The following is a 57,671-nucleotide window of genomic DNA, read 5'->3' as shown; positions in this document are numbered from 1 at the left end:
CACTCCGGCTCAATTCAGTAAAGCGGGCGAATAAGCGCCCGAGCTGGTCTTTCATCACCGCATCGTCACACAGAACGAGCGGACTACACACATATTTGCGCCTCCCAATAGGCGGAACGGCATCAGGCAAAGTCCTGAAATCCGGGCCGCCCGGTCGCGCATGGAGAAAATTCAATGGCAACGCGCATGCTAATCGATGCGCGCCACTCGGAAGAGACCCGGGTGGCGGTACTAAAAGGCAACCGGATTGAGGAATTCGACTTTGAATCTGCTGAACACAAGCAGATCAAAGGCAACATCTATCTTGCAAAGGTAACGAGGGTTGAACCTTCGCTGCAGGCGGCATTTGTCGACTTCGGCGGCAACCGTCACGGCTTCCTCGCCTTCAACGAAATCCATCCTGACTATTATCAGATTCCGAAGGAAGATCGCGAGCAGCTGCTCGCCGAAGAGGCCGAAGCAGCGGAAGAAGAAGCACGACTTCGCGCTGAGGAAGAAGATGAAGGCAACGTCCCCGGCGATGAATACGACGCTGACGACGAATCTGCTGGATCCTTGGCTGAAGACCTTGCCGAAGACGGCATGGAAGAAATCGACACTTCGGAAAAAGACAGGGTCGCCACCATCGAAGAAGGCCATGTAGATGGCGACGACGATAACGATGACGACGAAGATGATGATGGATCATCTGACGGCGATGACGACAGCAAATCCAAGGGTGGCCGTGGACGCGGACGCCGCGGACGCAATGGCAAAGGCCGCCGTCAGGGCGGAAACAAGGGCCGTAGCCGTGCGAAAGAAGTCGACGAAGTTCGCGCAAAGCGTATGGCCCTGCGCCGCCGCTACAAAATTCAGGACGTAATCCAGCGCCGTCAGGTCTTGCTGGTGCAGGTCGTGAAGGAAGAACGCGGCAACAAGGGCGCTGCCCTTACCACCTATCTCAGCCTTGCCGGCCGCTACACGGTATTGATGCCGAACAGCAGCCACGGCGGCGGCATCTCGCGCAAGATTTCCAGCGCGCAGGATCGCAAGCGCCTCAAGCAGATTGTCGGCGACCTCAGCCTGCCGAAATCGATGGGTCTGATCGTTCGCACTGCCGGCCTCAGCCGCACCAAAACCGAAATCAAGCGCGATTTCGATTACCTTGCCCGTCTGTGGGGCGAAATCCGCAACAACACGCTGGGTTCCAGCGCCCCTGCCCTGATCCATTCGGACAGCGACCTTATCAAGAGGGCGATCCGCGACATCTACAATCGCGAGATCGAAGAAGTGATTGTCGAAGGCGAGGACGGATACAAATCCGCTAAATCCTTCATGAAGATGCTGATGCCCAGCCATGCACGCCGGGTTAAAGCGTATTCGGATCCGGTCCCACTGTTCCAGCGCTACGGTGCCGAAGATCAGCTGCGCGCGATGTACGACCCGATGGTCCAGTTGAAATCGGGCGGCTATCTGGTGATCAATCCCACGGAAGCTCTGGTGTCGATCGACATCAACTCGGGCCGTTCCACCAAGGAACACGGGATCGAGCAGACCGCGACTGCGACGAATATCGAAGCGGCGAAGGAAATCGCCCGTCAGTTGCGCCTGCGTGACATGGCCGGTCTGGTCGTGATCGACTTCATCGACATGGAATACAATTCCAACGTCCGCAAAGTCGAACGCGCCATGAAGGACGCGCTCAAGAACGATCGCGCCCGCATTCAGGTAGGCCGGATTTCCGGCTTCGGCCTCATGGAAATGAGCCGCCAACGCTTGCGTACAGGTGTGCTCGAAGCGTCGACCCGCGAATGCCCGCATTGTGATGGCACAGGCCTGGTGCGCACCGCATCGAGCGCCGGCCTCTCCGCCCTCCGTCTGATCGAGGATGAAGCGGCAAAGGGTAAGGGAACGGTTATCCAGCTTGCTGCGAGCACCGAGGCCGCTGTCTACCTGCTAAACGCCAAGCGCGCAGACCTTGCCGAGATTGAACACCGGTACAACGTGACCGTCGAAGTCATTCCCGAAGGGGAAGACGAAGGCGCGAAGATGTCCGTCAGAAGCTCTGGCCCTCGTCCTACCGAAGCGCCAAAGTTCGATCCTATCGTCGATGACGAAGAGGACGAAGAGGAAGTCGAGGAAAACTTCGACGAAAGCGATAATGACGACGAAGGCAAGCCAAAGAAGAAGCGCCGTCGGCGCGGCGGACGTGGCCGTAACAAGGCCAATGACGGCGACGACGATTCCGATCAGGACGCATCCGATGATGACAATGACGAGAACCGTTCCGATGGCGAAGACGACGAAGATGGCAAGCCCAAGAAGAAGCGCCGTCGGCGCGGAGGCCGGGGTCGCCGTGGGGGCCGTGGTCGCGGTGATAGCGAACAATCCAATGACATAACTGCAGACGACGCGGAAAACCTCGCCGAGGTTTCCGAGCAGGTCAAACAGGATATGGCTGTCGTTGCGGGCCCGGATGGCTCACCTGAAACCGCAGAAGCTGCCGCAGCAGAAGAGAAACCCAAGCGGACACGCAGAAAGAAGGCCGCTCCGGCCTCTGCTGAAGCTTCGGCGGAAGCGCCGGCTGAAGCAGAGAAGCCGAAGCCCAAGCGGGCCCGGAAGAAGAAATCCGACGATACGGCTGACGAGCAACCGGCTGAAGACAAGCCGAAGCGCACGCGTCGCAAGAAGGCGGATATCGAGGCTCCCGCAGCTGATGATGCTGAGAAAGCAGATGAGAAGCCGGCCAAGAAGGCTCCTGCCCGCAAAGCTGCTGCCCGCAAGGCACCTGCCAAGAAGGTGAAGGAGCAGCCGGCAGAGGACGCTGCGGCTGTTTCAGTCCCCGTCACTGCAGTGAAGGCTCAGGCACCGGAACCTGCCGCAGAAACCGACAAGCCCGCGAAAAAACGCGGCGGTTGGTGGCAGCGCACCTTCGGAGAATAAATTGAGCGCCCGCCGCCTCAGGCATGCTGCAATTGCGATTGCAGCCGCCCTGATCCCGGCGGCGGGCGTCTCAGCTTCTGACAATCCTGGGCTGGACGCCTACATGGCCGGGGATTTGAGGGAAGCGACCCAGCTTTGGCGCTCCGCTTGTGAAGAAGATAACGCGACTGGCTGCTACCACCTCGGGGTTGTTTACCGTGATGGAGAAGGCGTCAAACGAAGCAACGCGCGCGCAAGTGAGCTGTTTGAAAAGGCTTGCGACCTCGGTAGCGGGAAAGCGTGCTTCAACCGTTCGCTTGAGGCTGCCAGTTCTGCCAGCGACCCGGATTTCACCAAACAAATTCGTTTTCTTCACCGTGGCTGCGATCTTGGCTCGATGCGGTCATGCGCCAACCTTGCCGGGCATTACCTGCACGGCAAAGGATTAGAGAAAAATGTCCCGGCAGGTATCTCGCTCCTCGATGCTTCCTGTGTCTCAGGAGAGCGAAGCGCTGGCAGTGCCTGCTTCACTCTGTCAGCGGTATTTGATGGTCATGGAAACATGGTGCAGATCGAAGATCCGGTGCGCGCCAACCATTGGCTCAACATCGGTTGCGGATATGTAGATCTCGACAGCTGTACCAATCTCGGATTTCACTACCGGACCGGTTACGGCGTTCCTCGGGATATGGTCCGCGCCAATGCTTTGTACGCGATTGCCTGCAATGATGGTGACGGCCTGCAGTGTCCGATGTATTCACCGAATGAGTATTTCGGCGGCGGCAGCCCGTACGAAGGTGGCAATGTCAAAGCCCGCCTGCTGCCGGTGGCTGGCCTCTATTCTGACGCGTGCGATGCTGGACTTGCGCATGGCTGCTCAGCACTTGCATATGCAATCATGCGCAGTAGATCGGCGGCCGCGAGCGAAGGTCAGGTCCGGTCATTGCTGGATCGTTCAGTCGCCTTGCTTCCGGAAAACTGGTTCGCAAAGTGGCTGCTTAACGAGGTTGAAACGACCGGTCTGAAGGAATGGGATCGCCGCAACCGGTTCAAGGATTAAGCCCGCCGTTGCGGGCTCAGGAACCAAACTTTGTTCCCACACCCCATTCTACCCAACCGACGGGCCTGGGCGTTTTGGGAACGTATTTTTCGCCAAGTCTCTCCGTTTCAAATCCCCCCTCGCGCACTGCGGTGGTGATGGGCCGGGTCAGATGGCAGCCGCCTGCGATCGGCTTCCATACCGGCTCGATCCGATCCTGCCATTTCGCCACACTCTGGTCTGGTGCACGGCCGTGTTCCAGAAACAGCAGCTTGCCGCCTGGACGCAGAATTCTGCGCATTTCGCGCACGACCTGAGCCTGATCCTGCACCGAGCACATCGTGAATGTGCACACCACAGTGTCGAAGCTTTCATCGGAAAACGGAATGTCTTCACCGATCCCGTCGCGGATGTCGGCCTGCCAGCCTTTGTTCTCCGCTTCCTGTCTGGTGTATTCAAGTAACTTCGCGCCGGGATCTATTCCGCAATAAGAATCGATCGCAGCAGCATTGTAGAATTGTTGGTTGATACCTCCGCCGCAGCCGATCTCAAAGACATCGCCGGTAGCCATCGGGACTAACTGCGAACGCAGCTTCATAATCTGTGGAGCACCGCAAGCGAACTTTATGACCCGCGGTACACCGTGTTCATCCCACCATGACTGTAGGCCCATTTTGCACTTCCCAACTGCCTCACACGAAGTCATGATACTGGAAGGGGAGGATGTTTACCATGTCAAAGGTTCACCGGACGCCGGATGCCCGCTTTGCCGATATTCCCGGCTATCCTTTCGATCCTCGCTATCACATCCTGAAAGACGGATTGCGGCTCCATTATGTGGACGAAGGTCCGCAGGGCGGAACGCCTGTCCTAATGTTGCACGGCGAACCGAGCTGGAGTTTCCTTTACCGCAAGATGATTGGCCCGGTGGTGGAGGCTGGCTACCGTGTCCTGGCGCCGGACTTGATTGGCTTCGGCAAATCGGACAAGCCAACGTCCAAGTCCGAATTCACTTACCAGCGTCACGTCGCGTGGATGCGCGAATGGTTCGAGGCGATGGGGCTTAACAACGTTATTCTGGTTTGCCAGGATTGGGGCTCGCTGATCGGCCTCAGGCTTGTGGCCGCGATGCCGGAAAGGTTCGCAGCGGTTGTCCTGTCAAACGGAGGTTTGCCTGCGGGGCAGGAACCACCTCCAGCATTTGCCAAATGGCGCGCCTTCGCAAAAATGAGTCCGGTCTTCCCGATCGGCGGAATAATCCAGCGAGCGACGACGACCGATCTGCCCGACAGCGTCGTGCAGGCCTACAACGCCCCTTACGACACCCGAGCCAGCAAGGCCGCAGCACGCATTTTCCCCGCTCTGGTCCCGCTGGGCGATAACGTCGAAGTGCCCGCACAACTCGAAGCGTGGCAAGTTCTGGAAAAGTTTGAAAAGCCTTTCACCTGCTGCTTTAGCGACAGGGACCCCATCACGAGGGGCGGCTTCACCCCGTTTCAGGAACGAATTCCCGGGGCAAAGCATGACCTGCACCGAACGCTTCACGGCGGTCACTTCATTCAGGAAGACGATCCCGAAGGATTTGTCGGAGCAATCCTCGACACGGCAAAGCTGGCAGGCGTTTAGCCGCAGCCTAAGCGCGCATCAGAAACCGGTCAGCTAACCGTCCGCTCAGCGTTCAGGGCATCGCCGATCTGGCCAATCTGCTGCGCAAGCGCCGTTTCGAGCACCTCGTCGCTCAATGCCGCGAGCCTGACCATCTGCGGCATTGAAAGGCCGACCCGCAAGGTCCCGCCCCATTTGCCTTCTTCGGTTCGCACGCTCTTTACAGGCTGCCCCAACCTCAAGCCCGACAGCGCGAGTTTGCGGTGCAGTTTTTCTGCCCCTTCAAAGAACTCTGACGCAGGATGCGAGCTGACATCGAGGGTTGCCAGCGTGAGCATTTCCAGCGGATGTCCCCGCGCCTCCGCCCCATCGTTATCACTATGGGGCTGGACGAGCTCGAACCCGAACGGCTGGATCAATTTCGCCTCCAACGCCCGCTGAAAAGCGAAAATCACCCGCTTTATCTGATCCAGGGAAAGCTGCTGAAAGCGTTCCAGTTCGAACACAGAGGCTTCCAGACGAAGCGCCAGACCTGGATTCTCGCTGTCTTCCAGATCGCTTGCACCGAGCCAGCTGTCAGGCCATTCAGCCCGCCGGAAAATGTTGCGAAACCCCTTGGGAAGCTCTGCTGCTTGAGCGACAGTCGCATCAGGGACCAATGCAAAGCCGCTGAAGGGCGCGCCGCCCATGAATTTGGACCCGGTGAGGAAAACAACCGCCCCGCGGTCGAGATAGGCCTGAACGGCGTCAGACATGATCCGCGCCTGACACGCGTCGACAACCAGTGTGAAGGCATCGCCGAATTCGGAACGCAGGCTGTCAATTTCGCTTAGCTCGGGCAGGATCAGGCCGGTTTTCGACCCGTGGACAACATGGACCAGCGCATGACGTCCCATTTGCCGGGCAAGCTCCAGCTCGACACGGATCGCCTCGGCCATCTCTGCGCTTGTGCGCGCCTGCCCCTGCATACACCGGACCGGAATGTCGGCTAGGCTGACATTTTCTAATCCTTCGACATCGGCACCCTGCTCGGTATCCCTGCCCAATGCAGTTTCCGGGGCAAAATAGTTGCCATGTGCCGAATGAACGCAGCCCCGGCCCACTTCATCTGCGCCGAGCAAAATATTGTGGATTCCGTTCGGCTGACGTCCGCGCACAGCGGCCAGCGCAACGTATTCAAGGTCGGTTCCCGACGGCGCGAACACGACATCACACCCCTCGCCCAGATCATAAGCCGACCTGATCCGGCGGCTCAGATCAGCGAGGTGTTCACGATAAGCCACAGTTCCTGCGCCGCGCAGCGCCAGGAGATGACGAAATGCGTCGGCTGACAGATCGTTTGCGGTGGAAGATGCAAATGCCAGCGCGCGCCGCGGATAAGGGGCGGACATGTAGCGATTGAGCCCGGTTTCCGGATCGAGGTCTATCCGGGCATCACCGCCAGAGGACAGCAGCGAAACAAGATCGCGCACATCATCAGTGGCCGAAAAATCAGGATGGAGGTCAGGATATTTAGCAAGCATTCAGGGATCGGCCCGACAATTGTACTTGGCCACGGCCCCTAGCAGAACTAAGGGACGGCACCACCGCAAAAGAGGTTAATCGAGTTTTGCCGCAGCTAGCCCCACTCAAGATCGACGCCGCAACTAAAGAGCGTTTGCGTATCCTTTTTATCGCCAAACATGCGAAGTGGGATGGCGGCTTGCACCCTGACGATGGCAACCACGCGCTCTATCATGTTGAAACGCGGGAGATTTTGAAAAGCCTCGGCCTCGACCTCATGCTGGCGGACAGTTTTGATGTGCTGTTCGAAAAGCCGGAGGTCGATTTCGTGTTCCCGCTGCTGAACCGGGCCGGATTTTTCAACTCCGAAATGCTCGGCCCGCTCCTTTGCACACGGCACGGCATTCCGTTTCTTGGCGCAAGCCCGATCCTGCGCGGCCTGTCTGATGACAAGCATCTAGCAAAACGTGCCGCTGTGGTAGCCGGCGTGCCAACTGCGGATTGGACGATCTATCGCCGGGGAGCGCCGATCGATCCGGCTGCGTGTCCGCAGGCAGAACGCTATGTGATCAAGCCGAATGCGTCATCCGCCAGCTGGGGCGTGCATGATGCGACCGATTGGGCCGGGGTAAAATCGGCAATCGACGAAATTCACGCGGACAAGCACGATGCAATCGTCGAGCCGTTTCTTGTCGGCAGCGATGTGGAGGTGCCGGTCATCACGATTGGCGACCCTGTGATCATGCCGCACATGATTTTCGAGCAGGCGGACCCGTCGCATCTCAGAACATATTACGAAAAGCGCGATCTGGTCGACCGCACCAACAAGTACTCACTCGACGCATTCGATGATCCTGAATTGACTGAAGTGATCAACGATTACACCCGCAAATTGTGGGGCGAATACCGTCCGTTCGATTACGGGCGTTTCGAATTCAGAGTGAACCGCGAAACGCGTGAAGTGCACTTCATCGAAGTGAACCTGAACTGCAATCTCTGGTCGGAAAAGGTTTATGGCCGCTCTGCCGTACTTGCAGGCTGGACGCAGGCAGAACTGATCGAGACAATCCTTGCCGATAGTCTGCGCCGTAACGGATTGATGGGCTGATCAGCTGGGAATCCTCTTCCCCGCAAAATCAAAAACTTCGCCGGAATTATCGGGTGTCAGGCCGCGCAGGACAGCAAGCAAATTTTGCGCTGCCTCCGCGGGATCGGTCAACTGTCCTTCAGGCAGGTTTCCCTGAAACGGCTTCGATAGCTCGCTATCGACTGTCCCGGGGTGCAACCCCGCAACCACTGCCTGTTTGTGGGTACGCCGCAGTTCGATCGCGAAATTCTTGATCAGCATATTGAGGGCCGCTTTCGAGGCGCGATAGGAATGCCATCCCCCCAACCCGTTGTCGCTGATGGAACCCACCCGCGCCGAAATTGCTGCGAACACTCCGCGTTCATGGCGGTCCAGCAGCGGCAACATATGCTTGGCGATCATCGCCGGGCCAATGGTGTTCAGGGCCATCACCTGCGCCATGATGTCAGGGCGCAAGCCGCGATAGCTGCGCTCTGGCCCGGTTCCATCGGCCAATGTCAGAACGCCGGTCGCGGCGATGATCAATTGCGGCGGGCGGGACTGCATCAGAGAAGCAGCCTGCTCGATAGTCGCTTCGTCATTAAGGTCGAACGCGAAAGGCCGCACGTCACCTTCCTGCGGGACATTGCCGCTTCGCGATCCGGCCCACACGGTCACGCCGTTATTTGCCAGATTCTCAGTCCACGCCCTGCCAATCCCTCCGGAAGCGCCGAAAATTGCCGCGCAGCTGAACTCGTTTACGTTCGCTTGTTGATCATCAGTCATGCCCGATAGACGCCCTGTGCCGGCGCATTGTTCCCTGCTTGGGTGGATGCCGCCGGACACGGTGCAAAATCCGCAAGCGATGTTGGATTCTTTGAGGGTGCAGCCGATGCGCAAGTTTCCTACATCGGAAATCAACCGCAGGCCGCTTGTGTTGACGGCCATAATAGGTAAGTAGGCGGCGCAAGCGAGATCAGGATTTTTCAGACTATGGCGACCTTCACTCTCCCCAAGAACTCACGCATCAATGGCAAGGGCCGTGACTACAAGGCCGACGGCGCCGCACGAGTGAAGAAATTCAAGATCTACCGCTACGATCCGGAAAGCGGCGAAAACCCGCGTTACGACACGTTCGAGATCGACCTCGACCAGTGCGGCCCGATGGTTCTCGACGCGCTGTTCAAGATCAAGAACGAAATCGATCCGACGCTGACCTTCCGCCGTTCCTGCCGCGAAGGGATTTGCGGCTCATGCTCCATGAACATGAACGGTAAGAACGGCCTCGCCTGCACTTCCGCAATCGAAGATATGAAGGGCGAAATTCGCATTACGCCCCTGCCGCACATGGAAGTGGTCAAGGATCTCGTCCCGGATTTCACGCATTTCTATGCGCAATACGCGTCGATCCGCCCTTGGCTGCAATCGGTAACACCAACGCCAAGCGGCAAGGAACGGCTACAGAGCCCGGAACAGCGTGAACAGCTGGACGGCCTGTACGAGTGCATCCTGTGCGCCTGTTGTTCGACCAGCTGCCCATCCTATTGGTGGAACAGCGACAAGTTTCTTGGCCCGGCAATTCTGCTCCAGGCATATCGCTGGCTGGCCGACAGCCGCGATGAAATGACGGGCGAGCGGCTTGATCAACTGGAAGACCCCTTCCGCCTGTATCGCTGCCACACGATCATGAACTGTGCGAATGTGTGCCCGAAGGGTCTCAGCCCGGCAAAGGCAATCGCCGAAACCAAGAAAATGATGGCCGAGCGTACGATCTAAGCCGCAATTGGCTGAGCAGATGCGCGCCCCGCCCGACTTCTTCGAGTATAAGCCCGTCCCCGACCAGCCCGGCTGGTACACATGGGATATGAAGGACAACACCCGGTTCAACACGCAAGTGATGGGCCCTATGATGGTGCGTCAGGAAGGCAATAAATGCCGCCTGCGCATGCTGCCCGAACGCAGGCATTCGAACCTTCAGGATATGATCCACGGGGCCATCACCCTTTCCCTGATCGATATCTCGCTGTTTTCCGCCATGCACGTGCTGCGCGAAAGCGAGGCCGGGATGGCGGTAACGCTGGAACTTTCCACCCAGTTCATTGGAGCCGGCCGGATGGACCAGCCCCTGGATGCGGTGGTGGAGGTGATGCGCGAAACCGGCAGGCTCATGTTCATGCGCGGGGAAGTGGTCCAGGAAGATCATCTGGTCGCGGCATTCTCGGGATTGGTTCGCAAGGCCTCTCCAAGAAAATGAGCGCCTCGCCCATGTCGCGGTACGACGAACTGGTTGCCGCCGGCGAACTGCGCCCCGATCCGGAACAAGCTGCTGCCGCACGAAAGTTGGCGGCTTTGCGTCACCAACTGACCGATCGCGCCGAAACCGGCTTCATCGGCAAACTTTTGGGCAAGAAGCCGGCGCAGCCGCGCGGCATCTATATGTGGGGCGGTGTAGGCCGCGGCAAATCCATGCTGATGGATCTGTTTCACGATGCTCTGGCGATCAAGGAAAAACGCCGGGTTCACTTTCACGCCTTCATGCAGGAAGTGCATCAGAAAATGCGTTCGTGGAGGCAGGCCGACCCGGGCGACCCCATACCCAATGTCGCGCGCGAACTTGGGGCAGACCTGCGCTGCCTCTGTTTCGACGAGATGGTCGTTAACAACAGCGCCGACGCCATGATCATGAGCCGGTTGTTCCGGGCATTGATCGTCGATGAAGGTGTGACCATTGTCACCACTTCCAACCGACCGCCGCATGATCTTTACAAGGACGGGCTCAACAGGGAACACTTCCTGCCGTTCATCGACCTGATTGAAAACCGGCTGGACATAATTCCGTTGAACGGACCCACTGATTACCGGCTCGACCGTATCGGCGGGCTCGATACATGGCACACACCGCTAGGAGACGATGCCACCGCCCAGGTTCGCGAGGCTTTCTTCCGTCTGACCGATTATGATCCGGACGACGGCGCCCATGTGCCTTCGTCTGAAATAGACTTGGGCGGCGGGCGCAACTTGCACGTGCCCCGCGCCCTGAAGGGGGTTGCAGTTTTCAGCTTCAAACGGCTGTGCAGGGAAGCGCGCGGCGCGAGCGATTATCTCGCCATCGCGCGCACATTCCACACCGTAATCATCGTTGGTATCCCGCTGATGGGGCCTGACGACCGCAACGAAGCAGCACGCTTCGTCACATTGATCGACGCGCTGTACGAATACCGGGTCAAGCTGTTCGTGACGGCCGCAGCAGTGCCGGAAAACCTCTATCAGTCAGGTGACGGCAGCTTCGAATTTGAACGCACGGTCAGCCGCCTGATGGAAATGCAGAGCGATGAATACATGGCCCTGGGCCATGGCACGGGCGACTGATCAAGCGGCGTCAGCCAGCCTTTGCTGCGCCGATGCAAGGCGGTTCATCACTTTCAGGTCACGTTCGCTGAGTTGCAGCGCGGCATCGGCCCACAGGTCCGTGATCCGGTTCAATTCCGCAAGCTCCAGCTTCCAGGCAATCTTCATCGCCTTGCGCGCATTGACCATTCCGGCATGGCGCCGTTCCGACTTCTTGATGAATTCCTTGCACGCGCTCAGCCCTTCGCCTTTCTCGGCAAGGTGGTGAACCAGACCAAGATCGTACATCTGTTCAGCGGTGTAGGTTTCGTTGGACACAATCAGGCGGTCGGCCATCGCGCTGCCTAGCTTGCGAGACAGAAACGCATGTGCGCCCATTCCTGGGAATAGACCGAACATAATTTCCGGCAGCCCGAAGGTCGCATCGCGTTCAGCAACAATGTAATCGAAAGAAAGCAAGGCCTCGAACCCGCCGCCAAGCGCGGCCCCTTCGACGAGCCCGACGGTCAGCATCGGGATGTCGAGCGTATTCATGTTATTGAACAGGATTTCGCAGCACCGGTGGCCATAATGCTCCAACCCTGCCCGGTCACGATTGCGGATCAATTGCTGGAACAGCGACAGATCGCCGCCAAAACAGAATACTCCCGGAGCCCTGCTGCCTAGGACGAGAAATTTGAGCGGTACCTTGCCCGGCCCGAACCCCTTGGCGATCAGTTTCTGCCAGTTTTCGAAATCGCCCAGAAGTGCGCGGGTGAAGCTGGGCCTGCCGCTGGGGCGCATATAGGACCAGAGCGTCTGCGTTTCTTCCTGATAAAGAACGTCGAGTTCCTGCAGGGAAAACAGCTCATCGGGAATGCCTGAATAGATCGAGTTCTCGACAACCAGATGGTCGTCGCCCTCGCCTAACGGCATTGCTGAAGTGGATATACTGTCCAATTCGCCCCCGCCTCGTTCAAGCCCTGATTCGATCCGATCCATTAGCGACCCCTATAATTGGGTGGTTTCGGTCCTCATCAGCTACTTGCTACATGAGCCGCGACTCGCTTGGCAACCGATTATTTTTCATGTCCTTTTTCTGGACTGGTTCGCAATTCGCAGTGGAAAATGCATTTCTGACTCTTTTTCCGAGTCTTACAGGCCAATGCCGAGACGCTTTATCGATTTCCCGAGCATCAACAATTGCCACAGGATTCGTCCGTGATCTGACTTCCCTGAAATGTGATCGTCGGCAAGTTTCGCAAGCGCGCGCTCATCGAACCAGCCGGTGTCAGCCAGGCCGCCGGCAGAACAGATCACGCGTGCTTCGCTGGCCAGCGGCCCCCGGAACCAGTCCGAAATCGGCGTCACGAAACCTTGCTTCGGCCGGTAGAGGATATCCTCGGGCAGATAGCGTTCCATTGTGTGCTTGATCAGCCATTTGCCTTGCGTACCGCGGACTCTGGCACGGTGCGGCAACTGCGCACCGAATTCGATCAGACGGTGGTCCAGCAGCGGTTCACGGGCTTCCAAGCTGACTGCCATACTGGTCCGGTCGACCTTGGTCAGGATATCCCCTGGCAACCAGAATTTGAGATCGGCATATTGCGCCCGGTCCAGACCCGAACGGGCCGGGGCATCGCGCATCATTCTGATCAGCGGTGCCTCTGCCCTGTAGCCGCCAAGTTCCCGCTTCAGATCGTCGCCATACAAGGCGAATCGCAGTTCCGGCGGGATGACCGAAAGCGACCGTGCATACCCTTCCGCACCGTCCTGCGCGAGCGATAGAAAGGTCGACTTCGCCCGCAGCGGCCGGGGCGCCCAGTCAGCCTTCGGCCAGATCGCCCCGAGGCCGCCGAACAGCGGTTTCCGCAAGGCTGAAGGCAAGACCGAACGAAGCTGTTCTTCGCGCGCATGGAAAACCTGCCGGCGATATCCGGCGAATGCCTCGTCTGCGCCGTCGCCAGACAATGCAACGGTGACGTGTTCCCTCGCCAATTGGCAGACACGCCATGTCGGCAGCGCAGAAGCGTCCGCGAAAGGCTCGTCGAACATACCGGCCAAGGCATCGATATGCTGGAAATCATCAGGGTCGACGATGCGGCTGTGGTGGTCGGTACCGAAACGCGCGGCCACTTTCTCTGCGTAGCCGGTTTCATCGAGTGCAGCGACATCGAAACCGATCGAACAGGTAGTTACCGGGTCGCGGCTGGATTCAGCCATAAGCGCAACCACGCTCGACGAATCCACCCCGCCGGACAGGAATGCGCCGAGCGCGACGTCGGCATCCATCCGGGATGTCACCCCTTCCCGCATCCTGAACAGCAATTCCGCAGAAAGATCGGAGGTTTTGCTCGATTTGCGTTGGCTGAAATCTACATCCCACCATTGACGCGGCGGCGCCGGTGTTTCCCCGTGGCGCAGCAAGCGGAAGTGACCGGCAGGCAGTTTTTCGACACCCTTGAGGATGGATCGGTGATCCGGCACGTACCCCCAGGTCATGTAATCCTCTACCGCCAGCGGATCGATTTCGCGGCGAAGCAGCGGATGGGCAAGCAGCCCTTTCAATTCTGACGCGAATGCGAGGCTGCCGTCGCTCAAATGCGCCATGAACAACGGTTTCACGCCCAGCCTGTCACGGGCCAGAAACAGCTCTTTCCGGTTCAGATCGTAAATCGCGAAGGCAAACATGCCGTGCAGCTTTTCGAGGCAATCGGGGCCCCATCGCTGCCATGCGGCCAATATGACTTCTGTGTCGCCATCAGTGCGGAATTTTGCGCCGTGCCCTTCGAGTTCGCGTCGCAGCTCGCGGAAATTGTAAATCTCCCCGTTGAATACGATTACCGCGTTCCCATCATGCGCGTGCATCGGCTGCGGCGATCCCTCAAGATCGATAATCGCAAGCCGGCGGTGCCCCAGCCCTACACCCTGACCGGTCCAAATGCCGGACCCGTCCGGGCCGCGATGAAACAACGCGTCGCACATTCGGCTGACGCGTGCCGGATCGACCGGCTTGGGTGTCCCGCAATGGAAAAGGCCGGCGATTCCGCACATAACGCGCGCCCTAACGCAGCCGCGCGATACGGTCCATCCATTCACCTTGATCACCGACAGAGCGGCGGAAATCGGAGATGGATTGAGCGGCTTCGCGGTTTTCACGTTCTTCGGCTGAAACGATCAGCATCATGGTCGGCCTCGCCCGGAGGGTCAGCCGGTCGAACATATTCGCAAGTTTCAACCTGGCAGCGCTGCCGGTAAGCAGGTTGCCGGTTCTGTAAGATGTTTCCGCGAGCCGTTTGTGTTTGCCGTAGACGAAAAGATAGTCGGCGATGGCATCTGTTCGGGCTGTGCCGGGTGCAAGCCAGCGCCAATCGCTGCCCGGATCGAGCGCGCCCTCGCCATAGGCGCTTGCTTCGCGCCCATCTTCCTGCGCGGAATACAGCGCGAGGAATACATCGACGTGCTGTCCGGAATTGTTGCGGTAGCGGCCCAGCAGCCGGTGATCCGCCCCGCTCGCGCGCGGCTGCCACGCCACAGACGGAGAATAATCGACCAGCTTCCAGTCTGCCACCTGTTCGGGCAGGCTGATCTGGTCCGGAACAGCCGCCTCTACGCGCGAGCCAGCCGTGTGCCAGAATGCGAAGATGGCCAGCAACAGGCCTGCAAACACGGCAGCCCTGTTTCCTGACATTGCTCCGACTGACAACTGCCGAAACCAGTTTGATTGCGGTGCACCGGGTAAATCAATTCCAAGATCGTCCGGGTCGCGATCGAACCAGCGCCAGGAAGTGGCAAGCAAACCACCAACAATCAGAGCGAAGAAAATCCACCCGTAGAAAATGTGATCGAAACCCTCGGCGAATTCGATGCCCTGCGACTGCGCGATGAAAATCGTGCCCCAGGCGCGGATGCTGTTCGCGGCAATCGACAATCCGATGGCCGAAACCATGAAGACTATCCGGCGCTTCCAGCTGTTGAAGCAGCAATAGCAGATCAGCGTCCCAAGCGCGATCATGGCGATGAGGAATTTCACGCCGGAGCATGCTTCCGCCACTTCGAACAGGCCGGCTGGCGTGTCTATGAAAACGCCGTCGATGACAGCGGGAACGCCGCTCCACTGCGTGAGGGTAATCACCATTTCCGCAGTGATCATCTGGAGTGCCGGCACCAACTCGTCGCCAAAAGGGACCAGGAAAATGAGATACAGCAAGGGAAACAGAGTGGCCACCGTGACACGCAGGCCAAGAAGTGCGGCAATGCTCGTCTGGAGCGCAAGAACCGCGCCGAGCTGACTGACCGTGTTAACTCCGGCCAGAGAACCGACCAACCACACGAACAGGGCAGCGCCAAGCATCAGCAGCCCGGGAAACCATGCCTGCGGCGTTATTCTGGCAAGTTCATCGCGCCGGGAATAGATCAGCCACCCGACGATCAGAGGCACGAACAGAATGTGATTGTAGGTCGAGATATTCCACCACTGGGATACCATCGCCTGCCATTCACAGAACGTCAGCGCGAAAATTGCCGCCCACACAATACCAAGCCGGACCAACGGCCCCTGCCAACACGCAGGAATGGAGGAAATCAGCTTCCTTCCACCCTCGCGCTGGACCAGCCCATCAAGCTGCATCACGCGCTTTTCCTTGGGCGCTCACACCGCATAGAAGGGAAAGCGGCGCAAGCATGGCCGGCCAGCTCTGGTGCTGCGCGACGTATTCCCGCGCAGCAGGTGCCATCTCGGCAGTTGCCGCAGGGTTGGCCAGCATATCCAGCGCAGCCGCGATCAACGCGTCGTTGGAGGTCCCGATCCGGAAGTGTTTGCCATCGCTCGCATCAATACCGGTTGCTGCCTCTGCCGAAAGCAGGACCGGGCGCGCCATTGCCATCGCTTCCAGCACCTTGTTCTGAATCCCGCGCGCGATTTCCAGCGGCGCAATTACGACATCCGCAGCTGCCAGAAACGGGCGGACATCGGGAACTTCACCCCATATCTTGACCCCGGCCTTGCCATCGTGACGCATCAACCTGTCGGTCGGCGCGCGCCCGACAACATGGAACGCGGCACCTGGATGCTTCTGGCGGATTGCTGGAAGCAACTTGGCAATCACCCTTTCCGCAGCGGCGATATTCGGGGCGTAATCCATTTGACCGGTGAACACGAAGTTCGGCCCGGATACTCGCGCAAGTTCTGCATTGGCGGTTACAGCAGAAGGATCGAAGAACGTGGTATCGATACCATTGCGTATCGCAGCTATGTTCACACAGGAAGAATTACGCAGCCTCGACCGGAACAGGTCGGCCTCAGCCTGACTGACGAACAGCGTTGCGTCCGCCCGGTGGGCCAAAGCTTCTTCGACCGCCGAAAGCTTTCTGCCTTCGCGTGCGTCGATCCATTTGCGCGGCACAGATCCTTCTTTTGCGTAAGCTTCGAACTTGGCGGAATCGACATCGCACAGATCGATGATCACCCGCCCTTTAAAGCTGTCCGGAATGAACTGGCCCATCTGGCCCGAGAACACGAAAATCGTGTCGATCGGGTGCTGCTCTATCGTGCTGGCAACCCACCGGCTCAGCGCCTTGTGGGCAAAGGCGGTCAGGCTGACCGGCTTGCCGCTTGCAAGCGCCTCGATCCCGCTGAAAGCCATCGACTTGGATCTGCGAACCAGACAATGGCTTTTCGCGGTCGCAGCAAGTTCACCCTCATGGGAAAAATCGCTGTCGGTATCGCCAAAACAGCCCACGTGAACATCGGACAATTCAGCGAGCGCCTTGAGCAGATGGTGCGAGCGGATTTTGTCCCCGCGATCAGGCGGGAACGGCATCCTGTGGGCGAGAAACAGGATATCGCCCACTATGCCAGCCCTCTGGCAATAAACGGCCCCACTCGATTGGCGAGCGCAAGCGGCAAGCGTTTCCAAAGCTCGATCTTTGCAGAGTACGCACCGTTCGCCGGGCTGAGGTCGCGCGGTTCCTGCCCGGGCGCGGTCCAGCTGCAATAGGTCAGCGGTTGCGGTTCGAACCCCCAATTCTTCTTATAGGAATACGGCCCGCTACCGGTCTTTGACCGTCCGAAATCGAAACTGTCGCAGCCCTTGCGGCGGGCGTGCAGCATCAGTTCGAAATACATCCGCTCGTTGGCTCTGAGAACGCGCGCAGCGAATGTTCCCCCTCCCCAATACGGCATCACCGCGCCGCCGTGATAGAGTGACAACACGCTTGCCACGGCAACCCCTTGATGGCGGATGGTCAGGATATCGGCCGCACTACCGAATGCATCAAGAACCGCGTCGAATAGAGACCGGGGGAATACCGGTGTTCCCAGCGCGTGAACGCTCGCCGCATAGACACGGTAATGGTCCGCACGGCTGGTCTCGCCCGTGCCGATCATAACCTCGAATTCTGTTTTCAGGCTCTTGCGAATTTCCGCACGCTGCTTTCGCGGCACAGCCAGCAATTGCGCCTCATCATCTTCAGCGAGCCTTGTTTCAAAACCGCAATGCGTATCATTCCGGCAATGCCACTCAGGCGGCGCGCCGGGCCCGCGCAGTTCGATGGCGCTGCTCGAGGTGCGAAGTGCAAGCTCCTCTGCCGCGCGGCACAAACGGTGCGATGTGGCATCGCTGACCGCCAGCGGGCCGCCGCCAACCGCGAAACCGCTGGATATCAGCGCGCGGCCGAACAGCGGCGAATGAACGTCGCTAAGCGGAAGCCAGCCGGTAATATTCCCGCATTTTCCCGCGACGATTCCCGCAGCCCTGTGTCCGGTGCCTCGCTCCACCGCGCCAAGCCAGGCAGGCCGGTGAAAGATACTGCCTTCCTGCTGGGCAACAAAGCCCTCGATCCGCGACACTTCTCCCGGATCGCGCAGATCGGCTATCGAGACTGTCTCGCTTGAAAGGGCAAACGGTGCGTTCATCAGGCAAAGGCCTGTGCCAAGGCAGCTTCGCGGTGAGCGATTACGTCCATCCGGCCCCAGGCAAACTCATGCACCAACTCGCCCAGCTTCGGCGCCATGCGCTCAAGGTTGGTATAATGGCGCAGCCGCGATTTGACCGAGGCGTTTGGCACCCGGGGCTGGTCCGGATCGATTTCCCACGGATGGAAATAGAACACTGCCGGCCGCTGATCGGTGCGGTTCACCTGCCGGATTGCCCAGCGCGAAAACGCATAAGGTAAAACCCGGAAAAAACCCCCGCCGCCAGCGGCAACACGTTTTCCGCCGAGCATCGCTGTGGTCACCGGAATTTCGATAAGATCGGACCATGGCAGCGGCTTGAACGCGAAACGCGGTGCTTCGCGCCAGCCGTAATGATCATGCGTGATCGGCGCCACGCTGGACGAATAGGTATAGCCCTGCTCAGCCAGTTCCTTGTACGCCCACGGGGTCCGGTGATCGATTGAGAAACTGGGCGCACGGTAACCGGTGATTTTTGCCCCGCTTGCGTCTTCGAGGATCATCCGCGCCTTCGCGATGTCTTCCGCAAATTCAGCCCGCGTGAAATTGAAGACCCGGGCATGGTCGTATCCGTGGCTCGCCAATTCATGGCCGGCCTCCACGATCCTGCGCATCAAATGCGTATTGCGCTGTGCGACCCATCCCAGCGTGAAGAATGTCGCCTTAACATCAGCTTCTGCAAACAGATCAAGGATGCGCAGCACGTTATTTTCCACCCGCAGCGTCAGGTCATCCCAGTCGCTGCGGTTGATAACGTTTTCGAATGCCCCGACTTGAAACCAGTCTTCGACATCGACCGACAGGCCGTTGACGATCGGAGCGGGCTCGATTGCCGAATGCTTCATCGGGTCTGGCCCCTTATGCCGCTTCACGCGGGAGTTGCCCGCTTTCCATCCATTCGATCAGCATGGTCAGAACATGGCGCACAGAACGTTCCTGTTCTTCCAGCTTTGCTTCCAGCCGGGCGACTTCGTCCATAAGTCCGCGCGTATCGCCGTTGGCCGAACTGGCGCGTGAAAGCTCCACCACAGCCTGCTGCAATTCGTTGATTTGCAGATCACGCTCGGCCAGCAATTCCTCGATCTTCGGACGCGGCACTGCCTGAGCGGCTGCAACGTGTTTGATCGGGCCCGGCGCCGGCGCAGGTGCAATTTTCTCAAGCGGTTTCGGTGCTGCCTCAGGAAAGGTGTTATCGTCCCTCATTTCGTTCAGCACCGCGCTCAGCATGGTGTTGTCAATCCGGGTGCGCTGCTCGACCGCGCCCAGCAGCAGCAGGCGGGTAACCACCTGGTTCACGCGCCGGGGAATGCCGCCGGTTGCTTCGTAAAGTTCCTTGAACACGCGCTGATCGAAATCGGGGTTTCCGGTCCAGCCGACACATTCGAGACGGTGCTTGATGTACGGCTCGATCTCGCCCGGTTCCATCGATTGCAGGTGATGCGCCGCGATGACCCGCTGGCGCAGCTGTTCCAGCTCCGTGCTTTCGGCCAGGATTTGCTTGAATTCCGGTTGCCCCAGCAAAAGCAATTGCAGCAGCGGGTGTGAGCCAAGCTGGAAGTTCGACAGCATCCGCAATTCTTCCAGTGCCTCGACCGAAAGGTTCTGGGATTCGTCGACGACCAACAGCGTCCGCCGTCCTTCACGCGCTTCGTCGTGCAGGAAATTCTCGATCGCGCCGAGGGCTGATGCCTTGTCGTGCCCTTCGACTTCAAGACCGAAACTCTGCGCGACAACGTGGACCAGTTCTTCACCATCGAGGTTGCTGGTGACCACCTGCCCGACCGTCATCTGTTCCCGGTCGATCTTTTGCATCAGATGCGCGACCAGCGTTGATTTACCCGCGCCGACCTCGCCGGTGATGACGATAAAGCCCTCACTCTGCGCCATCCCGTAACCGAGATAGGACAGCGCCTTGCGATGCGTCGCGCTTTCGAAATAGAAGTTCGGATCCGGGGTCAGCTGGAACGGTCGCCCGGTCAGCCCATAAAAATCATCAAACATTCTTCATTTCCCCTAAATCAGAATCCGAGCCGCAGGCCGACAAGCGCCGACGCGGTGGTGATATCTTCGATCGAGATATCGCTATCGATGTGATCAAGCGCGATTGCCGCACGCGCGGAAAGGCGCGGCGTCAGGCTTCGGCTGTATGAAGCAGACGCGCCAACCGCCATCACATCGCCGCCGGAATCGAACCCGCTTTCGACCAATGTCGCATACGCATTGGTCGAGAAAGCCGACCGTGCGTCGATACTGCCCGAGAGATACCAGGCCGCGTAATAACTTTCATCGATTACACCATTGGCCGCCGCGAGAACGGTGCCGGGTGCAGCGATGAATTTCCGGCGGTCATATCCGAAGCCCAGCCCGGTGCTGAGACGCCCGACAGTCGTGGAATAATTGGCTGCCACGCCCCGCGAACGGAAGACCGAACCGCGCACAGACGAGAACACGCCGTTGAGACAGCTTGATCCTTCATCCGCTTCGGCTCCGGCCACGCAACCGAACAGATCACCCGTCAGCGCATTGCGATTGGCGGTGAATTCCGCAGGCAGGTTTGCAAGTGCAGTGTTCAGCTGATTGCCGAACCCGGAGACCGTGTCATAGACAGAAACATTGACTGCGCTGCGACTGTCCGGCGCCCAGGCAAAGCTGCCGTAATAGGTGGTCGAATCGTAACGGCGACCGACATGCGCCTCGAACGCGGTGCGCGTGCTGGGGCGCCAGATGACACCGGCATCCCAGATCATTCCCGAGGTCTCGTAAGCAATAATCCGCGGCTGGCTTTTGTCGGTAACCAGCCGGCCATCATCGCCGATGACCGGATCACCGTTTACGTCGCGCACAGCATCGCGGCTGGATACCTCGACGTCTTCGTAACCGACACCGGCAACCACCGCGAGCGATTGCCCGACAGGGACGGTCACATCCCCGCGAACATACATGTCACGTACGCGCTGATCGAGGTTGGAAACGTCTTCCTGATTCCATCCGGCCCCAACGCCAAGCCCTACCGGTAGCGGTTCACCCGGGCGTGTAGCCAAATGGATGCCTGCGCTCTGGCTGAGGCTGTCATCGAAAACATCGACCGGGTCCGCACCTGGCGTCACGACCAATGAATCCGGTTGCTCAACTTTTGTGTAGCCAGCGCGGTAATTGGCGTTGATCTCTACATCGCCTGCGCTGGTATGCAGGTTTGGCCCTGCATAGACCGAGTAGATATTGCTCTCGCTCTCTTCGCCGATCAGCGGGTTCAGGGTTGCCCCGCCATTGCTGTCGACGCGCGTGCGTGCAGCCAGCGCGCCAGCTTCGACCGTCAGCGTCCGCGGGACGATAGAGGCATAACCTCGCGCAACACCGCTGAGCGTGTCGCTATCGAGCGCGTTGTCGCCATATCCGATGTTCTTTTCGTAACGCAGCGAGACAGAGCCGCCCGTATTACGTCCGGTTACAGTCGCATCGACGCCCGCAGCAAGCTGCGTGTATGTTACCACGTCATTGCCCGGCGACAGCTCGGCAACCGCGATCTGCGAGACCTCGATATACGGTTCGACCGTCGCCCTACCTGCTCCCGCGCCAATGCTGCGCGATTCATCGCGGCCTTCGCTTTCGCCGTAATCCTGCGCGGCGAGCGGTGATGCCGCAGCAATCGCGGCGACAGCGCCCATGCTCGTGAAGACAATTCGTTTCATGGCGGGTTAGCCCCCATATCCATAATATGAGCCGAAGTTTCGCCCGCTGGGGCTGAACTGGGCAGCGTTGAGAAGCAGCTTGATGTCAGGGCAAGCCGACAGCAGCTGGCACGCATCTTCCAATGCGCTTTGTCCGGTTTTATCGGCACGTGCGATCAGCAGTGCCTGGCCCACGTGTTTGGCAAGTTCCGCCGCTGGCGATGCCGAAAGCGCAGGCGGAGTATCGAAGATGACCATTCGGTTGGGCGCACCGATCGTCAGCCGGTCGAGCACTTCGCGTGTCCGGTCGCTGGACAGGTATTCGCTGTCCGAATTTGTCTGGTTCCCCGCCGGCAGCACCCACAGGCCGGGAATGTCCGTTCCGATGACGAGATCTTCCGGCCTGATCGATGGATCGGCCAGGCAGTCCATGAAGCCCGGACCCTTTGGCAGGCCAAGCGTCGACAGGATCGAAGGCTTCGCAAAATCCGCATCGACCAGCAGAACTTCGCTATCGCGTTCGGCTGCCATGGCGATGGCGAGATTGGCGGCACAGAATGTCTTGCCTTCACCCGGATGGGGCGAACAGATCAGTACCCTGCGCGACAATGCAGTGCCGCGGTCCTGCGCAGCTTTCAGCAATTGGCGCTTCACGATCCGGAATTCCTCGATCAGCGCGGTGACGGCACCTTCCGGTACAATCAGGCCCTGCTCGTAAAGAAACTCGCGGTCGACGGGGAATTTCTTGCCTGCAAGGGCAATCGATCCAACGTCCTGATGGACCACGATATCCGATGGCGGAACTGGAACGGGCAGCACCTGCGCCGGCATTGCAGTTGGCTGCTCAACGGACTCAGCCGGTGCAGACTGTGGCTGCTGTGCCTCGGCCGCCTTCTTCTCTGTCGCTGCGGACTGCGCTGCGCGGACCTTTGCGCGCTTCATTTCGCGTTCCGGCAGTTTTCCCTTGATCGGAGACGGCTTGAACGGATCGAAGCCGAACGCGCCGCTGGCCCGTTCGAACAGCGAACTTTCGGCGCTGCCCTCACCCTTTTTGCCATCTTCGGGCTCGTCGCCCGGAAGCGGGATATTCGTGTGTTCGGTCATATCCTGTTCCTCAAGCCACCATGCCGCGCTGGAGGAACTCTGCTGCCAGCAAGAGGACACACAGGCCCCCGAGCGCAGCAGAGCCAGCGTAGAAATACTTCATGCGTTTTGCGCGGATCTGGCGGGCGGTATCGGTCATCGTCAGCGAGATCGCGCCCAGCACCGGTAGGTCGAGCGCCCGTTCAAGCTTTGCCGAAGTGGCGAAGGTCGAACGCAGCTGTCCGATGGCAAAGGCCGCACCGACGCCAGCAGCAACCCCTGCCAGCAGCACGCCGATCAGCAGCAGCGGCCGATTGGGTGCAGAGGGCGCGCGCGGGGTGGTTGGCGGGTCGATCACGTCGAACTTGAACGAACTGCGCTCGTTTTCCACTTGGCCGCGCAGCTTCATTTCCTCGCGGTCCTGCAGCAGCTCGTCATATTTGTCTTTCAGCACTTCGTAATCGCGGCTGATTCGGTTTGCTTCGGCAGCAACTGCCGGTTCGCTTGCCTGGCTACCGACCAGCGATGAAAGCTCTGCCTGCAAGGATGCCTTGCGGGCAGACAATGCCTCGACATTTGCCTGACGTTCGGCCTTGATCGACACGAGCGAAGTGTATGCGGGGTTTGTCGCACCAGTCGCATTTGGGTTTTCATCACGCGCCTGATCGCGGAGGATCGCAATCTGTTTCCTGATCGCGACGACATCCGGGTGGCTATCAGTCTTGCCCCCGGCTTGCATGGTCGCGAGCTGGCCTTGCGCGTTGGAGAGTGCAGCGCGTGCGCCGCCCCCTGCACTGCCGGCAAGGTTGCGCGGTGTGCCGGACAGCTGCCCGTTGATTGCTGCCAGCGCGCTTTGCGCAGCTGCCAGATCCGCCTCGACGCCGCGCACCTCGCTGCGCATCGACTGGATCCGGCCCGACAATGTGCCGGTGCCGCCGATCAAGTCGGGATTTTCGGTTTCGAAAGCCAGGCGGCGCTGTTCGGCAGCCTCCAGTTCACGCTTCCGATCCTCAAGTTGCTGGTCGAGGAAGACGAGTGTTTCAGCAACGTCGCCCCTGTTTCCGGCAAGGTTCTCCTCACGGAAGATGTCGATCAGTTTCTGAACGACGGTTTGGGCCAGCGCAGCATTCTCTGAATCGGACAGGTCACCAACGCCGATCTCAGCCTTGAGCTCGAACAGATTGTCCTCTTCCGACTTGATTGAGACTTTCTTGGTCAGCCCCTCGATTGCCGATTCCAGATCGCGCTGGGTCTGGATGTCATCCCCCAGCTTCGTCGAACGAATGACCTTCTCCAGATTGACTGAGCTGGTCAGCGTCTGGCGGATGCGTGTAATCTCGCGTTCCGTGCCGCCGGCAATTTTCAGCTGGTCGGCCAGGACATCGTCGAGCTGGACATAAATGCGCGCCTGCGATTCATAGGAATTGGGGACCATCGCCACGACCAGCCAGCCAAGGACGCAAACGCCCCATGCCACGGCAAGCGCCAGCCAGCGCCGATGCCAGACCGTGAATATCGCTGCGCGCAGTTCTTCGAAGACTTCGTTCATTTCGCTGACGTGCCCCTCAGAACATGCTTTCCGGGATGATGATCACATCGCCCGGCATCAGGAGAACATTCGCACGGCTATCGCCTTTCTTGAGCAGGTCGCCCAGTTTCAGCGCATATTCCTGCTGGCGGCCCTTGCTCTTGTCGAAACGGATCAGCTTGGCCCGGTTACCAGCAGCAAATTCCGACAGCCCGCCTACAGCAATCATTGCGTCGAGCACGGTCATGTTCGCGCGGTAGGGAAGCGATGCGGGCTTCTCGGTTGCGCCGATAATGCGGATCTGCTGACTGATGGAGCCCTGGAACTTGGTCACGATGACTGAGACCAGCGGCTCTTCAATATATTGCGACAGCTGCAGGCGAATGTCCTGCGCCAGCATCGACGGCGTCTTGCCGGTGGCCGGCATGTCGGTAACCAGAGGTGTCGTGATGCGTCCATCCGGACGGACCTGAATCTTTTCAGCCCCCAGTTCGGGGTTGCGCCAGACGTGGATCGTCAGTTCGTCGAGCGGGCCGATGATGTAATCCTCGCCCGGACCTTCCTGCATCGACACAAACGACGCGGGCGGAAGCTGAGTGCCTCCGCTCGATGTGCAGCCTGCCAATGTCAGGGCAGCCATGGCGCTGCCCGCGAGCAGCTTGGTAAACTTTGTATTCGGCATCGATGCGCATCCCTTGCCTTGTGAACGGGCCAAATCGCGCAAGGCAGGAGCTACCTGACCTTCCGCACCCGCAGATGTGGGATGCTTCCTCGCTAAAAAGGGTGAATATACCGTTAGCCTTTTTGCGTTTGACGGCGTTTAGTATGTGCTGGTCCCAAAGCGGGACAGCCTGTCTGCAAAGGTTAACGCCGCCCTTGAGCCGCGATCAGACGAGAATCTCGCGCGCCGCCCCTTGGCCAAGGAATGCCGACGGAGAAGCGGTTGCGCCATATGCGCCTGCGCAGAATACAGCCACCAGATCGCCAACCTCGGCCACCGGCAAATGCGCCTTGTCGGCCAGCCGGTCCAGCGGTGTGCACAGGCACCCCACCACGTTCGCCTCTTCAGCGGGTTCGGCACCGAATTTCGTAGCGATAGCAAGCGGATAGTTCCGCCGCACGACTGTGCCGAAATTGCCCGACGCCGCCAGCTGGTGATGCAATCCGCCATCGGTCACCAGATAGGTCGAACCATGGCTTTCCTTGCGGTCAACGATCTCTGTCAGGTAAACACCGGCTTCCCCGACGAGGTAGCGGCCCAACTCGATGCACAGGTCAGTATCGTTAAGCGCAGCTGGTAAATCTGCGATATGATCGTCCAGCGCGCGGCCAACAGCGGTGATATCGACCGGTTCATCGCCGGAAAAATAAGGGATGCCGATCCCGCCGCCCATATTGAGTTTTGGCAAGGCTTCGCCGATTTCATCCGCAAGTTGAGCGGCAAGCTCCAAGACATTTGCCTGCGCTTCAATGATCGCGTCAGCACTCAGTGCCTGACTGCCAGTGAAAATGTGCAGGCCGCGCCATTCCGCGCCCGCACCGATCAGTTCCTTTGCCAGGGCTGGAACCCGATCCTGGTCGATGCCGAAGGGCTTTGCGCCCCCGCCCATCTTCATGCCTGATCCGCGCAGTTCGAAATCGGGATTGACCCGCAGCGCCATGCGCGGGGTCGCCCCGATGCGTTCGCCGATCGCAAACGCGCGCCGGGCTTCACCTTCGGATTCCACATTCAAGGTCACGCCGACACGGATTGCCGCCTCAAGCTCTGCATCGCGCTTGCCCGGTCCGGCAAAACTGATCTTTTCAGGGTCAAGGCCAGCAGCTTGCGCCATTGTAAGCTCGCCCCCGGATGCAATATCGAACCCGTCGACCAGACCAGCCATATGTTCGAGCACCGGGGCGAACGGGTTTGCCTTTATCGCGTAATTGATGCCGACCCGATCCGGCATTGCGGCGCGCAGATCGGCCATGCGCCGATCCAGCAATTCACGCGAATATACAAACAGAGGCGTGTCGCCGCCTTCTGCCACCAAGTCGCGTGCCGTCTTGCCGCCAATCGCCAGCTGTCCGTCTTTTGTCTCGTATCCTTGCGGGATTGGGCCAAGCGGCTTCATGCCTCGATCTCCGTTTTAATGGCGGTCCGGTCCAGTTTCCCGTTCGGGTTCAGCGGCATGGTGTCACGCCAATGGATCACGTGTGGTTGCATGAAATTGGGCAGTTCCTTAGCCAGTGCTTTCGCCAACTTTTCCTGAGGGTCAGTTGCATCGGTTGCAGCCCTGACCACCAGATGGATAGCGTGCCCCAGCCGCTGGTCTAAGATGCCGAACGCAGCAGCCTCTGCAACCAGCCCCGTTGCCCGCGCTGCATCCTCGATTTCCTGCGGGCTGATGCGGTTGCCAGCGCTCTTGATCATCGCATCGCGCCTGCCGATGAAATAGAGCAGCCCGTCGTCGTCCCGTTTGACCCTGTCGCCAGACCATACCGCCATGCCGCCATACCGCGACCCTGCCGGTGCCGGTTTGAACCGTTCTGCAGTGCGTTCCGGATCCTGCCAGTATCCTTGTGCCACCAATGGCCCGCAATGGACCAGTTCGCCTTCCTCACCGGGCTTCGCGACCATCCCTGCGTCGGTGATGACCATAATCTCGGCAAAAGGAATGGCTGTGCCCATGGAGGTCGGGTGCGTTTTCACCTTGGCCGGTTCGAGGTAGGTCGAACGGAACGCCTCGGTCAGTCCGTACATCGGAAACAGGTCCGCTCCGGGAATTATCCGCCGCAGATCATCGACCAGCTCCGTGGTCAAAGCGCCGCCGCTGTTGGTCAGGCGGCGAAGCGGTGAGGCGGCTTCCTTCCGCCAGTCCACTTCGGTTAGCTGCACCCACAGCGGAGGAACCGCCGCCAGCGTCGTGACGCCGTATTTCGCGCACGCACGTGCAACGTCTTTCGGGAAGAGATAATCCAGCGGCACTGCTGAACCGCCGGCAAACCATGTGCTGAGCAGCTGGTTCTGTCCGTAATCAAACGATAGCGGCAGCACTGCGAGCGTTACATCGTCGCTCTGCAGGCCAAGATAGGCCGCGACGCTCACCGCGCCCAGCCACAGGTTCGCATGGCTGAGCATGACGCCCTTTGGCCGCCCGGTAGAACCGCTGGTATACAGGATCGCACAAAGATCGTCCGGGTTCTGCTGTGAAGGCGGCATGGGGCCGCTGACCGAATCGAGTGCGGCGATGACTTCGCTCTCATCAAGCATTTTGCACTGGTCCGGCACATCTCCCGCTTGAAGTGACGCCAGCCTGGCGGCGGTGCCCAGCAGCAACGATGCGCCGCTATCGGCCAGAATGTGTGCCGCCTGCGAATGTTTCAGCAACGGGTTGATCGGCACATGGACGAGCCCGGCGCGCGCTGCGGCAAGCGGCAACAGGCACGTCAGCTCACCCTTGGATGCCCAGCTGGCGACACGCGCGCCATGCGCAGGCACGCGATCCCTTAACCAGCTGCTAAGACGCCCGACACGGTCCTTTAAGTCCTTATAACTAAGCGTATGGTTCCGCAGCACCAAAGCCGGATCGGAATCTGCACCGCATTCGGTCAGATGATCGAGCGGTTTCGGCTCGGGATTTGGCAATTCGGGCATCAAGGCTCCAATGAGGGAAATTCGGTTTTGATCAGCGTCAGCTATCACGACACGGTTAACGTCTTGCAAGGGACGATGGAAGATGCGCTTTCTCCGTTCGACAGGATGGAATGGTTCGCGCATTTGGCCGTTGCAGGCGCAGAACCCTGCGTCGCCATTGCGGCCGGCCCGCTCCAGACTGCAGCCCTGCCACTGGTCCGGGCGAATGGCAGGCTTGAAAGTCTGGTCAACTGGTACAGTTTTAGCTGGCGCCCGCTATTTTCGGACGACCCCGAATTGCTCCAGCATATCGCCGCGGGGCTACGCGGAAAATCACACAGAGTAACAATGTGGCCCGTCCCTGACGAAGACGGCAGTGCATCATCGATCGAATTGGCGTTTCGCAATGCCGGCTGGAAGGTGTCGCGCGAACGCTGCGATCATAACCATGTTTTGCCGGTCAATGGCCGCAGTTTTGCAGAATACTGGGCCGGCAGGCCGGGAAGAATGCGCACCACGCTCAAGCGAAAAGCGAAGAAGGTGGAATGGGAAATACTCACCCGCTTCGACAAGGCAGCATGGTCGGAATATGAAGCAGTCTACAATCACAGCTGGAAACCGGAAGAAGGCGATCCCGTTCTGCTCAAGGCATTCGCGCAGCAGGAAGGCGATGCCGGGCGCCTGCGGCTCGCCATAGCGCGAAAAGACGGCGAAGCTGTCGCCGCGCAGTTCTGGACGGTCGAAACCGGCATGGCCTATATCCACAAGCTGGCGCATCTCGAAGAGCATAAGAACCTGTCTGCCGGAACCACGCTGAGTGCTGCTCTGTTCGAGCATGTGATCGACAAGGACCGCGTCGATCTGGTCGATTTCGGAACCGGCGATGATCCATACAAGCGCGACTGGATGGAGGTGGACCGGCCCCGCTACCGGATCGACTGCCTCGACCCGCGCCAAGGCGCCAGTTGGCCCGCCCTGATCAAGCGTGCAATCCGGCGGGTTGCACCTGCACCCCGGCAAAGCTAAGGGCAGCCGCGCAATTGCAGGGGAAATGCACGCAATGACCGGCGAGCCCGTGACAGATAGTAACGAAGATACTGCCGACAAAGCTTCGGGCCTTGCCCCAAGCAGGCAGGTAATCGACGATAAATTGCGCGGTATTCTTTGCGACGTGCTCGGTCTGGATGCCGATCACGTTGAAACCTTCGATGCCGATACAGGCCTGTTCGGGCATTTGCCTGAACTCGATTCCATGGCGGTTGCAGGTCTGTTGACCGAGATGGAAGATCGGCTCGAAATTATCATCGAAGATGACGATGTCGACGGTGAAATGCTCGAAACCTATGGCGGGCTGCTCGCCTTTGCCGAGGCAAAGACCGTCGCCGGCTGACGTGCGCAGCTTTGCACAATGGCAAGCGCCGCTGCCGGACGGCGGCACAAGCGAGGAATCTGCGCTGGTGTTCAACCAGATGCGGGAAAAGCGCCTTTTGGTTCTGCCTGCGCTGTTTGACGAAGCCAACAAGCTGCGCCGCCTGACGGTGGAAATCATGCGGCGGCTCGATATGTCAGGCGTCGACAGCTTCTTGCCGGACCTCCCGGGTTGCAATGACAGTCTGCAGCCGCTGCACACCCAGACACTCGCCAATTGGCAACACGCCGCTGCCGAAGCAGGCAAATTGTTCGATGCGACGCACGTTCTCTCATTCCGCAGCGGTGCGCTGCTCGCGCCGAGTGACGTACCCGGCTGGCAATATGCCCCGCATGGCGGAAAATCACTAATCAGATCAATGATGCGCGCGCGGTCAATCGCAGCGCGCGAGGCCGGACGCGAAGAAACCCTGGCCGGGATCGAGGCGTCAGGCCGTCAGGACGGCATCAATCTCGCTGGTTGGCGCATTGGCCCGGAACTGTTCGCAGCGCTTGCTGATGCGGACAAACCCGGCACAGGCGCGCAGACGGAGATTGCCCAGGCAGAAGTCGGCGGCGGCGGGCTGTGGCTCAGGGCCGAGCCGGACGAGGACCATGAACAGGCCGATGCAATCGCTGCGATTGTCGCGGTCGGGGTGGCCGTATCATGAGCCGGCTTTCGCTGACCTTCGAGTGCCAGAACAGCACCTTGGCCGGCACTCTCGACACTGCGCCGGGATCGACCGGATTGTTGATCGTCTCGGGCGGCAATGAAATCAGGAGCGGTGCATTTTCTGGCCAAGCACAATTGGCGCAAGCTGTATGCAGGGCCGGGTTTCCAGTTTTCCGCTTTGATCGCCGGGGAATTGGCGACAGCGACGGGGAAAACCGGGGATTCCGAAAGAGCCGCAAGGACATCGTTGCAGCAATCGAAGCATTCCGCGCGATGTGCCCGCAAATGAACCGCGTAGTCGCGTTTGGAAATTGTGATGCAGCGAGCGCACTTATGCTGGCCAAAGGCGAAGGCTGCGATGCACTGATCCTGTCGAATCCGTGGACGATAGAGGAAGACAGCGGAGACCTGACGCCCGAGGCCACAAGGTCACGCTATGCCGAGAAGCTGAAGAACCCTCGCGAAATTCTGCGCCTGCTGACGGGAAAAGTGAACTTCTCCAAACTTGCCAATGGTTTGAAGCAGGCTCTTCAACCGAAGGCGAAGCCGACAAGCCTCGCGCAGGACATGGCCGAAGGTCTTGCCTCGTCGCAAATACTGGCGGTGTTCTTTCTGGCGGAAGAAGACCGGACGGCCCAAATCTTCGAAAGCCACTGGCAGCAAAGACTGGGTGATCATCAAGTGCGGCGCTGTGAAGGTGCCGGGCATTCCTATGCCGAACCGCAGGCACGCGAATGGTTGGAGCGGGAAGTTCTTGCGGTGCTGCGCGGCTGAGATCAGTCGGCGCTAGCGCACGAACAGGCTGGCCAGCTCCACATGGGTCGACCAGCGGAATTGCCCCACTGGCCGCAGTTTTTCCAGCCGGTAACCGCCCTCGATCAGGCGTTTTGCATCGCGGGCCCAGCTTGACGGGTTGCAGCTGATATAGACCACACGCTCGACTTCGCTTTGCGCGATCAGATCGGCTTGGTCGCGCGCCCCGGCCCGCGGCGGATCGAGCAGGATACCGGCGAACCGGTTCAGTTCATCCACTTGCAACGGATTGCGGAACAGGTCGCGGTGAATGGCATGAACCGGGCGGCCGCTGGATCTTGCCGCCATCTGGCACGCCATATGGGTGTCGCGAGACGCCTCGGCCGCCAATACCTTTGAATTCGCGGACAGGGCAAAAGCAAAGGTCCCCAGGCCCGAGAACAGGTCGGCAACCGTCGATGCTCCGCGCAGCCACTCTCTCGCGTCAGAGACGAGTACTTTCTCTCCATCAGCCGTGGCCTGCAGAAATCCGCCGCTCGGGAAAGCAACCGGAACGCCGGAAAGCGTTACCGTGACGGGTTCCGGTTCCCACAAGGTCTCAGGTCCGTATCCCTGATCAAGGGTCAGCCGCGCAAGTTTATGGTCGCGCGCAAAATCCAGAATTGCTTCGGTCTCTTGCAGACCCTCAATGGTCAGGTTCTTGATCGAACAATCGACGCCCTGATCAGCTTGCGTCAATTCGATATCGATTGCGTAGCGGCCCTTGCGCCGCGCCAGCACTGCTCGCAGCGCTTCGACGACCGCGAACAGCGGCTCGGTCAGAATGTGACATTCGCTGAGGCCAACCACCCGGTGAGAGCCTGCCTCGCGGAAACCGATCTGCGGTCTCCCCTTGGCGTTCAATCCATGCAGGGCCGCGCGGCGGCGGCTTTTCGGCGGCGACAGATGCGTGGGCAGCAACTCACCAACTATGATGCCCTGCCCCTCCGCTGCGTTGGCCACGCGCGAAGTCGCAAAGTCGGTCAGGCTGGCTTCATCCAGTTGCTGGAGTTCGCAGCCACCGCAATTGCCGAAGTGGCGGCAGGGCGGCTCCACATGATGCGGGCCGCGCTCAATGCTGCCGTCAGAGGTAACGAGGTCGCCAGGCGCAGTACCGGGCACATGCCTGCCATCCGCCGTGACGCCATCGCCTTTTGCGGCGATTCGAATAATCTGGGTTGTTGTTTCGTTCACAGGCAGGCCGCGTAGGCCGATGCCACCTTCCCGGCAAGCTCTGTCGCGGTAAACGGGCCGCCCGCCAGCCTTGCCGCCTCACCGTGCAGCCACACCGCCTCGCACGCGGCATCAAACGGGTTTCGTCCGGCGGCAAGCCGGCTTGCCGCAATCCCTGCAAGGACGTCGCCAGATCCGGCAACAGAGAGCCAGCTGCTTGCAGGGCGTGCCAGCGCAATCCGTCCATCGGGGGCGACAACCAGCGTGTCCGGCCCCTTAGCAATAACCACCATGCCGCTTGCCCGGGCTAATGCACCAGCCCGGTCTTTCTTGGATGACGCCACAACGGCAAAGCTGTGGCACAGCCTGTCCAGTTCGCCATCATGCGGCGTGGCAATATAAGTGCCGTCCTTGCCCAACATGTCTGGTTGCAGAAGCATCAGAGCATCGGCATCGAGAACTGTTCTCAATCCCGCCTGCAGCGCCGTACGAAGGCGATTTGCTGCATCATCGCTGCGGCCAAGGCCCGGCCCCGCCAGCAATGCGCCAATCCGGTGGTCCGAAACCGCCTCCGATAGCGGTGACGCATCGCGGACGAGATCAGGCGGCAACTGAGTATCGGTACTTTCGGATAGCAGTTTTGTATAACCAGCCCCGCCCCTCATCGCCGAAATGCACGCGAGTACCGCCGCCCCAGGCATCTCTCCGCCAATGACAGTGCAAAGGCCTCTCCGATATTTGTGTGCGTCGCTGGCAGGTGGACCGAGATCAGGCCGATCAATCAGCGTTGCTGCACCGGGCACAGAGGACACACCAATCGGCACCAGACGCCGCGCCCCCATTCTGGCACAAGCGGGCATCGTCCAGTGCGCGTATTTCCATGCCCCGAGCGACAGGCTGAGGTCATATTCCGGGAGGTGATCGTTAAGCGCCTTTCCATCGTCGCTGGAAACACCCGACGGCAAATCGATCGCAACACGGTAGGCATGCCGTCCAGCGAGATCGCGCAAAAGCAGTGCAAGCTCGGGAGACAGCGGGCGCGACAATCCGGAACCGAACAGGCAATCCACCAGGATCGCGCCGTCCACACCCTTGCCAGAACTGGCAACCGGCAATTGCCACGCCTGACGCGCATTCTTCGCCGCATCGGTTGACGGCGGCTTTGGAGCGACGACCTGAACATTCAGGCCCCGCCGGCGCAACGTTTCGGCGATAACGTAGCCATCGCCGCCATTATTGCCCGGCCCGCACAATACGGTCACGCTGCGCCCTGCTGCGATACGCCATATCCATTCGGCCGCACCCTGACCGGCAATTTGCATAAGTGCATCGACCGAAGTGCCGCCGGCAATCAGCGCCTGTTCCGCCGCCTGCATCTGAGCGACGGTGAGTATCTGGTTATTCGGCGCTGCCATCCATGCCCCTCGACTGGACGCCCCTTAACCGGACCGGAAAACGGTAGCGATCTTCTGCGACAGTCAGTTCCAGCATCTCACCATCGATCCTGCGGATTGAAGTATCGGCGCCGTCCACCTCTGCCATGCCGCGGCCGTCGTCTGTCTGTTCAAAACGCCGGAATCCACCCGTCGGATGCCTGACGATCAGCAACCGTTTGCCGTCTGTTTCAGCGCGTTCAACGAGGCAGTCCGGGCCGAAATTGCTGCCTTCACCAAGCGCGCATTCGATCATTTGTGCGCCGTCTTCCGCCTGAGGCTGCTCGGCAGCGGGGGAGCAGGCAGAGGCCAGCGACAACAGCACGGCGGCAGAAGGAATACGGCCCCGCACCCGCGATTATTTCCGCTTCAACTGGGAAACGTCGCGCACAGCACCGCGCGCTGCGCTGGTCGTCATTGCGGCATAGGCCTGAAGCGCCTGCGACACGGCCCGTTGGCGCGGCTTTACCGGTTGCCATGCTTCGTCACCCTTGGCTTCCATGGTTTCCCGGCGGCTTTGAAGTTCAGCATCGGAGACTGCCAGTTTGATGGTCCGGTTGGGGATGTCGATTTCGATCGTATCCCCTTCCTCTACCAGGCCGATCGCCCCGCCTTCCGCTGCCTCGGGCGACACATGGCCAATCGACAGGCCCGATGTGCCGCCTGAAAAACGGCCATCGGTCAGCAATGCACAAGCAGCGCCCAGCCCCTTCGATTTGAGATAGCTGGTCGGGTAAAGCATTTCCTGCATCCCCGGCCCGCCGCGTGGCCCCTCGTACCGGATAACCACCACGTCGCCTTCGACCACCTGACCGGTCAGGATTGCCGATACCGCATCATCCTGGCTCTCATAAACCTTCGCCGGGCCTGAGAATGTCAGAATGCTTTCATCAACGCCGGCGGTTTTCACGATGCACCCGTCGAGCGCGACATTGCCCGACAGCACAGCCAGTCCGCCATCCTTGCTGAAAGCATGTTCTGCGCTGCGGATGACGCCGTTCTCGCGGTCTGTATCGAGATCGGGCCAGCGGTTGCTCTGGCTGAAGGCGGTTTGCGTCGGCACGCCGCCGGGCGCAGCGGCAAAGAATTCGCGCACCTTGTTGTTCTGTGTGCGGCCGATGTCCCAATCGTCCAGCGCGTCGGCCAGTGTCGGGCTGTGAACGGTTGGCAACGCGGTGTTGAGCAGCCCGGCTTTCTCAAGTTCGCCCAGAATCGACATGATCCCGCCAGCGCGGTGGACATCCTCCATATGAACATCGTCCTTGGCCGGTGCGACTTTTGACAGGCAAGGAACGCGGCGGCTGAGCCGGTCGATGTCTTCCATCGTGAAATCGACGCCTGCCTCGTGCGCTGCGGCCAGCAGGTGCAGGACGGTGTTGGTCGATCCGCCCATCGCGATGTCCAGCGACATGGCGTTTTCAAACGCAGAGAAGCTGGCGATGGAGCGCGGCAGGACGCTTTTATCGTCCTCCTCGTAATACCGTTTCGCCAGCGTCACGATCAGCCGCCCAGCCCGCAGGAACAGGCTCTTGCGGTCAGCATGGGTCGCCAGCGTTGAACCGTTGCCGGGCAGCGAAAGGCCCAGCGCCTCTGTCAGGCAGTTCATCGAATTGGCGGTAAACATGCCCGAGCACGAACCGCAGGTCGGGCACGCCGAACGCTCGATCTCGGTCACTTGCTCGTCCGAGTAACTTTCGTCAGCCGCCGCAACCATCGCGTCGACCAGATCGAGCGCCTTGGTCTTGCCGTTCAACACGACCTTGCCCGCTTCCATTGGTCCGCCGGAAACGAACACCGCGGGAATATTCAGCCGCATCGCTGCGTTGAGCATACCCGGCGTGATCTTGTCGCAATTGGAAATGCACACCATCGCATCGGCGCAGTGCGCGTTGACCATATATTCCACGCTGTCAGCGATCAGGTCGCGGCTCGGCAGTGAATACAGCATTCCGTCGTGCCCCATCGCAATGCCATCATCGACCGCTATCGTATTGAATTCCTTGGCAACACCGCCCGCTTCCTCAATTTCGCGCGCGACCATCTGGCCCAGATCCTTGAGGTGGACATGTCCGGGGACAAACTGTGTAAAGCTGTTCACAACCGCGATGATCGGCTTCCCGAAATCGCCGTCTTTCATGCCGGTCGCACGCCATAATCCGCGCGCGCCGGCCATGTTGCGGCCGTGTGTGGTAGTGCGGGATCTATAGGCTGGCATTTTGGGCTCCGACGGGTTTGGTCTGTTTCCAGACGCCTTGCCAGCTAACCTAACCCAGCAGAAGTCCGATACGAAACAGAATTTCTTGCGCCAGAGCCATATCGGCTTGGCGGAGGATCAGAACGCAGCTCGTGCGTGCTTGGCGAAGTCGGTGTCAGCCCTCTGCCTTGAGAGCCAGCGCTACACGGTTGGCTACGTCGGTAATCAGCCCCGCCCAGCGGGCCTGTTCAGCCTTTGTGCTGATAAGGTCCTGACGAATTTCGACAGTAATGTATTTGCGGCCATGCGCCTCTGCGTGACGGTCCATCGTCGCGTTCAGTTCCTTGCCGGAATACGGTTCATTATCGCCGACGGTCAGTCCTTCCTCCCCGAACAGGCGGATCGCGTGGCGTGCGGCGCTGTCATCCTGATTGTAGAGCAACCCGACTTCCCACGGGCGGTCCTCAATCTTGCTTTCAAGTTTCGGCGTAAAGCTATGCAAGGCAACGATAAGTTCAGGATTTGCATCATCGAGCCACTGGGCCAGCGCCTCGTGGTAAGGCCGGTGAAAACGCTCCAGCCGGGAATCCAGGTTTGCGCCAATATTTCCGGGTATCAGGTGGCCGTCGCTGGATGTCGGCAGCACTGCGGGCGAATCTTCTGTGCGGTGGAGATCGCACACCAGCCGGCTGACCGTGGCGATATGCGCGGCAATCCCGTGGCGGCGGCCCATGCGGTCGGCGATCCCGTCGGTCCCGATATCGTACGCAATGTGCGTTTTCAGCAGTTCGGGTGCAACGCCCAGCTCAATATCGTCTGGCACATAAGCGGAAGCATGATCGGCAACGCACACGATGCCGCCAACTTTCGGCTCGCCTACGCGGCGATATGGAAGATCGTCGATCATCATTGCTGGAATACCCTACCTTAAATTGCCGGACATTTGCCACCACTGCGGATAATCAGAAGCCAGCTTTTCTGCGGCTTCACGCATGGCGTCATGATGTCGGTATAGTGCAAAACACGTGGCCCCTGAACCAGACATACGGCTCAGAAACGCGTCTGTTCCGGCAAGCGAAGTCAGGACTTCGGCGATTGGCGGACACAGCCGGACCGCTGGCTCCTCAAGATCATTGCGGCCTTGCTGGGCAATATCGGATACCGTGCCAAGCGGCATCGGGCCGCGGTCCTCACCATCCCACGCGTTGAACACTGGGCCGGTGGCAAGCGGAACACGCGGATTGACGAGCAAGACAGGCGTTCCCGTCAGATCGCTTTCGACCGGTTCCAGTTCAGTGCCGGTTCCGCGACCGATACAGGTCACGCTCTCGACACAGGCCGGGACGTCCGCGCCAAGCTTCGCCGCGCGCGTCTGCCAATCATCGGGCAATCCGTGCAATTCGCGCACGATCCGGAACACTGCGCCAGCATCGGCCGATCCGCCGCCCAATCCCGCCGCGACTGGCAGGTTCTTTTCCATCGTAATGTCGAGACCGCCTGGCCGGGGCAAAACGCCCAAGGCCTTGGCAACGATATTCCCAAACGGATCAGTCAGCTGGCCGCCAAACTCGCCAACCACTTTCAACTCGTCCCGATCAGCCGGTCTGGCCGTCAGAACATCACCCGCATCGACAAATGCGAACAGTGTCTCAAGCTCATGATAACCATCCTCGCGCCGCCTGCGAACATGCAGCGCGAGGTTGATCTTGGCATAGGCTGTTTCGGTTACGGCCAAGCGACCGGCTTACATATTCGGATAGTTCGGTCCGCCGCCGCCTTCAGGCGTGGTCCAGTTGATGTTCTGGTTCGGGTCCTTGATATCGCAGGTCTTGCAGTGGACGCAGTTCTGGCTGTTGATCTGGAATTTCATCTCGCCTGTACCCTCGTCTTCCAGCCACTCGTAAACCCCAGCCGGGCAATAACGGGTCGACGGACCTCCATAGACTTTCAGCTCGCTTTCCTTCTGCAGTTCCCAGTCCTTCACCTTCAGGTGGTTGGGCTGGTCTTCTGCGTGATTGGTATAGCTGAACGCGACAGAGGTCAGGCGGTCGAAGCTGATTTCACCATCGGGCTTGGGATAGTTGATCGGCTGATACAGGTCCGCACGGCCGGTCATTTCATAATCCGGTTCGTGCTTCATCGAAATCGGCAAGCCGATTTTGAGTTGGCGCATCCACATATCGATACCGGCAATTACAGTGCCAAAATCGCCGCCGAACTTGGCGACCGCTGGCTGGGCGTTCTGCACCAGTTTCAATTCCTTGGCGATCCAGCTGTCACGCACATTCGCGTCGTAATCGGCCAGTTCGGTCTTCTCTGCCCCGCCCGCGATTGCCTGTGCGGCGGCTTCTGCCGCCAGCATCCCGCTCTTCATGGCGGTATGGCTGCCCTTGATCCGGGGGACGTTTACGAAACCGGCGGCACATCCGATCAGCGCGCCGCCCGGGAATGCAAGCTTTGGCACGGACTGCCAACCGCCTTCATTAATCGCGCGGGCCCCGTAGGCGACACGCTTGCCGCCTTCGAGATATTCACGGATCGCCGGATGGGTTTTCCATCGCTGGAATTCCTGGAATGGCGAGACATACGGGTTCTTGTAATCAAGCGCAGTGACAAAGCCGAGCGCCACCTGACCGTTCGCCTGGTGGTAGAGGAAGCCCCCACCCCAGCTCTCGCTTTCGGACAGCGGCCAGCCCTGCGTATGGATCACGCGGCCCGGTACGTGTTTGGCAGGATCGATATCCCACAATTCCTTGATGCCGAGGCCGTAGACCTGCGGCTGACAATCCGCCTCGAGGTCGAATTTTGCCTTCATCTGTTTTGTCAGATTGCCGCGAACACCCTCAGCAAACAGAGTGTATTTTGCCTCGATTTCCATACCGGGCTGGAAATCGCCCTTGTGCGAACCATCTTCCGCAACGCCCATATCCTGCGTGATGACACCGCGCACCGCGCCATTGTCGTCGAACATCACCTCTGCTGCGGGGAAGCCAGGGAATACCATCACTCCCATGCCTTCGGCCTGTTCGCCGAGCCAGCGGGTCAGGCTGCCAAGCGACCCGGTGTAGCAGCCATCGTTCGACATGAACGGCGGCATCATGATGTGCGGCATCGAATAGCTTTTGCCCTTGGTGAGAACCCAGTGCCAATTATCTGTCACCGGCGTTTCCGCCATCGGGCAATCCATGTCGCGCCATTCGGGGATCAGTTCATCCAGCGACTTGGGATCGACCACCGCGCCTGACAGGATGTGCGCGCCGATTTCCGACCCTTTTTCAAGGACGACAACTTCGAGGTCCTCGTTGATCTGCTTAAGGCGGATTGCCGCCGCCAGACCTGCTACTCCGCCGCCGACGATTACTACGTCGCATGGCATCGATTCCCGCTCAATTGGTTCGGCAGTGGTTTCGGTGCTCATTCCGTCTATGTCCTTCTGCGCAAATTGCGCGTGTACAGTGGTGTCAAAACGTGCGGAAACCCTTGAATAGTGCGGCGAGGCAGGTCAAGACCCGGACTAGAAATGGACCACGCTGAACCTTCGCCATCCGGTGCCACTCTGGCCGAAGAATTTGCCGCCGCTCTCGATTGGTGGAGAGAGGCCGGCGTCGACAATGACTATGGCGATGACGCTACGGAGTGGCTGACTGAAAACCAGTCCGAAACCGCAGAAGGCAGCGCCCAGAACAAGCCGGCCAGACCACGAAAACAGGCACCTGCCCCGCCCCCGCCGAAGAAAATCGGGGGCGACAAAAATTCTTGGCCGGCCGAACTCCCAGCTTTCCAGCAATGGTTCGCCTTCCACCCGTCGATCGACGATGGCGGCGCCTATCCGCCAGTCTCGCCCAGCGGTTCCGCGAAGCCGGAGCTGATGGTGATCGTTGCCGAGCCGGAGGAAAATGACAGCGAAAGCCTGCTGTCCGGTCCGCAAGGCCGCTTGATTACGGGCATGCTCCGCGCTGCCGGGATTGCGCGGGATGAAGTCTACATCGGATCGGTTCTGCGGCGCCACACGCCCATGCCCGATTGGGACGGGTTACGCGGTTCTGGCATCGGCGAATTGCTCGCGCATCACGTCGGACTGGTCGCGCCGAAACGGATTCTGACCTTCGGGCGCAACATTCCACCGCTTCTTGGCAACGATACGGCGCAAGGCGCTGCTCTTTTACACAATTTCAACCATGACGGTGACAGCATCCCTGTATTGGGTGTCGGGTCCCTGCCCGAATTGCTGCGGTCGGCACCGCGCAGGCAGAGGTTCTGGCAACGCTGGCTCGAATGGACGGATGGTTGACGTGAAAGATTTCGGCAAACTTCGTACGGCATTGGCACTGGCCGCCGCTGCAACCGCTTGCGGGGCTGCAGCCCCGGCGCTCGCCAACAGCAGCGCAGCTGAATATTTCCGGGCGCGCGCCGCATCGAGCAATGTTCCCGAACTGCTCAGTAACAGCGACCGGCAATATTACCGCGAACTGTTCGCGGCGATTGATGATGAGCGCTGGTCGCGCGTCGATGCCTTGCTGGCAGAACGCACAGACGGTCCGCTGCACGATGTCGCAAAGGCAGAATATTACCTCCATGCCAACAGCCCGCGCGTCGAGGCGGAACAGATTTCCAACTGGCTATCGAGCGGCAATTACCTGCCTCAGGCAGAACAACTGACCAAGCTGGGCGAGAAACGCGGGCTAAACGCGACATACAATCTCCCCCGCGAACAAAGCTTTGCGCGCCAGCCTTATTCTTCCAAGAGGATCCGCCCACGTTCGATAGACGATGGCACAATGCCCGGTTCGATCCGCGCGGGCATTCTTGATCGGATCAAGAACGACGATCCTGACGGTGCACGGCAACTGCTCGACGGGATCGACGCCTCGCTCAGCAGTGCTGCCCGTGCCGAATGGCGCCAGCGTGTGGCGTTCAGCTATTACATCGAGAATAACGACCCATCCGCTCTCGCCATGGCCTTGACGGTGAACGATGCCAGCGGCCCGTGGGTTGCAGAAGGCAATTGGGTAGCCGGACTTGCGGCATGGCGTCTGAATGATTGCGAGACGGCGGCAGCGTCTTTCGAACGGGCCGCGATCGGTTCGACCAATCAGGAATTGACCGCCGCTGCGCGATATTGGGGCAGCCGGGCATTGGTGCGGTGCCGCGCACCGGAAAAAGCCACCGAGCAGCTGCGCGCAGCAGCGCGCCTCGATGAAACCCTGTACGGGATGCTGGCGCTTGAACAATTAGGTCAGGCCCTGCCCAAATCGCACTCCGACGCCGATTTCGACCTGCAGGACTGGCAGCGCCTTCGCGGGGAGGCGAATGTCCGCACCGCAGTCGCGCTGGCAGAGATCGGCGAGGACAATCTGGCCGACGAAGTGCTGCGGCATCAGGCTCGCATTGGCGATGCCTCGCAATACGGTGCCCTGTCGCGGCTTGCACGTGAGCTCGGGGTTCCCTCGACGCAGCTGTGGATGGCACACAATGCGCCGCGCGGTGCCAGTGCAGAGCCCGCGCTAAGATATCCCGCGCCGCGCTGGCAGCCGGTGAATGGCTGGAAAGTCGACCCCGCACTTGCCTATGCACACACGCTGCAGGAATCCAATTTCCGCCCGGCAGTAGTCAGCCCTGCCGGGGCGCGCGGCCTGATGCAGATCATGCCGGCCGCAGCCCGCGATCACCGGGCGAAGCTGGGCGTGCGCGGCGATGCGCGCGACCTGTCAAAACCGGCAATCAACCTCGCGTTCGGGCAGGAACACCTCGCCATGTTGCGCGATAGCAGCGCCACACAGGGGCTGCTGCCGAAAATCATGGCTGCGTATAATGCGGGTCTCACCCCGGTCACGCGGTGGAACAGCGAAATCCGCGATCAGGGCGATGCACTGCTTTACATGGAAAGCATCCCTTACTGGGAGACACGCGGCTATGTCTCGATCGTGATGCGCAATTACTGGATGTACGAACGCCAGGCTGGCGGCGCATCCGAAACGCGCAAGGCGCTGGCACAGGGAATGTGGCCCACCTTCCCGGAACTGTCGGGCAGCACCGGGGTCCGCCTCAGCTCTTCAAACTGACCGCGCACGATGGCGGTCGACGAAAGCCTGGTTTTCAAACCCGTCAATATCGCGCTGCTGACGGTGTCCGACACGCGCACCGAAGCCGATGACACTTCGGGTGATATTCTTGCACAGCGGATAGCAGACGCAGGCCATAATCTGGCCCAGCGCACTATCGTCAAAGACGATGCCGATACGCTGGTTCGCGCAATCGAAAACTGGATCGATGATCCGGCAATCGATGCAATCGTGACCACTGGCGGCACCGGCCTGACCGGGCGCGATGTCACGCCCGAGGCACTGCAGCGCATTGGCGGCAAGGATATTCCCGGGTTCGGTGAGCTGTTCCGCTGGCTGAGCTTCAAGACAATCGGCACCAGCACCATTCAAAGCCGGGCCTGCGCCGTCGTAGCGCGCGGGACCTATGTCTTTGCCCTGCCCGGATCCAACGGCGCAGTAAAAGACGGCTGGGACGGCATTTTGCAAGAGCAGCTCGACAGCCGCAACCGCCCCTGCAATTTTGTCGACCTGATGCCCCGCCTTCAAGAGGTCTGACCATGGCTAAGCGCCCTTCCAACAAATTTGTGCGCAAGGCCATTCGCGAGATTATCGAACCCGAACTGGCGAAATACGGCTTTGAAGGGAAATACCCGGCATTCAAACGCATCACCGATACGGAAATCCATTTCTTCGATATTCAGACGGCTAAATATGGCGGAAGCTTCGGCTACACGGTCGGCTGGTGCAGGAACGGTCCGCTCACTCACTGGGACGAGCAGCGGATACCGACCGAAGAAATCCAGATGCTGCACCTGCCGTTCGACAACCGCGCATCCGTCAGCCGGATGATCGATATGTGGCGGTTGAGTGGCGAAAAATTCAGGGCCACTCTTGGCGGGTTCGATTATACCCTGATCATAGAGGATGAAGCTGCCTGCCGCGAACTGGTGCGCGAGGCAGCAGAAACCCTTCCCCAAGCCATGACCTGGCTCGACACCCGTGGACCGCAGGATGCAATCTCAGCCGTCGGCCACCATCCGCCGCTGGCGCAATCGCGCGAACTCACTCTAGAAATATCGCGCAACAAGGAAGAAAATCGCCTTCGCTCCATCGGGTTGCTCGATTGACCGGAATTTTCCGGGCCCTCGGTTCAATTGTCATGCTCCACGTTTGCTCGCATGGCCGAACAGGAGAGGAATCGGGTCAGAGCTAGAGGCGCGCAATCCGCGCTCGTCCCGCCCCGCATCGGCCTCGCATCGCAGATCCAAGCGATAGGCGGGTCAGGAATTCAGCAAATCGCTCAAGCGTTCGCTCAGTTGTATCAGCATCGTTTCCCGCTTTTTGTTAGCAATCAGGACATTGCCGCTGCGTGCCATATTGTCGAAAAGATCGTTCAGGAACGGCTGGCTTTGCCGCATTGCCCTGGCGTCACAGCTTTGGTTCCATCTATAATCGTTCGCGCTCAGCAGCTCGAAACGGCCCGACGCCCCCTGTTCATTGCCGATTGCGGTGACCCCTACACGGACAAGATCTGGATAGCGGCTGTAGAGACGAAACAACTCATTGGTCCGCTCTTCATGGGTCCCGCGCTCGCGATCACGAAACTGTATATAGGCGCGCAGTAATTGCTTTAGATCGCTGTTCTGCAGCCGGTCAAATCGGCCAGTCGACAGTAACTCATCCAGGATAGGAAGCTCGTCGAGAGGCTTGCGATAAACATGAGATGACAGGATCGCAAGGCACTCGTCCTGCGTCAACGCTCGTTCGGGCTCGGCTGAAAACAACATGGGCTGCGCGCTCACCAAATCGTCAGCATGTGATTGCAAGCCAGCACCTTCGGCCCGAACAGCCTCGAGTAGATTGCCGGTCTCTTCGTGCAAGCGTTCTATGATGGCTCTTTCATCTTCGCGTGCGAGCCGCTCCTCATTCCAGTTGGCTGCCTGGAGGCCAAGAAACACACCAACAATGACTATGAAAAACTCAATGCCAGCCGCGAACCAGTCTTGCTCACGCAGGCTCTGGCCCAACCGCCGTAACACCATGTTATGCGCCTGCTTCTTCGGCATATGCCGTTTATGGATGAATTAAGGCATCTGGCAAAGATAAATGTGGCTCATGCAAGCAGCGTCCGCTTTCCGCAAATCTGGCGACGTATGCCCTTGTGCCGCCGCCGGCTAGAATACCGACCGCCTATACTGCTGTCGCGCCAAAAGCAGACATTCGGCTAACGACCCGATTGCGGGCGTTCAGCTTCTTCGATAGTTTCTATTGAACGTTCAATGGTTAGGTGTCGATATGAGAACAGCGTTTTTGGGACTTTCACTTGCCTTGGCGGCACTCCCAAGTTGCGGAAACGCGCAATCTCAGGGCGCCCTTATTTCAGATCTAAAATTGCTCGCTAGCCAAGAAAATGCGGAAGCGATCTATCATTTGGGTATGGCTTTTCACACTGGCTCCGGGGTCAAAAAAGACCGCGAGAAGGCGCTAGAGTATTTTCGAAAGGCCACCGATTTGGGTGATCCGTTAGCGGCATACAAGCTCGGCTGCTATTACGACGGACAAGGTTACGGCCTCGTCGACGATGACCTCGATTTGGCACTGCAACATAAGATGGTCGCAGCAGAAGCGGGATATGCGCTCGCTCAACAAGATGTGGCTTCATTGCTTGCCCGTAGGGGCGACTTTGAATCTGCGGTTGTTTGGCTAGAAAGAGCGGTTGACCAAGGTTGGACTGACGCGATTGCCACATACGCATCAATCCATAATGGTGCCGAAGGAGTGACCAAAGACCCAGTGAAGGTCGCTGCCTATTTTCGGATTTTTATCAGTCGGACGGACGGAAGTGCCAATCAACGCCGGTGGCTCAAGGAGTTCGAGCAGGGCCTGACCGATGAAGAACTGCAAGCAACCAAATTGATCGTGCAGTCCTTTGAGCCAACTCCGTCTGGGCTTACTTTGAAGGCCCTTGCTGGTCAAAGATCAGCAGAATTGCTCGTTACCAAGCGCACCAAGACCTGACCTTGTCCAACGTCCGCTCACCACCCAGAACGTGACTGATCTGCCGCGCTAACGATGTGCCCAGAGCGGACCAACCGCTAACGACCCGATTGCGGTCGTTAACGCTTTTCATCTTGCCTCCCAAAAGCGGACGCGGTTCGTGCTTCCTGCTTTTGTCGTGAATTGGGAGTGAAAGCGGTCGTGGAAGGGAGATAGAGCATGTGCGATTTCTCGCCCCAAGATACCGCTATACCGCCCTATTGCCGTCACAGAAATTGCATCTGATGCCTGACTGCACTTTATCCGCCCTGAAGTACCGGACGCGGCCCATTGACGAGTTTGCTTGCCTTGGCCTGAGCGGTGAGCACCAGTTCGGCGGCAAGCAGGGCCTGAGCCTGATTTTGAGCGTCCTGTGTCCGCTCAACCACGTCCGAAACGAATTGCGGGCCGAACGGGAGCGGCACATTGCTGCAATCGATGTAGCTTGTGCCCTTGCGGTCAGCCAGCAAGAGGTGATCGCCACCCGGGCGGCCCTGAATGTCGACGTACTTGCGCAGTTCAATGTAACCTTCGGTGCCCAGGATGAACAAGCGCCCGTCGCCCCACGTCGGCAGGCCGTCAGGCGTGAACCAGTCAACCCTGACATAGCCGGTCCCACCATTGCCGCTCAGTGTCATATCCCCGAAATCCTGGAAATTGGGATGGTCGGGAGTGTCCAGATTGCCGACTTGCGACGCCACGACGTGCGCTTCGGTGGAGCCGGTGTAGAACAGGAATTGATCGGCCTGATGGCTGCCGATGTCGGTCAGGATGCCGCCATAATTTCCCACATCCCAGAACCATTCGGGCCGGTTGGGCGCGCTCATTCGGTGTGGGGCGATGTTGATTGTCTGGATCACCCGCCCGATCGCACCGGCACGAACCAGTTCCCCCGCCTTGACCGCAGCGCGCACTTCAAGCCGTTCCGAGTACATGATGGCAAACTTGCGCCCGGTCGCAGCGATCGTACGGCGCACTTCGGCCAGCTGGGCAAGGCTGGTGATCCCCGGTTTGTCCGAAAGAAAGTCTTTTCCCGCGCGCATCACACGAATGCCAAGCGGCGCGCGAAGCTGGGGAATAGAAGCGCTGGCCACGAGCTGCACGCTCTCGTCGTCGAGAACCTCGGCTTCAGTGCGTGCAACTTTCACGTCGCCATAGCGGGCGAGATAGCGCGCCAATTGCCGCGAGTCGCTCGTATGCACCGCGACAAGCGTGCCGCCGCCGCGGATCAGCGCGTCTGTCATCGAGTAGATATGCGGATGGTCGAGCCCAATAACAGCGAACCGCAGCCGGTGTCTCGCGCTGGGTTCGGGCCCTGATGGCGCGGTATTGGCGGAAACCCCATTTCTCTGCCCGGTCGATTGTGCGCGTACCGCACCTGCCACACCTGCTCCGACCATTCCCAGGCCGCCCAGCATCAGGCGGCGATTGATCTTGTCCATACGATTGCTCCTTGGAGGGCAGGTAAAGATGTTTCCGCCATGCATTAAATCTCCCACAATTCGGTGACTATCAGAAATTGGGCCGGGGCGGACGATTTGCTCTAGCAACTTAAGGCAATCAATGCGGACGCAGTTTTCCGGAGCCTCACATTGACAAACAAGACTACGCAGTTCCTATTCCATCCGGGTCGCGCCGAACATCCGAGGTGGGGGAATTTCAATGAACGGCGCAAGCAACGCACATGTTCGGCCTGAACGCATTGAGTTTGTCGATGCCCTTCGAGGCTTCGCCTTGTTCGGCTTACTCATGGTGCACGCGGCTGAAGCATATAGTGTCGGCCTTTCGCGAGGGACTGACGATCCGTGGGGGCAGGCCATTTTCTTCCTTTTCGGGAGCAAGGCTTTCGCGATATTCGCGTTGCTTTTCGGGTTCAGCTTCGCAACAATCATGGGCAACCAGCGCGGACGCGGCGTCGATTTCACCGGCCGTTTCGCGTGGCGATTGCTGCTTCTCATGGCAATCGGCTTCATTCACTCGCTGCTGTATGCGTCTGAGATACTCCGGTTGCTCGCCTTTCTTGGTCTTCTGCTCATTCCGCTGGACAGAGTTCGCAGCAACTTCGCACTGCTGGTCATTGCAGTCCTGTTTTTCTTGCAAATCCCGCTGCTTATCCAGTGGATGCTGGCCAATTGGGGCAATGCCTTTGCCGGGTCAGAGCCCTATTTTGCTAACTCCTACCTATGGGATACCCTCAGGACCGGCAGCTTGGGAGAAATCATTAAGGCGAATGCGACAGAGGGTAACCTCGTGAAGTGGTCGATAAACTGGTCGTTTGGCAGGGTAAGCGAGATTGCCGGACTGTTTGCCGTTGGCGTCGTCATTCAGCGGACAGGTTTCTTTGCCCGCATCGCGAAGGACCGCGCGATCGCCCTTGGACTGCTTCTGATTGGCGGCACCATCTTCGCGATCCTCGACTTCATCGTGAAGCCGATGGTGCCTGGATCACCATCAGGCGCAGAGTTTGCGATCGGATCCTTTACCGAGCGCGCAATCCTCTTCCAGTGGATAGGGATCAGCGCCATAACGGCGCAGATCGGACTTCTGGCGCTCCTGTGGAATTCTCCAATGCAGTCGATTGTTGGCCTGTTCAGGGGGCCCGGCCGGATGACACTCACGCTTTATGTCGCGCATTCCTTTGTCGCCGTTCCCATCCTCTATCAGTTCGGTCTGGGAATGGCCGAGGTGTGGGACACGCAAACGCGAATCGTGCTCGCCATCGTCTTCTTCGGTTTGCAGATCTTGTTCGCGCATTGGTGGTATACCCAATTCCGCTACGGGCCGCTGGAATGGACCTGGCGCGCGGCAACGCTCAACGACTGGAACGTGCCGCTGCGCAAGAATGTTCAGCCAGCAGTTTAGCCCTGCAACGCGGTCATCTTAAGGAGGCAACGCAAACTGCGGCCGATCTTGGCAATCAAAGTGACGGGAGCTCATGGCTGATCTTGGGTCGTTTGCAGTCATAACAGTCTGAGTGCGATAGCGTCTGCTTTCTCCGTGTTTAATTCCAAAACTGGACAGTCGCAAAACCACCCCATCACTGGCCAATCGCTGATTTTGAGCAAATGCCTGAGAGCGGACATTCGACCGCGCTTTGACTGATCCAGATCGACAACCCGCTTTGTTCTCTGTATGTTCCAGTAATGGAATACACCAAAGGCAGAGGTGCGCAATCGGCGCTCGTCCCGCAGCGGTTCGGTCTGGCACAGCGCGAAACCGACGGTGACTGGCGCGACGCGGTGGAGACGCTCGACGGGCCGCCGGTAAAGCTGCGCACCACCGTGACCGAGGAATTTCCCAAGACGATCCTCAGCTTCAACAGTTCGCCCGACATTCCCTTCGACCGGTCGATCAACGCCTATCGCGGCTGCGAGCACGGCTGCGTGTATTGCTTTGCCCGCCCTACCCACGCCTATCACGACCTGTCGCCGGGTCTGGATTTCGAAACCAGACTGTTTGCCAAACCCGATGCGGCCAGGCTGCTAAGGGAAACTTTGGCAAAGCCCAGATACAAGCCGCAATGGATCGCGATGGGGACTAACACCGATCCCTACCAACCGATCGAAAACAGGTACCGGATCACACGGGAGGTGCTGGAAATCTGCCTCGACGCGCGGCATCCGGTGACGATCACGACCAAAAGCGACCGAGTGTTGCGCGATCTGGACATTCTGGCCGAAATGGCGCGGCACAAGCTGGTGGCAGTGTCGATTTCGGTGACCTCTCTTGACCCGAAACTGTCCGGCCTGCTGGAACCTCGCGCGGCGGCCCCCATGAAACGGCTGGCGGCCCTCGGCACGCTTGAACAGGCGGGCGTGCCAACCCATTGTTCGGTAAGCCCGGTCATCCCGGCAATCACCGACGAATTCATGGAAAGCATCATCGAACGCGCAGGATCGCTGGGTGTCCAGTCGGCCGGCTGGATACCGCTGCGTTTGCCGCACGAGGTCGCTCCGCTGTTCCGCGAATGGCTCGGTGTGCATTACCCCGACCGCGCGGGCAAAGTGATGAGCATCGTCCGCTCGATCCGCTCCAAGAACGGCGCAGGCCGCGATAACGATCCCGAATTCTTTACCCGGATGAAACCCAGCGGCGTATGGGCTGACCTGCTACGCACCCGCTTTCGCATTGCCTGCAAGAAGGCTGGCATCAGCGGCGCCAAACTGGAACTGGACTGCTCCGCTTTCAGACGGCCGGAAACCGGCGGACAGATGCGGTTGCTTTGAGGGTTGCGGTTACGCGTTACTGCGAAGCGACTTCACTCGTCACCCGAACCCCTCACCCGCTGTGCCTGGTTTGAAGCGGATCAGGCGGCTGTCGACGAGTGCCGCCGTGCGGTTTGCTACCGCCAGCTGATATTCCGGGTCCTTGATCATTTCGAAGAAGGCGGCGCTGTTGGGGTAGCGCGCAACAAATCCGTCGTGCCATTCACGGCTTTCAGGGCCTGTCACCATCGCCTGAAATGTGCCCCGCCAGACGATGCTGCCGCCGACCCGGCGAAATATCGGACCGCTGGTCTTGCCATATTCCTCATAAGCACGGCGGCCCGACCAGCCTTTCCCCGCATGTTCGTGACCTTCAGGATATTCCGCCTTTTCGCGAAACAGCAGCAGGTTGAGCATTTCGATCGGCTCATCCCGCGCCAGTTCCTTGAATGCCTGAAAGCCGGTTTTGGTGGGGTCGATGTAATGTGCCATGTCGGGTCTCCTCAAACCTGCAATTCACGCCATTCGCCGGGGGCGAGACCCTCGACGGTCCATTCGCGAACGCTCCAACGGACAAGACGCAGCGTAGGCAATCCTGCAGCCGCTGTCATCCGCCGGACCTGGCGGTTCCTGCCTTCCGAGATGGTCAGCGATATCCAGCTGTCGGGGACATTCTTGCGCACCCGGATTGGCGGGTCGCGGTCCCACAGAATTGGCGGATCAATCCGCTCCACCTTTGCCGGCTTTGTCATCCCGTCTTTCAGCATGACCCCGCTTCGCAGAGCCGCAAGAGCCGCCTCGTCAGGCTCCCCCTCCACCTGCGCGAGATAGGTTTTTTCCACCCGGTATCGCGGCTCTGCGATACGTGCCTGCAGCCGCCCGTCATCAGTCAGCAGCAGCAACCCTTCGCTCTCCTTGTCCAGCCGCCCCGCCGGATACACGTCCGGCACATCGACCAGATGCGCCAGCGTGTCATCCACGCCATCCTTGCCGCCGGTGAACTGCGAAAGCACACCGAACGGCTTGTTCAACAGGATAAGCTTACTCACGCGTCAAGCGTCGGCCAGTTTGTAATCGCTGAAGCGGTCACGCAGGTCTTTCTTGCTGATCTTGCCGGTTGCGGTGTGCGGGATATCGTCCACGAATTCGATCGCATCGGGCATCCACCATTTGGCGATCTGCCCCTCCAGATGCCCGAGGATGTCGTCGGCCGAAACGTCAGAGCCGCTATTGCGGACCACGAACAGCACTGGCCGTTCATCCCATTTCGGATGCGGCATACCGATACAGGCGGCCTCGGCAACGTCGGGATGGCCAACGGCGGCGTTTTCAAGCTCGACCGAGCTGATCCATTCACCGCCGGACTTGATCACGTCCTTGGTGCGGTCGGTCAGTTGCAGCGTTCCGTCCGGATGGATGATGCCCACATCGCCGGTGTCGAACCAGCCCTCAGGGCTCGCCGCGTCTTCTTCCGCCTTATAATAGCGCTTTACAACCCACGGGCCGCGAATTTGCAGCGCACCAGAAGTCTTCCCGTCGCGCGGCAATTCGGTGGTCGTGTCGTCCAGATCCACCGTACGCAGTTCCACGCCGAAAATCGGGCGGCCCTGCATCGCGGTCTTGTCGACCTTCTCGTCGAAAGTCAGCTGGTCCCAATCATGCGTCGGGCCGCCAACCGTACCGATCGGGCTGGTCTCGGTCATCCCCCATGCATGCTGCACGCGGGTGCCGTTCTTCATCAGCCGTTCGATCATGAAGCGCGGACAGGCAGAACCGCCAATCGTGGCCGCTTTCAATTTTGGCAGATCGATCCCCTGCGCATCGCAATACTGGAAATGGGCCAGCCACACGGTCGGCACACCGGCGCTGTCGGTCACCCCTTCGCGTTCCATCAATTCATGCAGCACAGCCGGATCGTTTACGGCAGAGAACACGAATTTGATCCCTGCCATTGCGCCGGCATAGGGCAGACCCCAGCTGGCCGCGTGGAACATCGGCACGACCGGCAGCATCACCGAAGACGCGCTGAAATTGAAGGTCGAGGGTTGCAGGCCTGCGAGTGCGTGAAGGGTTGTCGAGCGGTGTTCATACTGCACACCCTTGGGGTTGCCGGTTGTCCCGCTGGTGTAACAGATCATGCACGGGTCGCGTTCATCACCCATGACCCATTGGAAATCGCCGTCCTGCTCTGCGATCCAGTCTTCAAAAGCCGGGGCATGTTCACCTGAATCAAAGCAGATGTAATGTTCGACGGTGGTCCAGCGATCCTTCATCCGGTCGACAATGGGCTGGAACGCTGCATCGTAGATCAGCACTTTATCTTCGGCGTGATTGACGATGTATTCCAGCTGGTCGTCGAACAAACGCGGATTTACCGTGTGCAGCACGCCGCCCATTCCGGCGACGCCGTACCAGCTGACCAGGTGGCGCGAATGGTTCATCGCCATGCTGGCGACCTTGTCACCCTTTTGCAGGCCGAGCGCTTGCAGCGCCTGCGCCATCTTCAACGCATCGGTGCGGACAGCGGACCAGTTCGTTCGCGTCTCGCTGCCATCTGCCCAACGCGACACGATTTCGCGGTCCCCTGCCTCACGCGCAGCGTGATCGATCACGTGTGTGATCCGCATGGTCCAGTCCTGCATGGCTCCCAACATAAGCATCCTCTCCAAATATGTTTGTGCCTTCATGCCCGCGCTTGCCAGTCAAGGCAATCGGTCTAAAGCCGCTCAATGGAATTGATAAACGAGTTGAAAATCTGGCTGGTCGACTGGACCGGCCTCGCCAAGGATGCGCTGCACATTTATGTTGCGGTTGGCGTGTTCCTGGCTGGTTGCGCACTCTTTGGCTGGAAAGCATGGCAATTGCGCCCGCTCTTGCTGGTCTTGGCCGTCGCTATCGCGGGCGAATTTGCCGACATCGCATACAACCTGACATACGAAGGCTATGCGTTTCTCCGCAGCAGCGTTCACGACATCTGGAACACGATGCTGGTGCCCTGCATCATTTTCCTGTTTGCGAAATTTTCCGTGGTTTTTGCGCGGCCAGCGCCCGGCATGACAGAAAAATCAGGCGACCAGCCGGAGGTGTGAGGCACCGCGCCGCGTCGTCAGTTCGACCTGATCGATCCCTTCGATCAGCGCCACGCGTTCAGCCAGTTCACCGTCCAGTGCATAATCACGCCCCAAACGCATCAGCGGTTCATTCTCGGTGCCGGTTTTCAGCCTGATCAGCACTTCGCCGTGGCCCGGCGTCCCCGCTGTCAGTTCCAGTTTCAGATCATGCAGCGCCGAGGCATCAAGCAGGTCGAGCCGCAGCAACATGCGCGACCCGCCCTTGATTTCTTCCAGAGGACGTCCGCCGCGCACGGTTACCCGTGGCGGTTCATCGGGGCTCGGCGAATCGAGTTCCACGTTCAGCAGAATGCAGGTGCTTTCCGCGGCCCATTTCTGGAAATTCTCAACCAGCGATTCTTCGAAACAGGCGGCGCTAAACTGCCCGGTGGAATCGGAAAAATCAGCGCGGATAAAATCCTTGCCGCGGCGCGTTTTGCCCTTGTTCACGCTCTCAACCATCGCAGCCATCACCGCCTGCTGACGTCCGCCCGGCGGCGCGCCCGATTCCATCAGGCTTTGATAGGTGCGTGCGCCGTTTGCAGAGGCAATGGTCCAGTATTGCTGCACCGGATGGGCGCTGAAATAGAACCCGAAATTTTCGCGTTCGCGCGCCATGCGCTCAGGGCGAGACCATTCAGGCGCATCTTTCAGCCGCAGCGTATCGGAAGATGCATCTTCACCGGCGAACAGCCCTCCCTGCCCGCTCTCGCGTTCGCGTGTTGCTGCCTCGGCGGTTGCGAGCAACAACTCGACATTTTCGAACAGCATACCCCGGTTCGGCTCCAGCCGGTCGAGCGCGCCGGCGCAAATCAGACCTTCCAACTGCCGCCGGTTCATCGAGCCAGGCGGTAGGCGTTCAAACAGGTCTTTCAGATTGTCGAACCAGCCATTCGCACTGCGTTCCGCAACGATGGACTCCATCGCTTTTTCACCGACATTGCGGATCCCTGCGAGGGCATAGCGCACAGCGTAACCATCATCTGTGCGTTCAACCGTAAATTCAGCGACGGAGCGGTTCATGTCCGGCGGTGCGACTTCGATCCCGTGCCTGCGGGCATCGTCAACAAACAGGGCCAGTTTTTCCGACTGGTGCATGTCGAAGCACATCGATGCGGCGTAGAATTCCTCGGGATAATGCGCCTTCAGCCACGCTGTCTGGTAAGCGAGCAAGGCGTAAGCCGCAGCATGTGATTTGTTGAAACCATAGCCTGCAAACTTGTCGATCAAGTCGAACAGTTCGTTGGCCTTGGCTTTCTCGATACCGGACACTTCCTTGCACCCATCGACGAAGCGCACGCGTTGGGCGTCCATTTCCGCTTGGACCTTCTTGCCCATTGCACGGCGCAAAAGGTCTGCATCGCCAAGCGAGTATCCGGCCAGGATCTGCGCGGCCTGCATGACCTGTTCCTGATACACGAAGATGCCATATGTTTCCGCCAAAATGCCTTCGAGCTTTTCGTGCGGATATTCGATCGGGACATCGCCAGCCTTGCGTTTGCCGAACAGCGGGATGTTATCCATCGGACCCGGGCGGTACAGCGAGACGAGCGCGATAATGTCTTCGAACTTGGTCGGTTTCACCGCGGTCAGCGTTCGCCGCATCCCTTCGGATTCCAGCTGGAACACGCCGACCGTATTACCCGCCTTAAGCAGGTCGAAAACCGCCGGATCATCCCACGCCAGCAAGCCCAGATCGACCTCGATCCCGCGTTTCTCGAGCAGGTCTGTCGCCTTGCGCAGAACCGACAGCGTTTTCAGACCGAGAAAGTCGAATTTCACCAGGCCGCTGCTTTCGACATGCTTCATGTCGAACTGTGTCACCGGCATATCTGATCGCGGATCGCGGTATAGCGGTACCAGCTGCGCCAGCGGGCGGTCGCCAATCACGACTCCTGCCGCGTGGGTCGAACTGTTGCGCGGGAAACCTTCCAGCTGCATCGCCAGATCGACCAGCCGCTTCACTTCGTTGTCATTGTCGTATTCGCGCTTGAAATCAGCAGCGCCGTTCAGCGCACGCGGCAAGGTCCACGGATCGGTCGGATGGTTCGGCACCATCTTGCACAGACGGTCCACCTGTCCGTAGCTCATCTGCAAAATCCGCCCGCAATCGCGCAGCACGGCACGCGCCTTCAGCTTACCGAAGGTGATGATCTGCGCGACATGATCCTGGCCGTATTTGTTCTGCACATAACGGATCACTTCGCCGCGCCGCGTTTCGCAAAAATCGATATCGAAGTCGGGCATGGAAACGCGTTCCGGGTTGAGGAAACGTTCGAACAGCAGCCCCAGCCTTATCGGGTCGAGATCGGTGATGGTCAGCACCCACGCGACCAGCGAACCCGCACCGGAACCACGACCCGGCCCCACCGGAATTCCATTATCCTTGGCCCATTTGATAAAGTCGGCAACGATCAGGAAATATCCGGGAAAACCCATCTTGACGATGATGTCGACTTCGAAATCCAGCCGGTCTTCATAAACCTTGCGTTCTTCGGCCGACATTTCCCCATAGGGTTCAAGCCGCATTTCGAGACCCTTGCGCGCGTCTTCCGCCAGCTTCGCAGCCTCCCCCTCCAGATCGCCTGCAAGGCTGGGCAAAATCGGATCTCGATTGGGCGGCGCATAGGCGCAGCGGCGGGCAATCGTCAGCGTATTGGCGGTCGCCTCAGGAAGGTCTGCGAACAGCTCCTCCATCATCTTCGCCGATTTGACAAATGCCTCGCGGTTGGATCGCGGCCGCTCCTCCGCATCGATCTGCGTGGACGCGGCGATGCATAGCATGGCGTCATGCGCAGAAAAGACATGCGGTTCAGCGAAGAATGCAGGGTTGGTCGCCACCAGCGGCAAATCGCGCTGATAGGCAAGCTCTATCAGGGCATCTTCAGCCGCATCCTGCACCGGGTTATTCTTCCGCGCGAGTTCGACATAAAGATGGTCCGGGAACAGCTTTTGCAGCCGGTCGAGCATTGCCTCGCCATGTTCCTGCTGCCCCTCGCCCAGCAAACGTGAGACCGCACCCTCGGCTGCACCGGTGAGCGCAATCAGACCGCCAGTGTGCCCTTCAATATCGCTCAGGCGGACGTGTGGTTCATGCTCGAGCGGGCGATCCAGGTGAGCCTTGCTGACCAGATGGCAAAGGTTGTCATAACCCGTCTCATCCTGCGCAAACAGCGGCAGGTAATCGACCTGCTTGCCTTCCGCGTCGCGGGCGACGCCCAGCAGCGTTCCGATGATGGGCTGGATACCTTCATCGAAGCACGCCTTGGCAAACATGACTGCGCCGTACAGCCCGTTGCGGTCGCAAATTGCGATTGCGGGAAACCCTCGTTCCTTAGCCAGTTTCGCAATCTGCTTCGGATCGATCGCCGCCTCCAGCATGGAGTAGGACGATAAAATCCGCAGGGGAACGAAGGGAGCAAATGGCATCCCTGCAAAGTAAGATTTTATGCGCGATTCGGAAGGGCTGGCAGCCCCGTTTTCTCCACAGAGTTTTACCCGTGTGCAGCCACCGGGATGCGGGCAGCCAGAATTCGGTCAGCCAGCCTCGGATTTTGCAGCAGCGATTTTCTTGCGCGTGTCGCGGATCGTCGACCACGCGCCGTACACCACCAGCGCGGCAAGGAATATCCATACCCATACGGGGATATTGCGCCCTGCAATCGCCAGATAGAGATATGCAGACACGAAACAGAAGCCCGCGCATAGCGTGGGAACGACGGTTGAGCGATGCGCCTTTGCGCGGCGGATCAGCCACGCAATCGAAAGGAGGAAGAACGGAATCGCGCCAACGTAGATCGCGCCGAAAATATACGGATTCACGCCGTATTCGGCGCCAAGAGAAAGAAACCACTGATTGATAGCGACGAGCATGAGCCCTCCTGCAATTTGCCCGGTAATACGGGCCAGCCGATTGAAAGGTTACAGGAGCTTGGCGATATCCTTGTCGATTTTTGCCGGCGCGTCTTGCGGCGCATAACGGCGGACGACATTGCCCTCGCGGTCGATCAGGAACTTCGTGAAATTCCATTTGATGGTCTTGCTGCCCATTAACCCGGGCGCTTCCGATTTCATCCAGTCGAATAGCGGACTGGCTTTGTCACCGTTAACCTCGACCTTTTGCATCAGAGGGAAAGTTACTCCGAAATTGACCTTGCAAAACTGGTCGATTTCCTCGGCATTGCCCGGTTCCTGACCGCCGAACTGGTTGCACGGGAACCCGAGCACTTCGAAACCCTGATCAGCGTATTTCTTGTGGAGTTCCTCAAGCCCGTCATACTGTGGGGTGAACCCGCATTTGCTTGCGGTGTTGACCACGAGCAGAACCTTGCCCTGCTTGTCGGAAAGGTCGAGGTCGCTGCCGTCGGACTTCTTGACCTGAAAATCGCCAATTTTTGTCATTCGGATGTTTCCTGTCCGCCCCGCTGTCGGGGCCTGTAAATAAAGTCGAAACTGGCCGACCAGGTCAGCCCGTGATCGGTCGAACCTTCACCAAACTGCCGCACGCTTCCGTCGTCATTGGCAGTATATGTCATGCGGATCAATTGATGCGGCGTTTGCGGGCTTGGCCAGTTTCCTGTCAGCACCATCTTGCCGCCGGTTACACCGCCAATGAATTCAACAGCGCCGCCGCCCGAACCGACCCATTTCTGATGCCATTGTCCGGACGCCGGATCGTAGTGGTTCAGGCTCGATCCTGTGCGCCCGTTGGCAGGCATCCAGTTTTCTATCACGGCGCAGCCATTATGCGTGCGCTCTATTCGGCTTTGCCCGACCATGCTGTCAGAGCCGGTCGGATAGACATCCCAGGTTCCGACCCAGAAATCGAACCCGCCATGCTCCTCGCTGGCGCAGGGCGGCGGCGGAGATGGCGGGTTTGTATTCGCAGCGGGCGGCGCTGATTGCAGCAGAACAGCGGTGAGTATCGATGTAATCATGGCATTCCCCTCCTGCCCCTCTTAGTCCACGAACTAGCGGAACGGGCAAGCGGGAAACTACCAACGCTTGAACTGCGCCGACAGGCTGCGGTCAGGCGGGAAAGTCATCCCGCTTTGACAGCCCTTCAATCTCGCCGGCACTGAATTCGCGGTCGCCAGCCTTTTCGATCACGTATTTTTCACGATCTTCCGCCGGCATGGCCATCACTTGCGAGATCAATTCTGCAAACGTCCCGCTACGCAGGCGCTTCATGCTGTCGAGCACACCGTCACCGTCATCCTTAAGGTGCAAAGATGCGCGGTCGTCCCAGTCGATCTTGCCGACGTTTTCAGGGTCGGCGCGGTAAGTGGATGGATGGTCTGTCATGGAAATACT

52 protein-coding genes are annotated in these 57,671 nt (G+C 59.3%); 19 read left to right on the top strand and 33 right to left on the bottom strand.

Annotated features, from left to right (window positions below; all coding sequences use genetic code 11):
• The first annotated feature begins 174 nt into the window (after positions 1-174).
• Positions 175-2,922, top strand: a complete 2,748-nt coding sequence (locus GRI43_RS03790; protein WP_160729740.1) for an Rne/Rng family ribonuclease — start codon at positions 175-177, stop codon at positions 2,920-2,922.
• Position 2,923: 1 nt separating this feature from the next.
• Entirely contained in the window at positions 2,924-3,961 is a 1,038-nt protein-coding gene (locus GRI43_RS03785) for a tetratricopeptide repeat protein (RefSeq protein ID WP_160729739.1), read from the top strand.
• Positions 3,962-3,977: 16 nt separating this feature from the next.
• Here the strand turns inward: GRI43_RS03785 and GRI43_RS03780 are convergent, their stop codons facing one another.
• Positions 3,978-4,538, bottom strand: coding sequence for a class I SAM-dependent methyltransferase (locus tag GRI43_RS03780; protein WP_333908174.1), 561 nt, complete (start codon positions 4,536-4,538; stop codon positions 3,978-3,980).
• A 134-nt stretch (positions 4,539-4,672) separates the two neighbouring features.
• On the opposite strand from GRI43_RS03780, the gene GRI43_RS03775 reads away from it, so the two are divergent.
• On the top strand, positions 4,673-5,566 hold the full coding sequence (locus tag GRI43_RS03775) for a haloalkane dehalogenase (protein ID WP_160729737.1): 894 nt from the start codon (positions 4,673-4,675) through the stop codon (positions 5,564-5,566).
• 29 nt (positions 5,567-5,595) lie between these two features.
• On the opposite strand, the gene GRI43_RS03770 is transcribed toward GRI43_RS03775, so the two are convergent.
• Positions 5,596-7,068 carry a hypothetical protein gene (locus tag GRI43_RS03770; protein WP_160729736.1) on the bottom strand — a complete coding sequence of 491 codons (1,473 nt, stop codon included), beginning with the start codon at positions 7,066-7,068 and terminating at the stop codon, positions 5,596-5,598.
• 134 nt (positions 7,069-7,202) lie between these two features.
• Between GRI43_RS03770 and GRI43_RS03765 the strand changes: the two genes are divergently transcribed.
• The gene (locus GRI43_RS03765; protein ID WP_235903600.1) at positions 7,203-8,156 is read left to right on the top strand and encodes a D-alanine--D-alanine ligase family protein; all 954 of its coding nucleotides are present in this window, start codon (positions 7,203-7,205) and stop codon (positions 8,154-8,156) included.
• Here the strand turns inward: GRI43_RS03765 and GRI43_RS03760 are convergent, their stop codons facing one another.
• The gene (locus tag GRI43_RS03760) at positions 8,157-8,900 is read right to left on the bottom strand and encodes an SDR family NAD(P)-dependent oxidoreductase (protein WP_160729734.1); all 744 of its coding nucleotides are present in this window, start codon (positions 8,898-8,900) and stop codon (positions 8,157-8,159) included. It abuts the gene before it with no gap.
• Between the two features lie 207 nt (positions 8,901-9,107).
• Between GRI43_RS03760 and GRI43_RS03755 the strand changes: the two genes are divergently transcribed.
• Genes GRI43_RS03755 through zapE form a run of 3 tightly spaced genes read left to right on the top strand, consistent with a single transcriptional unit; the run spans position 9,108 to position 11,483 of the window.
• Positions 9,108-9,890: a succinate dehydrogenase iron-sulfur subunit gene (locus GRI43_RS03755; RefSeq protein ID WP_160729733.1), complete on the top strand. Its 783-nt coding sequence runs from the start codon at positions 9,108-9,110 to the stop codon at positions 9,888-9,890.
• A gap of 19 nt (positions 9,891-9,909) precedes the next feature.
• Positions 9,910-10,368, top strand: coding sequence for a PaaI family thioesterase (locus GRI43_RS03750; protein WP_235903599.1), 459 nt, complete (start codon positions 9,910-9,912; stop codon positions 10,366-10,368).
• Positions 10,365-11,483 carry a cell division protein ZapE gene (gene zapE, locus GRI43_RS03745; RefSeq protein WP_160729732.1) on the top strand — a complete coding sequence of 373 codons (1,119 nt, stop codon included), beginning with the start codon at positions 10,365-10,367 and terminating at the stop codon, positions 11,481-11,483. Before GRI43_RS03750 ends, zapE begins: the two co-directional genes overlap by 4 nt.
• On the opposite strand, the gene GRI43_RS03740 is transcribed toward zapE, so the two are convergent.
• The 13 genes from GRI43_RS03740 to GRI43_RS03680 form a co-directional block, all read right to left on the bottom strand.
• Positions 11,484-12,443, bottom strand: coding sequence for a crotonase/enoyl-CoA hydratase family protein (locus GRI43_RS03740; RefSeq protein ID WP_235903598.1), 960 nt, complete (start codon positions 12,441-12,443; stop codon positions 11,484-11,486).
• Positions 12,444-12,596: 153 nt separating this feature from the next.
• Positions 12,597-14,495 (bottom strand): XrtA/PEP-CTERM system amidotransferase, encoded by a 1,899-nt coding sequence (locus GRI43_RS03735; protein WP_160729731.1) that lies wholly within the window; start codon positions 14,493-14,495, stop codon positions 12,597-12,599.
• A 10-nt stretch (positions 14,496-14,505) separates the two neighbouring features.
• Entirely contained in the window at positions 14,506-16,071 is a 1,566-nt protein-coding gene (xrtA, locus tag GRI43_RS03730; protein WP_160730621.1) for an exosortase A, read from the bottom strand.
• Positions 16,061-17,293: a TIGR03087 family PEP-CTERM/XrtA system glycosyltransferase gene (locus GRI43_RS03725; RefSeq protein WP_160729730.1), complete on the bottom strand. Its 1,233-nt coding sequence runs from the start codon at positions 17,291-17,293 to the stop codon at positions 16,061-16,063. The genes xrtA and GRI43_RS03725 overlap by 11 nt, the downstream gene beginning before the upstream one ends.
• Positions 17,293-18,357 (bottom strand): FemAB family XrtA/PEP-CTERM system-associated protein, encoded by a 1,065-nt coding sequence (locus tag GRI43_RS03720; protein WP_160729729.1) that lies wholly within the window; start codon positions 18,355-18,357, stop codon positions 17,293-17,295. The genes GRI43_RS03725 and GRI43_RS03720 overlap by 1 nt, the downstream gene beginning before the upstream one ends.
• On the bottom strand, positions 18,357-19,241 hold the full coding sequence (locus GRI43_RS03715) for an XrtA system polysaccharide deacetylase (RefSeq protein WP_160729728.1): 885 nt from the start codon (positions 19,239-19,241) through the stop codon (positions 18,357-18,359). Before GRI43_RS03715 ends, GRI43_RS03720 begins: the two co-directional genes overlap by 1 nt.
• A gap of 13 nt (positions 19,242-19,254) precedes the next feature.
• Entirely contained in the window at positions 19,255-20,397 is a 1,143-nt protein-coding gene (locus GRI43_RS03710; protein ID WP_160729727.1) for an XrtA/PEP-CTERM system-associated ATPase, read from the bottom strand.
• 17 nt (positions 20,398-20,414) lie between these two features.
• The gene (locus GRI43_RS03705; RefSeq protein WP_160729726.1) at positions 20,415-22,085 is read right to left on the bottom strand and encodes a preprotein translocase subunit YajC; all 1,671 of its coding nucleotides are present in this window, start codon (positions 22,083-22,085) and stop codon (positions 20,415-20,417) included.
• A gap of 6 nt (positions 22,086-22,091) precedes the next feature.
• A complete protein-coding gene (locus GRI43_RS03700; RefSeq protein ID WP_160729725.1) occupies positions 22,092-23,168 on the bottom strand; it encodes a capsular biosynthesis protein in 1,077 nt (358 codons plus the stop codon).
• 10 nt (positions 23,169-23,178) lie between these two features.
• Positions 23,179-24,696, bottom strand: a complete 1,518-nt coding sequence (locus GRI43_RS03695; protein WP_160729724.1) for an XrtA system polysaccharide chain length determinant — start codon at positions 24,694-24,696, stop codon at positions 23,179-23,181.
• Between the two features lie 16 nt (positions 24,697-24,712).
• Positions 24,713-25,357, bottom strand: a complete 645-nt coding sequence (locus GRI43_RS03690) for an XrtA/PEP-CTERM system exopolysaccharide export protein (RefSeq protein WP_160729723.1) — start codon at positions 25,355-25,357, stop codon at positions 24,713-24,715.
• Positions 25,358-25,562: 205 nt separating this feature from the next.
• Positions 25,563-26,789 (bottom strand): pyridoxal-dependent decarboxylase, exosortase A system-associated, encoded by a 1,227-nt coding sequence (locus tag GRI43_RS03685; RefSeq protein ID WP_160729722.1) that lies wholly within the window; start codon positions 26,787-26,789, stop codon positions 25,563-25,565.
• On the bottom strand, positions 26,786-28,312 hold the full coding sequence (locus GRI43_RS03680; protein WP_160729721.1) for an acyl-CoA ligase (AMP-forming), exosortase A system-associated: 1,527 nt from the start codon (positions 28,310-28,312) through the stop codon (positions 26,786-26,788). Before GRI43_RS03680 ends, GRI43_RS03685 begins: the two co-directional genes overlap by 4 nt.
• Positions 28,313-28,339: 27 nt before the next feature.
• On the opposite strand from GRI43_RS03680, the gene GRI43_RS03675 reads away from it, so the two are divergent.
• From GRI43_RS03675 to GRI43_RS03660, 4 genes are read left to right on the top strand one after another with little or no spacing between them, the layout of a single operon-like run.
• Positions 28,340-29,317: a GNAT family N-acetyltransferase gene (locus GRI43_RS03675; RefSeq protein WP_235903597.1), complete on the top strand. Its 978-nt coding sequence runs from the start codon at positions 28,340-28,342 to the stop codon at positions 29,315-29,317.
• A gap of 34 nt (positions 29,318-29,351) precedes the next feature.
• Entirely contained in the window at positions 29,352-29,681 is a 330-nt protein-coding gene (locus GRI43_RS03670; RefSeq protein ID WP_160729720.1) for an acyl carrier protein, read from the top strand.
• Between the two features lies 1 nt (position 29,682).
• The gene (locus GRI43_RS03665; RefSeq protein ID WP_160729719.1) at positions 29,683-30,369 is read left to right on the top strand and encodes an alpha/beta hydrolase family protein; all 687 of its coding nucleotides are present in this window, start codon (positions 29,683-29,685) and stop codon (positions 30,367-30,369) included.
• The gene (locus GRI43_RS03660; RefSeq protein WP_160729718.1) at positions 30,366-31,145 is read left to right on the top strand and encodes a hydrolase 1, exosortase A system-associated; all 780 of its coding nucleotides are present in this window, start codon (positions 30,366-30,368) and stop codon (positions 31,143-31,145) included. The genes GRI43_RS03665 and GRI43_RS03660 overlap by 4 nt, the downstream gene beginning before the upstream one ends.
• A gap of 12 nt (positions 31,146-31,157) precedes the next feature.
• On the opposite strand, the gene GRI43_RS03655 is transcribed toward GRI43_RS03660, so the two are convergent.
• The 7 genes from GRI43_RS03655 to GRI43_RS03625 form a co-directional block, all read right to left on the bottom strand.
• Positions 31,158-32,357, bottom strand: a complete 1,200-nt coding sequence (locus tag GRI43_RS03655) for a class I SAM-dependent RNA methyltransferase (protein WP_160729717.1) — start codon at positions 32,355-32,357, stop codon at positions 31,158-31,160.
• Complete coding sequence (locus tag GRI43_RS03650; protein WP_160729716.1) at positions 32,354-33,751, bottom strand: NAD(P)H-hydrate dehydratase; 1,398 nt, start codon at positions 33,749-33,751, stop codon at positions 32,354-32,356. The genes GRI43_RS03655 and GRI43_RS03650 overlap by 4 nt, the downstream gene beginning before the upstream one ends.
• Positions 33,735-34,121 carry a hypothetical protein gene (locus GRI43_RS03645; protein ID WP_160729715.1) on the bottom strand — a complete coding sequence of 129 codons (387 nt, stop codon included), beginning with the start codon at positions 34,119-34,121 and terminating at the stop codon, positions 33,735-33,737. Before GRI43_RS03645 ends, GRI43_RS03650 begins: the two co-directional genes overlap by 17 nt.
• Positions 34,122-34,127: 6 nt before the next feature.
• Positions 34,128-35,984: a dihydroxy-acid dehydratase gene (gene ilvD, locus GRI43_RS03640; RefSeq protein WP_160729714.1), complete on the bottom strand. Its 1,857-nt coding sequence runs from the start codon at positions 35,982-35,984 to the stop codon at positions 34,128-34,130.
• A 154-nt stretch (positions 35,985-36,138) separates the two neighbouring features.
• Entirely contained in the window at positions 36,139-36,870 is a 732-nt protein-coding gene (locus tag GRI43_RS03635) for an N-formylglutamate amidohydrolase (protein ID WP_160730619.1), read from the bottom strand.
• A gap of 15 nt (positions 36,871-36,885) precedes the next feature.
• Entirely contained in the window at positions 36,886-37,698 is an 813-nt protein-coding gene (locus tag GRI43_RS03630) for a 4-(cytidine 5'-diphospho)-2-C-methyl-D-erythritol kinase (RefSeq protein ID WP_160729713.1), read from the bottom strand.
• Positions 37,699-37,707: 9 nt separating this feature from the next.
• Positions 37,708-39,381 carry an electron transfer flavoprotein-ubiquinone oxidoreductase gene (locus GRI43_RS03625; RefSeq protein WP_235903596.1) on the bottom strand — a complete coding sequence of 558 codons (1,674 nt, stop codon included), beginning with the start codon at positions 39,379-39,381 and terminating at the stop codon, positions 37,708-37,710.
• A gap of 102 nt (positions 39,382-39,483) precedes the next feature.
• Here GRI43_RS03625 and GRI43_RS03620 point away from each other — a divergent pair, with 102 nt between their 5' ends.
• The 4 genes from GRI43_RS03620 to GRI43_RS03605 are packed head-to-tail and all read left to right on the top strand — an operon-like array spanning position 39,484 to position 43,134.
• Positions 39,484-40,254, top strand: a complete 771-nt coding sequence (locus GRI43_RS03620; protein WP_160729712.1) for a uracil-DNA glycosylase family protein — start codon at positions 39,484-39,486, stop codon at positions 40,252-40,254.
• A complete protein-coding gene (locus tag GRI43_RS03615; protein WP_160729711.1) occupies positions 40,247-42,025 on the top strand; it encodes a lytic transglycosylase domain-containing protein in 1,779 nt (592 codons plus the stop codon). The genes GRI43_RS03620 and GRI43_RS03615 overlap by 8 nt, the downstream gene beginning before the upstream one ends.
• 9 nt (positions 42,026-42,034) lie before the next feature.
• Positions 42,035-42,562, top strand: a complete 528-nt coding sequence (moaB, locus tag GRI43_RS03610) for a molybdenum cofactor biosynthesis protein B (protein ID WP_160729710.1) — start codon at positions 42,035-42,037, stop codon at positions 42,560-42,562.
• 2 nt (positions 42,563-42,564) lie between these two features.
• Positions 42,565-43,134, top strand: a complete 570-nt coding sequence (locus GRI43_RS03605; protein ID WP_160729709.1) for a DUF4304 domain-containing protein — start codon at positions 42,565-42,567, stop codon at positions 43,132-43,134.
• Between the two features lie 153 nt (positions 43,135-43,287).
• On the opposite strand, the gene GRI43_RS03600 is transcribed toward GRI43_RS03605, so the two are convergent.
• The gene (locus GRI43_RS03600) at positions 43,288-44,073 is read right to left on the bottom strand and encodes a hypothetical protein (protein WP_160729708.1); all 786 of its coding nucleotides are present in this window, start codon (positions 44,071-44,073) and stop codon (positions 43,288-43,290) included.
• Between the two features lie 229 nt (positions 44,074-44,302).
• Here GRI43_RS03600 and GRI43_RS03595 point away from each other — a divergent pair, with 229 nt between their 5' ends.
• Positions 44,303-45,025, top strand: coding sequence for a tetratricopeptide repeat protein (locus GRI43_RS03595; RefSeq protein ID WP_160729707.1), 723 nt, complete (start codon positions 44,303-44,305; stop codon positions 45,023-45,025).
• Positions 45,026-45,303: 278 nt separating this feature from the next.
• Here the strand turns inward: GRI43_RS03595 and GRI43_RS03590 are convergent, their stop codons facing one another.
• Entirely contained in the window at positions 45,304-46,485 is a 1,182-nt protein-coding gene (locus tag GRI43_RS03590; RefSeq protein ID WP_160729706.1) for a Gfo/Idh/MocA family protein, read from the bottom strand.
• A gap of 220 nt (positions 46,486-46,705) precedes the next feature.
• On the opposite strand from GRI43_RS03590, the gene GRI43_RS03585 reads away from it, so the two are divergent.
• Both GRI43_RS03585 and GRI43_RS03580 read left to right on the top strand, forming a co-directional pair.
• Positions 46,706-47,905: a DUF418 domain-containing protein gene (locus GRI43_RS03585; RefSeq protein ID WP_160729705.1), complete on the top strand. Its 1,200-nt coding sequence runs from the start codon at positions 46,706-46,708 to the stop codon at positions 47,903-47,905.
• A 281-nt stretch (positions 47,906-48,186) separates the two neighbouring features.
• Entirely contained in the window at positions 48,187-49,269 is a 1,083-nt protein-coding gene (locus tag GRI43_RS03580; protein WP_160729704.1) for a PA0069 family radical SAM protein, read from the top strand.
• Positions 49,270-49,308: 39 nt separating this feature from the next.
• Here GRI43_RS03580 and GRI43_RS03575 read toward each other — a convergent pair whose 3' ends face one another.
• Genes GRI43_RS03575 through GRI43_RS03565 form a run of 3 tightly spaced genes read right to left on the bottom strand, consistent with a single transcriptional unit; the run spans position 49,309 to position 51,902 of the window.
• A complete protein-coding gene (locus GRI43_RS03575) occupies positions 49,309-49,740 on the bottom strand; it encodes a DUF1330 domain-containing protein (RefSeq protein WP_160729703.1) in 432 nt (143 codons plus the stop codon).
• Between the two features lie 11 nt (positions 49,741-49,751).
• The gene (locus GRI43_RS03570) at positions 49,752-50,297 is read right to left on the bottom strand and encodes a pseudouridine synthase (RefSeq protein WP_160729702.1); all 546 of its coding nucleotides are present in this window, start codon (positions 50,295-50,297) and stop codon (positions 49,752-49,754) included.
• A 3-nt stretch (positions 50,298-50,300) separates the two neighbouring features.
• A complete protein-coding gene (locus GRI43_RS03565; RefSeq protein ID WP_202391643.1) occupies positions 50,301-51,902 on the bottom strand; it encodes a long-chain fatty acid--CoA ligase in 1,602 nt (533 codons plus the stop codon).
• Positions 51,903-51,977: 75 nt separating this feature from the next.
• Here GRI43_RS03565 and GRI43_RS03560 point away from each other — a divergent pair, with 75 nt between their 5' ends.
• Positions 51,978-52,337 carry a hypothetical protein gene (locus GRI43_RS03560; protein ID WP_160729700.1) on the top strand — a complete coding sequence of 120 codons (360 nt, stop codon included), beginning with the start codon at positions 51,978-51,980 and terminating at the stop codon, positions 52,335-52,337.
• Here the strand turns inward: GRI43_RS03560 and dnaE are convergent.
• The 5 genes from dnaE to GRI43_RS03535 form a co-directional block, all read right to left on the bottom strand.
• Positions 52,314-55,787: a DNA polymerase III subunit alpha gene (dnaE, locus tag GRI43_RS03555; RefSeq protein ID WP_160729699.1), complete on the bottom strand. Its 3,474-nt coding sequence runs from the start codon at positions 55,785-55,787 to the stop codon at positions 52,314-52,316. The two genes, GRI43_RS03560 and dnaE, sit on opposite strands and share 24 nt — an antisense overlap.
• Positions 55,788-55,895: 108 nt before the next feature.
• The gene (locus tag GRI43_RS03550) at positions 55,896-56,231 is read right to left on the bottom strand and encodes a hypothetical protein (RefSeq protein WP_160729698.1); all 336 of its coding nucleotides are present in this window, start codon (positions 56,229-56,231) and stop codon (positions 55,896-55,898) included.
• 48 nt (positions 56,232-56,279) lie between these two features.
• Entirely contained in the window at positions 56,280-56,759 is a 480-nt protein-coding gene (locus tag GRI43_RS03545) for a glutathione peroxidase (protein ID WP_160729697.1), read from the bottom strand.
• A complete protein-coding gene (locus GRI43_RS03540) occupies positions 56,756-57,295 on the bottom strand; it encodes a hypothetical protein (protein ID WP_160729696.1) in 540 nt (179 codons plus the stop codon). Before GRI43_RS03540 ends, GRI43_RS03545 begins: the two co-directional genes overlap by 4 nt.
• Before the next feature lie 91 nt (positions 57,296-57,386).
• Positions 57,387-57,662 carry a hypothetical protein gene (locus GRI43_RS03535; protein WP_160729695.1) on the bottom strand — a complete coding sequence of 92 codons (276 nt, stop codon included), beginning with the start codon at positions 57,660-57,662 and terminating at the stop codon, positions 57,387-57,389.
• Positions 57,663-57,671 lie beyond the last annotated feature (9 nt).

This window comes from Pontixanthobacter luteolus (genome assembly GCF_009828095.1).
GTDB classification, from domain to species: Bacteria; Pseudomonadota; Alphaproteobacteria; order Sphingomonadales; family Sphingomonadaceae; genus Pontixanthobacter; species Pontixanthobacter luteolus.
The sequence above is the reverse complement of the archived record's forward strand: the minus strand, read 5'-3'. Positions and strand labels throughout refer to the sequence as shown.

Excerpts from the sequence above, each read along its gene's own strand:
- ilvD (WP_160729714.1), bottom strand. The coding sequence starts at position 35,984 with ATGCCAGCCTATAGATCCCGCACTACCACACACGGCCGCAACATGGCC.
- GRI43_RS03760 (WP_160729734.1), bottom strand. The coding sequence starts at position 8,900 with ATGACTGATGATCAACAAGCGAACGTAAACGAGTTCAGCTGCGCGGCA.
- GRI43_RS03620 (WP_160729712.1), top strand. The coding sequence starts at position 39,484 with ATGGACCACGCTGAACCTTCGCCATCCGGTGCCACTCTGGCCGAAGAA.
- GRI43_RS03590 (WP_160729706.1), bottom strand. The coding sequence starts at position 46,485 with ATGGACAAGATCAATCGCCGCCTGATGCTGGGCGGCCTGGGAATGGTC.
- GRI43_RS03650 (WP_160729716.1), bottom strand. The coding sequence starts at position 33,751 with ATGGCAGCGCCGAATAACCAGATACTCACCGTCGCTCAGATGCAGGCG.
- GRI43_RS03680 (WP_160729721.1), bottom strand. The coding sequence starts at position 28,312 with ATGCCCGAATTGCCAAATCCCGAGCCGAAACCGCTCGATCATCTGACC.
- GRI43_RS03635 (WP_160730619.1), bottom strand. The coding sequence starts at position 36,870 with ATGATCGACGATCTTCCATATCGCCGCGTAGGCGAGCCGAAAGTTGGC.
- GRI43_RS03660 (WP_160729718.1), top strand. The coding sequence starts at position 30,366 with ATGAGCCGGCTTTCGCTGACCTTCGAGTGCCAGAACAGCACCTTGGCC.
- GRI43_RS03770 (WP_160729736.1), bottom strand. The coding sequence starts at position 7,068 with ATGCTTGCTAAATATCCTGACCTCCATCCTGATTTTTCGGCCACTGAT.
- GRI43_RS03670 (WP_160729720.1), top strand. The coding sequence starts at position 29,352 with ATGACCGGCGAGCCCGTGACAGATAGTAACGAAGATACTGCCGACAAA.
- GRI43_RS03575 (WP_160729703.1), bottom strand. The coding sequence starts at position 49,740 with ATGGCACATTACATCGACCCCACCAAAACCGGCTTTCAGGCATTCAAG.
- GRI43_RS03535 (WP_160729695.1), bottom strand. The coding sequence starts at position 57,662 with ATGACAGACCATCCATCCACTTACCGCGCCGACCCTGAAAACGTCGGC.
- GRI43_RS03735 (WP_160729731.1), bottom strand. The coding sequence starts at position 14,495 with ATGTGCGGAATCGCCGGCCTTTTCCATTGCGGGACACCCAAGCCGGTC.
- GRI43_RS03695 (WP_160729724.1), bottom strand. The coding sequence starts at position 24,696 with ATGAACGAAGTCTTCGAAGAACTGCGCGCAGCGATATTCACGGTCTGG.
- zapE (WP_160729732.1), top strand. The coding sequence starts at position 10,365 with ATGAGCGCCTCGCCCATGTCGCGGTACGACGAACTGGTTGCCGCCGGC.
- GRI43_RS03545 (WP_160729697.1), bottom strand. The coding sequence starts at position 56,759 with ATGACAAAAATTGGCGATTTTCAGGTCAAGAAGTCCGACGGCAGCGAC.
- GRI43_RS03790 (WP_160729740.1), top strand. The coding sequence starts at position 175 with ATGGCAACGCGCATGCTAATCGATGCGCGCCACTCGGAAGAGACCCGG.
- GRI43_RS03565 (WP_202391643.1), bottom strand. The coding sequence starts at position 51,902 with ATGTTGGGAGCCATGCAGGACTGGACCATGCGGATCACACACGTGATC.
- GRI43_RS03580 (WP_160729704.1), top strand. The coding sequence starts at position 48,187 with ATGGAATACACCAAAGGCAGAGGTGCGCAATCGGCGCTCGTCCCGCAG.
- GRI43_RS03750 (WP_235903599.1), top strand. The coding sequence starts at position 9,910 with ATGCGCGCCCCGCCCGACTTCTTCGAGTATAAGCCCGTCCCCGACCAG.
- GRI43_RS03615 (WP_160729711.1), top strand. The coding sequence starts at position 40,247 with ATGGTTGACGTGAAAGATTTCGGCAAACTTCGTACGGCATTGGCACTG.
- GRI43_RS03715 (WP_160729728.1), bottom strand. The coding sequence starts at position 19,241 with ATGAAGCATTCGGCAATCGAGCCCGCTCCGATCGTCAACGGCCTGTCG.
- moaB (WP_160729710.1), top strand. The coding sequence starts at position 42,035 with ATGGCGGTCGACGAAAGCCTGGTTTTCAAACCCGTCAATATCGCGCTG.
- GRI43_RS03775 (WP_160729737.1), top strand. The coding sequence starts at position 4,673 with ATGTCAAAGGTTCACCGGACGCCGGATGCCCGCTTTGCCGATATTCCC.
- GRI43_RS03685 (WP_160729722.1), bottom strand. The coding sequence starts at position 26,789 with ATGAAGCCGCTTGGCCCAATCCCGCAAGGATACGAGACAAAAGACGGA.
- GRI43_RS03740 (WP_235903598.1), bottom strand. The coding sequence starts at position 12,443 with ATGGATCGGATCGAATCAGGGCTTGAACGAGGCGGGGGCGAATTGGAC.
- GRI43_RS03700 (WP_160729725.1), bottom strand. The coding sequence starts at position 23,168 with ATGACCGAACACACGAATATCCCGCTTCCGGGCGACGAGCCCGAAGAT.
- GRI43_RS03600 (WP_160729708.1), bottom strand. The coding sequence starts at position 44,073 with ATGCCGAAGAAGCAGGCGCATAACATGGTGTTACGGCGGTTGGGCCAG.
- GRI43_RS03540 (WP_160729696.1), bottom strand. The coding sequence starts at position 57,295 with ATGATTACATCGATACTCACCGCTGTTCTGCTGCAATCAGCGCCGCCC.
- GRI43_RS03710 (WP_160729727.1), bottom strand. The coding sequence starts at position 20,397 with ATGTTTGATGATTTTTATGGGCTGACCGGGCGACCGTTCCAGCTGACC.
- GRI43_RS03780 (WP_333908174.1), bottom strand. The coding sequence starts at position 4,538 with ATGAAGCTGCGTTCGCAGTTAGTCCCGATGGCTACCGGCGATGTCTTT.
- GRI43_RS03605 (WP_160729709.1), top strand. The coding sequence starts at position 42,565 with ATGGCTAAGCGCCCTTCCAACAAATTTGTGCGCAAGGCCATTCGCGAG.
- GRI43_RS03625 (WP_235903596.1), bottom strand. The coding sequence starts at position 39,381 with ATGAGCACCGAAACCACTGCCGAACCAATTGAGCGGGAATCGATGCCA.
- GRI43_RS03690 (WP_160729723.1), bottom strand. The coding sequence starts at position 25,357 with ATGCCGAATACAAAGTTTACCAAGCTGCTCGCGGGCAGCGCCATGGCT.
- GRI43_RS03560 (WP_160729700.1), top strand. The coding sequence starts at position 51,978 with ATGGAATTGATAAACGAGTTGAAAATCTGGCTGGTCGACTGGACCGGC.
- GRI43_RS03550 (WP_160729698.1), bottom strand. The coding sequence starts at position 56,231 with ATGCTCGTCGCTATCAATCAGTGGTTTCTTTCTCTTGGCGCCGAATAC.
- GRI43_RS03755 (WP_160729733.1), top strand. The coding sequence starts at position 9,108 with ATGGCGACCTTCACTCTCCCCAAGAACTCACGCATCAATGGCAAGGGC.
- GRI43_RS03585 (WP_160729705.1), top strand. The coding sequence starts at position 46,706 with ATGAACGGCGCAAGCAACGCACATGTTCGGCCTGAACGCATTGAGTTT.
- dnaE (WP_160729699.1), bottom strand. The coding sequence starts at position 55,787 with ATGCCATTTGCTCCCTTCGTTCCCCTGCGGATTTTATCGTCCTACTCC.
- xrtA (WP_160730621.1), bottom strand. The coding sequence starts at position 16,071 with ATGCAGCTTGATGGGCTGGTCCAGCGCGAGGGTGGAAGGAAGCTGATT.
- GRI43_RS03595 (WP_160729707.1), top strand. The coding sequence starts at position 44,303 with ATGAGAACAGCGTTTTTGGGACTTTCACTTGCCTTGGCGGCACTCCCA.
- GRI43_RS03705 (WP_160729726.1), bottom strand. The coding sequence starts at position 22,085 with ATGAAACGAATTGTCTTCACGAGCATGGGCGCTGTCGCCGCGATTGCT.
- GRI43_RS03720 (WP_160729729.1), bottom strand. The coding sequence starts at position 18,357 with ATGAACGCACCGTTTGCCCTTTCAAGCGAGACAGTCTCGATAGCCGAT.